This window comes from Micromonospora sp. DT227, from assembly GCF_049841835.1.
Lineage (GTDB): Bacteria > Actinomycetota > Actinomycetes > Mycobacteriales > Micromonosporaceae > Micromonospora.
Window position 1 is genome coordinate 115,344 of the sequence record NZ_JBNCLA010000011.1, and the last position, 57,671, is coordinate 173,014.

Here is a 57,671-nt window from a genome sequence, read left to right on the forward strand (position 1 = left end):
TTCTCGTGTTCGGGGCGCAACCCGGTCCGGCCGTCGAGGCTCTCGCGCAGGATATCGGCGTGCCCGGCATGCCGGATGGACTCGCCGAGGACATGGACCATGATGACGAACAGGTTCGTGTCGGCGTGAGGCTCCGGCCACCACGGCACGTGGCCGGGGGCGTCGAGGGGAAGCGCGTTGATCGTCGCGTCCGAGTGTTCCCACATGCGCCGGTAGAACGCGATGATCTGATCGCGGGTCTCGTCCTCGGTCGCCCACAGATCGCTGCCGTTGGAGTCCTGCCACCGGGGCAGCGGTTCCGGGGAAGGGCGGTCGAAGACCTCGCCGAAGTACCTGGCCTCGACGGTGGCCACGTGTTTGACCAGGCCGAGGAGATTGGTCCCGGTCGCTGTCAAAGGTCGGCGGGCGTCGTATTCGGACAAACCGTCGAGTTTCCAGAGCAGCGCCTTGCGGTCTCGCCGCAGTCTCCCGTGCAGGTTGGCTTTCGCGAAATCATCGATCATGCGGCATGAGCCTGCCATGGGCTACTCGTGGTCTCAAGATCCTGTACGTGGTCCGCAACGACCGGCAGAGCCGAGACCTGGCCACGGCAACCGCCCTGACCTGCTACAAGCAGCTCGCGAGACTTGCCACGTGAGACAACCTCTTACGAAACACGCCTTAGCCGGAGTCACCCGCGGCGGCGACCACCTGAGCCAAGCCAGCCCAACGCCACCTTGCTCGTGGGCGCTCGCCGGGTACTCGGTGGTGCTGACGGTCGCCTCGGTGGTCGTCCTCGTCGGGCTCCCGACCTCTTCGCGACCCCGGGGACAAGAACCAGGTCATCGTGCCGGTGCCCGGAATGGTCACGATCGCGCTGGTGTTGCTGCAACTGGTCGCCGCCGCGCTGTCGGCATGGTGGACGTGGCCGCGGGCGGTCGCGGTCGCCGTCGCGATGCTGTCTCTGGTCACCGTGGTGACTGAGTGTCCCGCTGGCGTCGGCTCGTCCGCACCGGTCGGAACGGCGGGCCGGCCCCCGACTCTGTCTGCGGCCGCGACCCGCTGTCATCAGCCGGCCGGCGCACGCTGTTCACCGGCCGTCCGGTCGGGGTGGGAGCCAGACGAGGTGAACAGCGAGACCTGCGGGTCTGCGGAGCGTAGTGCCGGCCGCACGGTGGCCACCCGCTCCACGACGACGATCCGGTGGCGGAGCCTGCCGCCGCCGCGAGCCGCTCGACGGGCGGGCGCCCCGGTGGAGCCGCTCCGGGGAGCCCGCTCACGATGAGCGGGCGCCCCGGCGGCTGGCTCGGCTCGACCGGTGCTGCCATCCCCGGGTCAGGTGACGTGCGGTACCCGCGCGGTAGGTCGGGCAGGATGGACGTCACCGGTGGGTCCGGGCTCTGGCGCCGACATGTGCCATTACCTGGGGTGGCGCGGTTGCAGGGATGAGTGGGGACCCGGGAGATGCGAGCGCGCAGCAGGCGGGCAGTGGTTGCCGTCCCTGCATCCTGCTCGCGCCGGCCGACAATCCGGTCGGGCGATCACCTCCGTCGCCGGTATCGGGTAGGCCCTGGCCCCTGCCCGCGGCTGGAGTTGAGCGATCGTGCGCGGAGCGCCGCGTGATGCGGTCCGGGGCGGGGCCACCTCGCCTCCCGCCTCGGTTCGGGTCCACGGCGGCCCACCGCGGGACGCACGAGATACCCCCGTGAGTTCTGCGGCTCAGCGGGCGGGACGAGTGGTTCGCAACATGGCTCCCGCACCAGGGTGGACCGGCTGCGCCGGGCGATCAGGGGCTCGAGAAGGATGCCGGCGGCGAGGCTGGACGAGTTGTCGAGGAGTTCGCCGGTTGCACTGACGTGGAACGTGCCGTCGCCGAGGCCGGGATTGCAGCGGCCCACGAGCAGGGAAGGGTGCGTGCGCCGAAGGGTTCGGGACAGCACGGCATGAGGATGCGTAGACATGGCCTGATCTCTCTGAGGACGTGACAGACGGCATGGGAAAGAGCCGACGGCGACGTCGGCGACCGATGCATGGGGAAGGTGTCAGGTCTAGAGAGCAGGCGGCGTCACGCGGGGTGAAGTCCTCTCGTGAGCGGGTGGAGAAGATCCAGTTAGAAGCTAGGCCGGACGAACTGGCGAGGCTACCCATTTTGGGGTACGGGCAGCGAAGTCTTCGCTGACCGTCCGTGGCCGGCGAAGTGGCCAGGGCGGGCCGGGAGGGTCAGCAGACTCGGTCGAGGGATGTGATTCGGGCCTGCGCGAGGTGCTGGACGTGCGCCGGCGGCCCGCCCCGGACGTTTGGTCGCCGCTGGAGTGCACGTGCCACGTGCGGGACGTGTTCCGGGTGCAGGGAAGGCGTCTCACGCTGGCGCTGTGCGTGTCGGAGCCGGAGTTCGCGCCGATGGGCCGCGACGAGCTGGTGGTCACCGAACGCTACAACGCCCAGGACCCGGAGGTGGTCCTCGCGGACCCGACCACGGCCGCCGACGCGTTCGCGGCCCGCTTCGCCACGCTCGGCGAGGTGGAGTTGGCCCGCACCGGCGTCTACCGTGGCCGCGGGGGGAGGTGCGTCCGCTGCTCCGGCTCGGCCGGCACACCGTGCACGAGGCCGGGCACCACCTGCTCGACATCCGCCACGCTGCCGAGCCGCGGACGGCAGGCAGGGCCTGACGCCTCTCGGCGTCAGGCTTGCGGCGGCGAGGCGAACCGGGACCGGCCGCCGCGACGGCACCTCGCCAACTGGTCGCAGAGTCAGTGGATCGGCGGGAGTCGGGGCGCTGCTCCTCGTACGTCCGGCCGTCGAGCAGGTGGGACGGTTGCGTCGGCGCGGCAGCAGGGCGGCCGGGTGACGGTGAGCAGTATCAGCCCGGAGCCCGTGCAGCTGGTGGTGACGAAGGTGCCGACGACGAAGTCGAGCCCGCGCTCGATGAGCGATGGCGGCACCGGAACGTGCCGGCCGGAGTGCCTCCCGGGTGGTCCGGCGGCCCGGCTCGGCACGGCGACGCGGTCCGCGCCTGGCCGGCGGGCTCGAAACCGGACAGCCGTTGATCAGCCGGGGAACCCGTCGGTCCACAGCAGGTAGACGTTGTCGCCCACCCCGCAGCGGTACCGGCGATTTTGCCGATGCGGACGAGGGCGGGCAGGGCAAAGGATGACATCTGTCGATGTAACCCCACCCGTAGGGAGTGCCCGGCATGTCATCACCAACCACCACCCATCCCCGTTCCCCCGCTGCTCGTGCCGTCGGGATGGCGCTGGCCGCCGTCCTGGCCGCCGGCGGCGTGCTCGGCGCGTCGTCCGGCGCCGCGCAGGCCGCGGAAAACCCGTACGAGCGCGGCCCCGACCCCACCGTGGCGATCCTGGAAGCCAGCCGCGGCCCGTTCGCCGTCGCCACGGACAACGTCTCCTCGCTCAGCGTCACCGGCTTCGGCGGGGGAGTCATCTACTACCCGACCAGCACGAGCGCGGGCACGTTCGGCGCCATCGCCATCTCGCCCGGCTACACCGCGGCCTGGTCCAGCATCGACTGGCTCGGCCCCCGGATCGCCTCCCACGGCTTCGTGGTGATCGGCATCGAGACGATCACCCGTCTGGACCAGCCGGACAGCCGGGGCCGGCAGCTGCTGGCGGCGCTGGACTACCTGACCCAGCGCAGCTCGGTGCGGGGCCGGATCGACGCCACCCGGCTCGCGGTCGCCGGCCACTCGATGGGCGGCGGCGGGACGCTGGAGGCCGCCGCGTCGCGCCCGTCGCTGCAGGCCGCCGTGCCGCTGGCGCCGTGGAACCTGGACAAGACCTGGTCCGGGCTCCAGGTGCCGACCCTGATCGTCGGTGGCGAGGCGGACACCATCGCCCCGGTCGCGACGCACTCCGAGCCCTTCTACACCAGCATCCCGGCCTCGGCCGAGAAGGCGTACCTGGAGCTGAACGGGGCCAGCCACTTCTTCCCGCAGACGGTGAACACGCCCACCGCCCGGCAGATGGTGGCCTGGCTGAAGCGGTTCGTCGACAACGACACCCGGTACGAGCAGTTCCTCTGCCCGGGACCGACCGGTCTGGCGATCGAGGAGTACCGCAACACCTGCCCGAGCGCCTGACCCCGTCGGGCGGCCCTGACCGCCCCGGCCGGACCGCCGTCGCCCCGCGCGACGGCGGGCTGGCTGCCGTCCGGTCCCCGGTGCACGGTGCCCGGTGGGGTCCGGGCTCGCCGCCGGCGCGGGCGCCGGACGGAGGTATTGACGCCGGAGGCGAGAAACGTACACTCCGAGTGTAAATATCGCGTCCCGCCGGACCGAGGGATGGGCCAATGGAGCAAGGGCTCGCGCTGCACCACATCGGGGTGCGCTTCGGTGGTCTCACCGCCCTCGACGACGTCTCGCTGCGGGTGCCCGCCGGCCGGGTGGTCGGCGTGATCGGCCCCAACGGCGCGGGGAAGACCACCCTGTTCAACGTCATCTGCGGCTTCGTCGCCCCGGACGCGGGCACCCTCACCCTCGACGGCCGCCCACTGCGGCCCCGGCCGCACCGGCTGACCCGGCTGGGTATCGCCCGGACGTTGCAGGGCACCGGGCTCTTCGCCGGGCTCACCGTGCTGGAGAACGTGATGGCCGGCGCCACCCACACCGCCCGTGCGGGCTTCCTGCCGGCGCTGCTCGGCCTGCCCGCCAGCGACCGCGACGAGCACCGGCTGCGCCGGGACGCCCTCGACGTGCTCGACCGGCTGGGCATCGCCGGGTACGCCGCCGCCGCGCCGGGCACGCTGCCCTTCGCCGTACGGCAGCGGGCCGCCCTGGCCCGCGCCCTGGTGGCCCGGCCCCGGCTGCTCCTGCTCGACGAGCCCGCCGGCGGCCTCGGCGCCGAGGACATCGCCGAGCTCGCGGAGCTGATCCGCGAACTGCCCGGTCGTGACCCGGACCCCTGCGCGGTGCTGCTCGTCGAGCATCACATGGATCTGGTGATGTCCGTCTGCGACGACATCGTGGTGCTCGACTTCGGGCGGGTGATCGCCGCCGGCACGCCGGACGAGGTGCGCGACGACCCGGCGGTCGCCGACGCCTACCTGGGCGCGGCCGTGGACGAGGCCGCCGCATGAGCGGGCGAATCAGCCGGCCCGACGCGCCGGCCCCGCACGGCGGTGGCGCGAGCGGCGGGGACCTGCTCACCGTGCGAGGGCTGGTGGCCGGCTACGGCGCCGCGCCGGTGCTGCGCGAGGTCGACCTCGCGGTCCCCGCCGGTACCATCGCGGCGGTGGTCGGGGCGAACGGCGCCGGCAAGACCACCCTGCTGCGCGCCCTGTCCGGCATGCTGCGCCCGCTGGCCGGCCAGGTCGTGCTCGCCGGGGAGGACCTGCGCGGCACCCCGGTGGAGCAACTGGTGCGCCGGGGGATGGCGCACGTCCCCGAGGGGCGCGGGGTGATCGGCGAGCTCACCGTGGACGAGAACCTGCGGCTGGGCGGGCTGTGGCGCCGCGACAAGGCTGACTCCGCCCGCGCCCGGGACGAGGTGTACCAGCTTTTCGAGCCGCTGGCCCGGCGTCGTGGCCACCTCGGCCACCAGCTCTCCGGCGGCGAACGGCAGATGCTCGCCCTCGGCCGGGCCCTGGTCGGCCGGCCCCGCCTGCTGCTGCTCGACGAGCCGTCGCTCGGCCTGGCGCCGCGGGTGGTCGCCCAGATCATGGCCCTGCTGCGCCAGCTGCGCGACGGCACCGGGCTGACCGTGCTGCTGGTCGAGCAGAACGTCCGCAGCGCTCTCTCCGTCGCCGACCAGGGGATCGTGATGTCCCTCGGCCGGGTGGTCCGCGCCGCCCCGGCGCAGCGGCTGCGTGACGACGTCGACCTGCGGCACGCGTATCTCGGATTCTGAACCCCTCGTCTCCTCCGAAGGAGGACTGTGGAGCGCTTCGTCTTCCTCACCTTCGACGGCTTCTCCCGGGGCGCCGTCTACGCGGCGTTCGCGCTGGCACTGGTGCTCATCTGGCGGGCCGCGCGGATCGTCAACTTCGCCCAGGGCGCGATGGCCGTCGCGGCCGCGTACGTCGCCTACAGCGTGTCCGTGTCGACCGGCTCCTACTGGCTGGGCTTCCTGGCCGCGCTCGCCGCCGGTCTGCTGCTCGGCGCGGTCGTGGACCGGGCGGTGATGCGCTTCGTCGACCACGCCTCACCGCTCAACCCGGTGATCGTCGCGCTCGGGCTGGTCCTGGTGATCCAGGCCGTCCTCGGCATGCTCTACGGCAACGAGTTCCACCCCGCCGGGACGCCGTTCAGCCGCGCCGCGCTCACCGTCGGCGGGTTCGCCGTCGGCTCACCGTACGACCTGTTCGTCTTCGCCACGGTGGGGGTGACCATGGTCGCGCTTGCCTGGATCTTCGCGCGTACCTCGGTCGGCCTGCGGATGCGCGCGGCGGCCTTCGCCCCGGAGGTCTCCCGCCTGCTGGGGGTCAACGTGGGCGGCATGCTCGCCCTCGGCTGGGCCCTCGCCTCGGGGGTGGGGGCCCTGGCCGCCATGCTGGTGATCCCCACCGAACTGGGCCTGCACCCGAACGCCATGGACCTGGTCTTCGTCTCGGCGTTCACCGCGGCGGTGGTCGGCGGACCGGACAGCCCGCCGGGGGCGGTGGTCGGCGGACTGGTGGTGGGTCTGCTGCTCTCCTACGTCAGCGGATACGCCGGCAGCGACCTCACCCCGCTCGCGGTACTGGTCCTGCTGCTGGCCGTGCTGCTGGTCCGGCCCGGCGGGCTGTTCGCTCCGGTCGCCGCGAGGCGGGTGTGAGCGCCACCCGGGCGGCGGCGCCGCAGCGGGCGGCCACCGGCACGCGCGCCGACGACCGCCGCGGGTCCACTCTGCTGCGGCACCTGGCGGTGGCGGCCATCGCGGCACTGCTGGTGCTGGCGGCGAGCTACGGCCTGGCGCCGTTCCGCAACTTCCAGCTCGCCACGGTGGCCGCCTACCTCTGCGCGACCGCCGGACTGACCGTCCTGACCGGACTCAACGGTCAGCTCTCGCTCGGGCACGGCGCACTGATGGCGACCGGCGCCTACACGGTGGCGCTCTGCCAGGGCGCGTTCGCCGACCACGGGATGACCGACGGCTGGCTGCTCCCGCTGTCGCTGGTCGCGGCGGTCCTGGTCACGGTGGGCGTCGGTGCCGTGGTCGGGGCGGCCGCCGCCCGCCTGCGCGGTCCGTACCTCGCCGGCGTGACGCTGGCCGTCGCGGTCGTGGTGCCCGCCCTCACGGTCACCTTCGACGACGTCTTCAACGGCGACCAGGGGCTATCGGTGCCGGTCGAGCCGCCGCCGCTGGCGCTCGGCGCCTACTTCCCCTACGAGCGGTGGCAGCTCTGGATCGCCACGGCGGCCACCCTGGTCGCCCTGGTGCTGCTGGCCAACCTGGTCCGCAGCCGGTACGGCCGCACCTTCCGGGCGGTCCGGGACGACGAGGTGGCGGCCCGCCTCGCCGGCATCCACGTGGCCCGTACCCAGGTGCTCGCCTTCGTGGTCAGCGCGGCCGGCGCCGGGCTCGGCGGCGCGCTGCTCGCGGTGCTTGCGCAGAGCGTCTCGCCCGGGGGGTTCTCGCTGACCCTGTCGCTCTTCCTGCTCATGGCCGTGGTGATCGGCGGTCTCGGCCGCCTCGTCGGGGCGCTCTGGGGAGCCGTCCTGCTGGTCGCCCTGCCCGACCTGACGCACTCCGTGACCGACCTGTTCACCGTCTCACCCGCGGTGGCGCAGCGGCTGGAGGGCAACCTGCCGTTGGCGATCTTCGGGATCACCCTGGTCGTCGTCATGATCGCCGCGCCCGGCGGCGTGCAGGGACTGCTGTCCCGGCTCGGCCGGGAGCTACTGGCCCGGTGGCCGGGGCGGCGGTCCTAGCAAGCCCCGGCGGCGCGGCCGCCGGCACCCAACCCACCACCCGATTCAGGAGAACCGGACCGAAGAAAGGTCGGTGTTCCACATGCACCCTACGACACGACGTGGTCTCGCGGTCGTCAGCACCATCGCCCTGCTCGTCGCCGCCGCGGGTTGCGGTGGCGACGAGGGCCCGGGCGGCGCCGGGCGCGGGACGGTGCCCGGCGTCACCGACACCGAGATCGTGGTCGGCACCCACATGCCGCTGACCGGGCCGGCCTCGGCCGGTTACTCGAAGATCGCCCCGGCCACCAAGGCGTACTTCGACTACGTCAACGCCAACGGCGGGGTGCACGGCCGGAAGATCACCTACAAGATCATGGACGACGGCTACAACCCGGCGAACACCCAGCAGGTGGTCCGCCAACTGGTGTTGCAGGACAAGGTCTTCGCCGTGCTCAACGGGCTCGGCACGCCGACCCACACCGGCGTGCTCGACTTTCTCAAGAGCAACCGCGTCCCGGACCTTTTCATCGCCTCCGGCAGCCGCAGCTGGGACCAGCCGGACAAGTATCCGGGCTCGTTCGGCTTCAACCCCGACTACACGGTGGAGGGCAAGATCCTGGCCAACCACGTGAAGACCGCGCTGCCCGGCCAGAAGGTCTGCTTCCTCGGCCAGGACGACGACTTCGGCCGGGACAGCCTGGCCGGGGTGGAGCAGGTGCTCGGCGCGGGCGCGGTGGCGGTCAAGCAGACGTACGTCACCAGCAACACGAACGTGGCGCCGCAGATCGGCGCGTTCAAGGCCGCCAACTGCCAGGTGGTCGTCCTGGCCACCGTGCCCGGTTTCACCGCGCTGTCGATCGGCACCGCCGCCCGGCTCGGCTTCAAGCCGCAGTGGCTGGTCTCCAACGTGGGCGCCGACCACCCCACGCTGGCCAAACAGCTCGGCGCGGCGGCCGGCCTGCTGGAGGGCATGGTCGGCGCCAACTACCTGCCGATGCAGAACGACGCGGCCAACCCGTGGATCCAGCTCTTCACCAAGGTGAACAAGGAGCACAACGGGGACGCGCCGTTCGACGGCAACACCGTCTACGGGATGGCGGTCGGCTACCTCTTCGTGCAGGCGCTCCAGGCCGCTGGTCAGGACCTCACCCGGGAGTCCCTGCTCAAGGCGGTCGCCAAGGGCGGCTTCCAGGGCCCCGGGCTCGCGCCGCTGCGCTACTCCGACAGCGACCACTCCGGCTATGGCGGGGAGCGGCTGACCCGGGTCGGCGGGGGCGTGCAGGCCTACTTCGGGCCGACGTACGAGACGGACGAGCACGACGGGCCGGTGCGTGAGTACACCGCCCAGCCGGTGACCCCGCCGGCCAACGGGATCCCGACCGCGTCCTGAGCCACCGCGCCGGGCGGGCGGGGTCACCCACGACCCGTCCGCCCGGCACCGTAGCCGCGCCGGCCGGGCGGGCCGGTCAGCTCAGCCGCTCGACGATCGTCGCCATGCCCTGGCATGGCGACGTAGACGTCCGGCGGCTGGTCGTCGTCGCGGGGGTCGAGCTGCGGCACCTGGTCGAGGGCGGCCCGGACGATGGTGGCGGCCAGGTCGTCCGGGCGCAGATCGCGCAGGGAACCCCTTGTTGGCGCGGCCGATCGGGGATCGGGCGGCGGCGACGCTGACGGCTTCCGGCATGACGGTGCCCTCTCCGGAGTGCACATTATATTTGCATCGACGGTGCTGTTATGACCGAGCCCGTGTCAACGAAATGTGAGATGTTGGGCGAGATCCGTCGTTGACGTTCACCGAAGGGCCTCATACTGTTTGCATCGTGAATGCAGATTCCCGCGCGCTGCGCCTGGTCGACGGCCCGGACGAGGTGCACCGGCAGTCGCTGGCCCGTCGCGAGCTGCGCCGACACCGCTCCGACGCGCCGACGGCGCACGTCTAGACTCGGCGGGCAGTGAGGCGTGACAGCGTCGAGGAGGGCAGCGCGGATGGGTGGGGTGCAGGCGCCCGGCCGGGTGGACGGGCGGACGGCCCGGGCCGCGCGGACCCGGGCGGCGATCGTCGAGGCCCACCTCGCGCTCATCTCCGAGGGGGACCTGCGGCCGACCGGCGAGCGCATCGCGGAGCGGGCCGGCATCTCGCTGCGTACGCTCTGGACGAACTTCAAGGACATGGAGACGCTCTTCGAGGCCAGCGGGGCGGAGGTGCTCCGCCAGCAGGACGCCGCGTACCGGCCGATCTCACCGACACTGCCGTTGGCCAAGCGGGTCGACGCGTACTGCCGGCAGCGGGCGCGGTTGCTGCAGCTCATCGCGCCCTCCGCGCGGGCGGCGCAGATGCGGGAGCCGGTCTCCGACCAGCTGCACCGCAATCGGCTGGTGCACATCTCGCGGGTCCGCGAGGAGGTCGAGCAGCTCTTCGCGGCCGAGCTGGCAGAGGCCGGGTCCGGTCGGGAGCAGGTGCTGCACGCGGTGGTCGCGGCGAGCATGTGGCCGGCCTGGTCGATGCTGCGCGACGGGCTGGGGCTGGGCGTGGACCAGGCGCGGGCGGTGATGGCCCGGACGGTGGGCGCTCTGCTGGCCGGCGCTCCCCGCTGACCGGTCCGAACTCTTTCCATCCGGTTTCCGATAGGTGACACTCGATGCATGGTTGCTGCATCGTCAGTGCAAATAACTGGGCTGTCGGGTCGGGACGCCGAGTGCGCGGCCGTCCGGCGGCTGGTCGACGGCCTGCCGGACGCCGGGGGAGCGCTGCTGGTGTGGGGCGAACCGGGCGCTGGCCGCAGCGTCCTCGTCGGCTACGCCCACCGGTACGCCACCCGCTGTCACCGGCTGGCCGGCGCTGGCCTGGCGGACGAGGCCGCGCTGTCGTACGCGGGCCTGCAACGCCTGCTCGACCCGCTGCTCGACCGGGCCGACGCCCTGCCCGAGCCGCAGCGCGGGGTGCTGCGGCGGACGCTGGCCGGCGCGGGCTGCCCGGCCGACCACCGGCTCGCCCTGTCGATGGCCGTGCTGGGACTGCTCGCCGCCGCCGCCCGGGAGCGCCCGCTGCTCTGCACGGTCGACGACGTCGATCGCGGCGACCCGCCGACCGCGGAGGTGCTCGGCTTCGTGGCCCGCCGGCTGCGTCACCTGCCGGTTGCCATGCTGCTCACCGCCGGCACCGACGCGGTCGCCGCCGGCGTGCCCCGGCACCGGCTGCGACCCCTCGACGACCGGGCCGGCGCCGCGCTGCTCACCGACCGGCTGCCCGGGCTGGCCCCCCGGGTGGCCCGGGAACTGACCGCGGTCGCCGGCGGCAACCCGCAGGCCCTGGCCGACCTCGCCGAGGTGCTCACCCCGGGCCAGTGCCGCGGTGAGGAGCCGCTGCCCGACGGGCCGCCCCTCGACGGCGCGCTGGGTCGCGGGTACCGGGGCCGGCTGGCCGGGCTGCCCGCCGACACCCGGCGCATGCTGCTGCTCGCCGCGCTCGACTCCGACGGCGATCCGGCCACCCTGGGCCGGGCCGCCCGCGCCGACGGCACGTCGATCGAGGCGCTCGCCCCGGCCGAGGCAGCCGGGCTGGTCCGGGTCGGCCCGGAGCGGGTGGCCCTGGCGCAACCGCTGGCCCGGGCCGTCATCGCGGCGGACGCGACGCTGGCCGAGCGGCGCGCCGCCCACCTGCTGCTCGCCGGCGTGCTCGACAGCCCCGGACAGCACCTGCGCCGGACGCTGCACCGCGCCGCCGCGGCGGAGGGCCCGGACCCGGTGCTGGCGGCGGAACTGGAGGCCGTGGCCGGTGGGGCCGGCGGGGACGACGGGGTGGCCGCCCTGCACCGGGCCGCCGAACTCAGCGGCGAGCCGCGGCAGGCCAGCGCCCGGCTGGTCGCCGCCGCCGGTCGCGCCTGGGCGGCGGGGCAGCCGCGGCGTGCCGGGCGGCTGCTCGCCGAGGCCGCCGCGGCCGGACCGGTCGACCCTGTCGCGGCCGGCCGGGCCGAGCTGCTCCGCGGCGAGCTGGAACTGCGCTGCGGCTCGCCGTCGAGGGCCTCGACCACCCTGCTCGCCGCCGCCCGGGCGGTGTCCGGGGTCGACCGCATCGCCGCCCTCGGCGCGCTTGTCCGGGCCGGTGAGGCGGCCTGCCACACCGGCGACCAGTTCCGTTACGCCGAGGTGGCGCGCCGAGTGGCGGTCCTGCGCCGGGCCGAGGACCCGCCCGACGCGGAGTTGCTGACCGCGCTGGCCGCCGGGGTGGCGGCGACGCTGCGCGGTGACCACGAGCGGGGCGGCCCGGCTCTGCGCCGGGCGGTCGTGCTCGGCAACCGGCTGACCGGGCCGGCGCTCACCCCCGCCGCGCTGACCGGCGCGGCGGTCGCGGGCCTGCTGGTCGCGGTCGACAGCGTCGCCCACCGGCTCGCCGAGCGGGCCGTCGAGCTGGCGGGTGCCCGCGGCGAGGTGTCCGCGCTGCCCCGGGCGCTGGAGCTGCGCGCGATCGCGGAGTACTGGCTGGGCCGGCACGAGGCGGCGGCGGACACCTCCCGGGAGGGGTTGCGGGTCGCCCGGGACACCGGCCAGGTCAACTCCGCCGGGGTGCACCTGGGCATGCTGGCGGTGCTGGCGGCGGTACGGGCCGACCGGGAAACCAGCCTGTGCCGGATCCGCGAGATCGGCGAGGCGCCCGCCCCGCACAGCCGCCCGCGCGCGCTCGCCCAGTGGGCGCTCGCGGTGCTCGACCTGGTCAACGGGCGGCACGAGGCGGCCGCCGCCCGACTGGCCGCGCTGGCCCGCCCCGGCACCGGCCGAGGGCAGGTGCTGATCCAGGTGATGGCCACCCCGTACCTGGTCGAGGCCGCCGCCGGCGCGGGCCGGCGACCGGCCGCCACCGCCGCGCTCGCCGTCTTCGACCAGTGGGCCAGCAGCACCGCCAGCCCGTCCCGGCGGGCGCTCTCCGCGCGCTGCCACGCGCTGCTGGCCGCGCGCGGCAGCGCCGACGCCGAACGCGGCTTCCGCACCGCGCTGCGGCTGCACCCGGCGGATACGGGGGCGTTCGAACGGGCCCGCACCGAGCTGCTCCTCGGCCGGGAACTGCGCCGCAGCCGCCGCCCCCGGGACGCCCGGGAGCACCTGCACGCCGCCCGGGAAACCTTCGGCCTGCTCGGGCTGACCGTCTGGGCCGAGCAGGCCACCACCGAGCTGCGGGCGGCCGGCGAGTCGGTCGGCACACCGGAGCTGCCGGCCGCCCGGCTGCTCACCGGGCAGCAGCTACGGATCGCGCAGCTGGTCGCCGAGGGAGCCACCAACCGCGAGATCGCCACCCGGATGTTCCTCTCCACCCGGACCGTCGACCACCACCTGCGCAACATCTTCCACCGGCTCGGCATCCGGTCCCGCACCGAGCTCGCCCGCGCGCTGCACTGAACCCGGCGCGGCGGCGGGCGGCGACGGTCAGGGCAGCACGACGGTACGGGCGCCCTCGCCGCGGGCCATCCGGTCGAACGCCGCCGCGGCGCCGTCCAGGCCGGTCCGGTCGGTGATCAGGGCGGCCGGGTCCAGGGTGCCGTCGAGCACGGCTCGGGCCAGTTCGGGCACGTCGCGGTCCGGGTCGGACGAGCCGTACACCGAGGAACGCAGTGTCCGCCCGGAGTGGAAGATGTCCAGCGCGCTCAGGCTGACCACGTCGTCCCGCGCGCCCATCCCCACGACGGTGACCTGGCCGCCGCGCCGGGCGGCCCGCCAGGCGGCGCGGATGGTCACGCCGCGGCCGACGCACTCCAGGGCGTGGTCGACGCCACGCCCGTGGGTGCGCTCCCGGATCGCCCGGCTCAGCGCGTCGTCGGCGACGAGGAAGTCGGTGGCCCCGGCGGCGGCGGCCAGTTCGGCCTTGGCGGGCGACACGTCGACGGCGAGGACCGGGTCGGCGCCGGCGGCCCGGGCGGCGGAGACCACCGACAGGCCCACCCCGCCGAGACCGATCACCGCCACCGACTCGCCGGGTGCCACCCGGGCGGTCCGGCGTACCGCGCCGACCCCGGTGAGCACGGCGCAGCCCAGCAGGGCCGCGGTGGCGAACGGTAGCTGCGCCGGAACGTCGATCACCGCCTCCTGCGGCACCACCACCTCCTCGGCCAGCGCGCCGAGGCCGAGGGCGACGTGCAGCGGCGCACCGGCCGAGGTCCGGCCCCGGGCGGTCGCGGGGGAGCCCGTCCGCTCGCAGAACCACGGCTCGCCGTGACCGCAGTACCAGCACCTCCGGCAGGGCGGCGCCCAGTTCAGCACCACGTGCGCGCCGGGCCGGACCCGGTCGACGCCGGGGCCGACCTCGACCACCTCGCCCGCCGCCTCGTGCCCGAGCACCAGTGGGTACGGCGGCGCTACCGTGCCGTCGACCATGGACAGGTCCGAGTGGCAGACCCCGGCGGCCCGTACCCGCACCCGTACCTCGCCCGGCCCGGGTGCCGGCAGCTCCACCTCCTCCACCGTCAGCGGCTGGTCCACGCCTCGTGCGAGCAGCGCCCTCACCGCTGGATCGCCTTGGTCTGGAGGAACTCGTCGAGCCCGTAGCGACCCAGTTCCCGGCCGAGGCCGGACTGCTTGTAGCCGCCGAACGGGGCGAGCGGGTTGAACGGCGCGCCGTTGATGTCGACGGCTCCGGTGCGGATCCGCCGGGCGACCCGCACCGCCCGCTCCTCGTCGGCGGACCAGACGGCGCCGGCCAGGCCGTACCGGGAGTTGTTGGCGACGGCCACCGCCGCCTCCTCGTCGTCGACCGGGATGACGGCGAGCACCGGTCCGAAGACCTCCTCCTGGGCCAGCGCGCTGCCCGGTTCGACGTCGGCGAGCACGGTCGGGGCGACGAACCAGCCCCGCTCGGGCAGCACCGCGTCCGGGCCGCCGGCGATCAGCCGGCCGCCGTCGGTGAGCGCCCGGGTCACGTGGCCGGTCACCCGGTCCCGCTGGGCCGCGGAGACCAGCGGGCCGAGCCGGGTGTCCGGCGCGAACGGGTCGCCGGTCCGGTAGCCGTCGGCGGCCTTGGCGACCAGGTTCAACGCCTCGTCGTAGCGGTCCCGGTGCACCAGCATCCGGGTCCAGGCGGTGCAGGTCTGGCCGGAGTTGAGGAAGGCGTTGCCCACGCCGACCTTCACCGCGGTGGCCAGGTCGGCGTCGTCGAGGATCACGTTGGCGGACTTGCCGCCGAGCTCCAGCGCCACCCGGGCGATCCGGTCGGCGGCCAGGTGCGAGATCCGCCGGCCGGTGGCGGTCGAGCCGGTGAAGGAGACCATGTCGACGTCCGGGTGGGCGGCGATGGCCTCGCCCACCTCGACGCCGGTGCCGGGCACCAGGTTGACCACCCCCGGCGGGAAGCCGGCCTCGTGGATCGCGTCGAAGAGCAGGTACGCGGTCAGCGGGGTCAGCTCGCTGGGCTTGAGCACCACCGTGCACCCGGCGGCCAGCGCGGGCGCCACCTTCGCCATCACCTGGTGCAGCGGGTAGTTCCACGGGGTGATCGCCCCGACCACGCCGACCGGTTCGCGGACCACGAGCGAGTTGCCGACGGTCTCCTCGGCGGGCGGCCGGGCGGCCAGGTCGACGTAGCTGCGCAGTACGGTCAGCGGCAGGCCGACCTGTACCCGGGTGGCGACCCTGAGCGGGGTGCCCAGCTCCAGCGCGACCGTCTCGGCGGCGATCGCGGCCCGGCTGGCCAGCGCCGCGTGCAGGCGGTCCAGGACGGCGGACCGCTGCGCCGGGGTGGTGGCGGCCCAGCCGGGGAAGGCGGCCCGGGCGGCCGCGACGGCCCGGTCGACGTCGGCGGCCGTGCCGGCCGGTACCCGAGCCAGGAGCTCCTCGGTCGCCGGGTTGTGCACCGGGATGGTGTGCCCGGAGGAGGGGGCGACCCAGGCTCCGTCGAGATAGATGTCGGTTCGTGCGAGATCCATCGCGCCCCTCACCGTGGCCAAAAACTAGCGCTGCAAGTTTTGACTCTAGCGCTCCGGGTCGGCCGGTGGGAGGGGTGGTAGCGGCCCGATGTGCTCCTGGTAGGTGCGGGAGAGCCCGTGGATGAGCGCGTCGAGGCCGAGCGCGAAGGCGCCCTCGTCCACCTGCTGCTGATGCTCGGCGAGCCGGTGGGCCTGGGTCAGGTGCGGGTACTGCTCGGCGTACACCCCGGGGTCCTCGACGAAACCGCGGGCGAACGACCCGAGCGCGGACCCGGCCACGAAGTAGCGCATCAGCGCGCCGATGTGGGTGGCGCGCGAGGGCGGCCAGCCGGCCGCGACCAGTCCGCCGTAGACGGCGTCGGCCATGGCCAGCGCCGCCGGCCGCCGCCCCGGACCGCGGGCCAGATACGGCACGATGTTCGGGTGCGCGGCCAGCGCCGCCCGGTAGGAGTGCCCCCAGCGGCGCAGCGCCTCGCGCCAGTCGATCTTCCCGAAGAAGGAGACGTCGACCTGCGCGGTGACGCTGTCGGCCACCGCGTCGAGGATCTCGTCCTTGGTGGCGAAGTGGTTGTACAGCGAGGGCCCGCGCACCCCGAGGTCGGCCGCGAGCCGGCGGGTGGAGAACCCCTCCAGGCCGTCCACGTCGATCAGTGCCGCGGCGGCCTCGACGATCCGCTGCCGGCTGAGCAGCGCCTGCCTCGGCCGGGGCATCCGTGCCTCCCTCGTTCGCTCGTGGGTTCGCCGCAACTCTGCCACAACGGGGTCTGGACGGAATTAAACTTGCAGCGCTAGTTTATGCCTCATGGACCTTCAGCTCTCCCCGGAGCAGACGGCCGTCCGGCGACTGGCCGCCGAGTTCGTCGACCGGGAGGTGGCCCCGTACGCGGCGTCCTGGGACCGGCGCGAGTCGGTCGACCCTGAGATCGTGGGAAAGCTCGGCCGGCTGGGCTTCCTCGGGCTGACCATTCCCGAGGAGAACGGCGGGTCCGGCGGCGACCACCTCTCCTACTGCCTGGTGCTAGAGGAGCTCGGCCGGGGCGACTCCGCTGTCCGGGGCATCGTCTCGGTGTCGCTCGGGCTGGTCGCCAAGGCCATCGCCGCGCACGGATCCGCCGCGCAGCGGGCCGAGTGGCTGCCCCGGCTCTGCGCCGGCACCGCGCTCGGCTGCTTCGCCCTGACCGAACCGGACAGCGGCTCGGACGCGGCCGCGCTGACCACCCGGGCGACCCGCGACGGCGGCGACTGGCTGATCACCGGCGCGAAGACGTTCATCACCAACGGCACGTTGGCCGATGTGGTCCTGCTCTTCGCCCGCACCGGCGGGCCCGGACACCGGGGCATCACCGCGTTCCTGGTGCCCACCAACGTCGCCGGGCTCACCCGGAACGAGATCCACGGCAAGCTCGGGCTGCGCGGGCAGGCAACCGGTGAGCTGCGCTTCGACGCCGTCCGGGTGCCCGACTCGGCGCGCCTCGGCCCGGCCGGCGGCGGGTTCCGGCTGGCCCTGGCCACCCTGGCCAAGGGCCGGATGTCGGTGGCCGCCGGCTGCGTCGGCATCGCCCAGGGCTGCCTCGACGCGGCGGTCGGCTACGCCGGGCAGCGCACCCAGTTCGGCAAGCAGATCGCCGGGCACCAGCTGGTGCAGCAGTTGCTCGCCGCCATCGCCGTGGACACCGCCGCCGCCCGGCTGCTGGTGTGGCGGGTGGCCGACCTCGTCGACCGGGGCGAGCCGTTCGCCACCGAGGCCTCGATGGCCAAGCTCTTCGCCAGCGAGGCCTCGGTCCGGGCGGCCAACAACGCCGTCCAGGTCTTCGGCGGGTACGGCTACATCGACGAGTACCCGGTCGGCAAGTACCTGCGCGACGCCCGGGTCGCCACCCTCTACGAGGGCACCAGCCAGATCCAGCAGCTGCTCATCGGGCGCACGCTCACCGGCGTCAACGCCTTCTAGCAAAGGGGAGAACCCGTGACCAGATTCGCCGACCGGGTGGCCGTCGTCACCGGTGCCGGGCAGGGCATCGGCGCGGCGACCGCGCACCGGCTGGCCGCCGAGGGCGCCGCCGTCGCCGTGGTCGACCTCGACGAGGAGCACAGCCGGGCGGTCGCCGACGAGATCACCGCGGCCGGCGGCCGGGCCGTCGGCATCGGCTGCGACGTGACCGACCCCGCGGCGGTCACCGCGATGACCGACCGGGTGGTGCAGGCGTACGGCGGGCTGCACGTGCTGGTGAACAACGCCGGCATCACCCGCGACGACCTGCTGTTCAAGATGCCCCTGCCACATTGGGAGGCGGTGCTGACCACCAACCTGACCAGCATGTTCCTCTGCTGCCAGGCCGCCCAACAGCACATGGTCGCGGCCCGCTACGGCCGGATCGTCAACCTCAGCAGCCGCTCCGCCCTCGGCAACCGGGGCCAGGTCAACTATGCGGCGGCCAAGGCCGGGGTGCAGGGCCTGACGGCCACCCTCGCCATCGAGCTCGGCCCGTACAACGTCACGGTCAACGCCGTCGCCCCGGGCTACGTGGCCACCGCGATGACCGCCGCCACCGCCCAGCGGGTCGGCAGCAGCCCCGAGGAGCATCAGCGGATGGTCGCCGAGCACACCCCGCTGCGCCGGGTCGCCCAGCCGACCGAGATCGCTTCGGTGATCGCCTTCCTGTCCAGCGACGACGCGTCGTACGTCAGCGGCCAGACCCTGTACGTCAATGGCGGCGCGCGCTGAGGCGCGCCGGCGGACCAGCACCCGGAGGAAACATGGACTTCGCGCTTTCCGACACCGAGCGGGCGATCCGCGACACCGCCCGCGACTTCATCACCAGGGAGGTCATGCCGCTGGAGCAGGAACTGCTGCGGCGGGAACGGGCGCACCGGCCCGGGCTGGAGCACAGCGAGCTGCGCGAGCTCCAGCTCAAGGCGCGCAAGTTCGGGTTCTGGGGGCTGGCCACCCCGGAGGAGTACGGCGGCATGGACCTGCCGGCCGTCACCCAGTCCCTGATCTGGACCGAACTCGGCCGCTCGTTCGTGCCGTTCCGGTTCGGCGGTGAGGCCGACAACATCCTGTTCCACGCCAACGACGAGCAGAAGCGCGAGTACCTGGTCCCGACCATCGAGGGGCAGCGGCGCAGCTGCTTCGCGATCACCGAGCCCGGCGCCGGCTCCGACGCGGCCAACATCAAGCTCAGCGCCCGCCGCGACGGCGACGACTGGATCCTCAACGGCGAGAAGACCTTCATCACCGGCGGTCACGATGCCGACTTCGCCATCGTGATCGCGGTGACCGACCGGGAGAAGGGCGCCCGCCACGGCGGCGCCACCGCGTTCCTGGTGGACCGGTCGATGGGCTGGCGCTCGGAGTTCATCCAGACGATGGGCGACGGTGGCCCCGCCTCGCTGGTCTTCGACGACGTCCGGGTGCCCGGGCGCAACATCCTCGGCGAGCCCGGGCAGGGCTTCAGCCTCGGCATGGAGTGGATCGGCAAGGGCCGCTACACCATCCCGTCGCACGCCGTCGGCATCGCCGAGCGGGCGTTGTCGATGGCCATCGACTACGCCAACACCCGGGAGACCTTCGGCGCGAAGATCGGCACCAACCAGGCCATCCAGTGGATGATCGCCGACTCGGAGACCGAGCTGGAGGCGGCCCGCTGGCTCATCCTGCGCGCCGCCTGGACCGTCGACCAGGGCATGGACCCGCGGCACGCCTCCTCGATGGCGAAGCTTTACGGCGCGGGCATGGTCAATCGGGTGGTCGACCGCGTCCTGCAGATCCACGGCGGCATGGGCTACACCCGCGAGCTGCCGATCGAGCGCTGGTACCGGCAGGTCCGGCTGTACCGGATCTTCGAGGGCACCGACGAGATGCAGCGACTGATCATCTCCCGCGACCTGCTGCGCGGCTACACGAAGCTGGGAGGGCACCTGGCATGAGGGTCTTCGCGTCCATCGAGGAGTTGGCCGAGGCGACCGGCGAGACCCTGGGACCCGGCCCCTGGTTCCGGATCGACCAGCAACGGGTCGACCGGTTCGCCGACGCCACCGACGACCGCCAGTGGATCCACATCGACCCGCGACGGGCCGCGGCCGGCCCGTTCGGCGGCACCATCGCGCACGGGTACCTCACGTTGTCCCTGCTGCCGGCGCTGGCCGGTGGCCTGTACCGGGTCGAGGGAGTGGCCATGGGGGTCAACTACGGCCTCAACCGGGTGCGCTTCCCGGCCCCGCTCCGGGTCGGCAGCGCGGTCCGCGCCACCGCGACCCTGGCCGAGGTGTCACCGGTGGACGGCGGCGTGCAGGTGGTCACCGCGGTCACCGTGGAGAGCGACGCCGGCGGCAAGCCGGTCTGCGTCGCCGAGACGGTCAGCCGCCTGGTGCGGGGCGTGGCCCGATGACCGCGCTGTCACTGGCGGGTTCGCCTGCAGCCGTTCACGGTCGACCGGGTCGGGATTCGTGTACGAGAGCCGCGCCCTGCCGCTAACCGCGGCTCAGCGACGCGAAGGCGGCTGCCTGTTCGCCTCGTTGATCTCGTACAGTGGCCGCCGGCTTCGGCTATCGCCGTACGAAGGCGGGTCTGAGCATCGATGAACCAGGTCATGTACTCGGGCCAGTCGTCTCCGTTGCCGATGTCACCCTTGCGGTATTCCGCCATGCGGCAACCCTTCCTCGCCTGTAGCGGTTCGTACGACAGGGTGTTTCCGAAAGTCGGCTCCAGCTTGGCGCGGGCGGCGGCGAAACGCGCGTCGTTGACCGCGGGATCGGGGTCCTGAAAGAAGATCTCGCTCGACAGGCCGGATCTGCACGTGTACGACATGCCATTCGCGTCCGCGCGCGAGGCGAGCCATTCCGGCGTCCATTCCTGGTCGGCAGCCCAGAGATTTGGGTCCGTCGCAGACCTGACCGGTGCCGGCGATGAAGGGCAGCCGGGCGTCGAGGTCAGGTGATGGCCAGCAGCACGGCTTGGCCGTCTGCGGCTGCGGCACGGTAGAACCGGCGCAGGTCGGTGTAGTGCGCATGCGCGGATGCGGGCGCGTGCCGGCCCGGCGTGAGCCCTCGTCGACGCGCAGCGGGCCTTCGGCTCGGCGGGCGGCGGTCCCGCCCGGTGGGCGCCACGGTATTGACAGACAGAGTCCCGACCGCCGAGGCTGTATCCAGCGATATCTGTCAATGAATACGGGGCATGATGCGACGCAGGATCTTCGCGCTGGCCACCGCCGCCGCGGTCGTCGTCGGCGGGGCCATGACGATGGTGCTGCCGCCGGCGTACGCCGCGACGGCGTGCACGGTGGACTACACCATCACCCGAGAGTGGTCCAACGGCTTCTGGGCCGAGCTCACCGTCACCAACCTGGGCTCTCCCGTCACCGACTGGTGGCTGCGGTTCCGTCAGGTCAGCGGCCAAACGATCACCATGGGCCTCGACCGGCTGCCGGACGGATACACGCTCGGCAGCGGCGAGCTGTACCCGATGACCATGCTCCGCCCACCGGCGGGGTCCACGCTGCCGACCGGCGCCTCGGTGACGGTGCGCTTCGGCGGCAACTACCGGGACGCGGAGCCCGAGCCGACCGACTGGGTCCTGAGCGGCCAGTCGTGCAACGTGGACGTCGGCAGCCCGACCGGTTCGTCGCAGCCGACGGCTTCGGCGAGCCCGCAGCCCAGCCCGCAGCCGGGCGGCCCGTCGGTGTCGCTCACCTCGCCCCTGCCCAACGACTTCTTCGCCGCGCGGGGCGTCATCCCGATCCGTGCGGAGGCCACGGCGGCGGCTGGCCGGCGGATCGAGCGGGTCGAGTTCCGGGAGCGCGGCACGTTGCTCGCCGTGGACACCACCGCGCCGTACGCGTTCGACTGGCGCGGCGCGTCGCCGAACAGCGGCACCCGCGTCACCGCCACCGCCTACGACAGCGACGGCGCCCAGGCCGCCGCCGAGGTCCGCGGCATCCGGGTGCTCCCGCCGCCGGCACCCGGTGCCGCACCCGCGCTGAAGGCGATCGGCAACCGCATCCGCACGGTCACCACCGACCCGAGGCCGTACCGGCCACGCGGAATCATCCGGTCGGCCGCGCCCGGCGAGTGCGCGTGGGGACCGATCCGCTGGGACGGCCCGGTCGACGACGCGTCCGTGGGCGCGCTGCGGGCCCGCGGCGTCGACGCGGTGCGGGTCGTGCTGAGCGACGCCTGCTTCGTCTACACCGGCAGCCCCACCGACAGACAGAACCGCGTCGGCTACGTCGACGAGGTGGCCCGGTACGTCGACCGGCTCGTCCGGGCCGGCATCACACCCATCGTGTCGCTGCGCCAGAGCGACTTTCTCGCCACGCGCTCCTTCTGGAGCGCGGCGGCGGAGGTGTTCGGCGCCGACAACGCGGTGGTCTTCGACATCTCGCCCTACGACTTCCCGGCGGCCGGTGGCACCGGTCCCGCGGTGGCCTGGACCTGCTGGCGCGACGGCGGCGTCGCGTGCGCGGGCACCAGCCTGCCGAGTTTCGGTGTGCAGGAGCAGATCCGCCTGCTTCGCGTGCAGGGCTCGTTCAACCTGGTCCTCGCCGCCGGGATCGACGGCGGCAACGACCTGCGCCGGTGGCTGGAATACCGCCCGGCCGACCCGGACGGCCGCAACGTGGCCGCCGCCTGGCGCGTCGACGACCGCTCGGCCTGCGCCACGCCGGCCTGCTGGCAGTCCACCCTGCTCCCGGTCGCCGCCCAGGTACCGCTGGTCGCCACCGACGTCAGCGCCGGCTCGGCGGCGCCGACGTTCGTGCTGCGGACGGTCACCTGGCTCGACCAGCACGGCATCGGCCACCTGCGCCGGTGACCGGTGGAGAGATAAGCCTGAGGTTCCCCGGTTGGCCGGAACCATGGTGGCATTCGTCAACCTGGGCGCAGCCCGGGCCTGTCGCGACGAAGAGGTGGGCTCCTTCGCGGCCGGCCAGTCCGGTGACCGTGTGGCGGACAGGGGTGGACCTGGCCATGGAGTCGACCGCCGGGTGCCGGCGATGACGGAGTACGAGCGTCCGACAATCATCGCCGTCCTCGACGGCGCGCTCATTCGAGCCGGCCCTGGCACGCCGATCGGCGCAGTGGTCTCGGCACTCCCGCATGGGTGGCGGGCCGCAGGGTCGGTTTCGGACAGTGGGGTATTGTGCCGAGCGGCACGAACTGTTGCGAGGTGCCCCACCCGGTGGTGGGGAGAATCGGGAAGCCGGTGTGACTCCGGCACGGGCCCGCCGCGGTAACCAGGGAGCTGCCGCCCACGCGCACGTGTGCGCAGTCACTGGCCGAACCGGCTGGGAAGGCGGGCGGACCGGTGTTGATCTGGGAGTCCGAAGACCGGCCTCGCGTCATCGGCCCCACCGGGTGGGGCATGAGCGCAGCGGGAGCCTGCCCATGATCAGCGACATCTACGACGTGATCCACCGTCGCCGCGACGTCCGTGGCCAGTTCAGTGGCGAGCCCCTCGCCCCTGGCGTACTCGACCGTGTCCTTGCGGCGGCGCACGCCGCACCCAGTGTCGGGCTGTCCCAGCCCTGGGACTTCATCGTGATCCGTGACCGGGGCCTGCGCGAAGCGTTCCATCGGCATGTCCGTGCCGAGCGCGACACGTTCGCCGCCACCCTCGGCGTCCAGGACGCTCGACGATTCTCCGGCATCAAGATCGACGGCATCCTGGAGTCGACACTGTCGATCGTGGTGACCTACGACCCCGACCGTGGCGGCCCAGCGGTCCTGGGTCGCCACGCCATCTCCGACACCGGCCTGTATTCGACCTGTCTGGCCATCCAGAACCTCTGGCTGGCCGCCACCGCCGAAGACCTCGGCCTCGGCTGGGTGTCGTTCTATCGCGAGCAGTTCCTCCAGCGGTTGCTCGCCATCCCGGCCGGCATCCGACCCGTCGCCTGGCTCTGCCTCGGCCCCGTCACCCACCTCGAAGCGGTGCCCGATCTCGAACGACACGGCTGGCGCCACCGGCGCCCCCTGTCCGCGGCGATCCACCACGACCGCTGGAACCCCGCGTCCGCCACGAGGTGACGTCTCTGCCGCATGGGTAGGGGCAGCGCCGGACTGCCCCTACCCGCGCTACCTGATCGCTCTCGGTCAGCGGCGTGTTCGGGGCTGTGCGATCGAGACGGCCCGGGCGCCGGCGGAGCGCCGGTCCGGAGGGTCGTGACCCCGGCGGGGCGGCTGGGGGACTGATCGGCCGGTCTCGATGGTCCGGGCGACGGTTGCCCGTGGTGGAGTGGCGTTGACCGCAGGTCGTGAGGTGTGGCAGCATTCGCGGCCTGACGGCAGTGAAGGAAGCCGGTGCGATTCCGGCGCGGTCCCGCCACTGTCACCGGGGAGTGATCCCCCCTTGCGAGCCACGACCGTGCGTGCGCGGTTGGAAGGCCGGGGGTGAGCGTTGATCCGGGAGCCAGGATACTTCGGCCGTCGGACGTACCCCAGGGCGTGGACACCCGAGGAGGACCCGATGACGCACGGCATCTCTTTCATCGACGAACATCGTCATGATCCGCACGGTGGACGCTCCGCCGCACCCGTTGCCTGCCATGCCGCCGGTCGTGCCGGCGCACCCGGGACCGTGGACCCCCTCGGCCGGGGCGCGTGCCGCCAGCGTTGACCGCTCCCCGACCCGCGTCTCGGTGAGTCGCGCCGCGGGTCGCCGCACCCGCTGACGCCGCTCCCATCCCACTTCGCCCCGGTCGCCTCCGCGCGACCCCGGGTGTCACTCTCCGGAGTTTCTCGTGCGCATCCTGTTGCTGTCCACCGCCGACACCGACCTGCTGGCCGCCCGCGCCAGCGACGCCGACTACCGGCTCGCCAACCCCGCGCGGGTCGCCGCCGACGCGGTGCCCGCGCTCGTCGACGGCGTCGACCTCGCCGTCGTACGCCTGCTCGGCGGCCGGCAGACCTGGCCGGACGGGCTGGCCGCCGTGCTGGCCAGCGGCGTCCCCACGGTGGTGCTCGGCGGTGAGGCGCTGCCCGACGCGGAGCTGATGGCGGTCTCCACCGTGCCGTCCGGTGTGGTCACCCAGGCGCTCGCGTACCTGGTCGAGGGCGGCCCGGCGAACCTGAGCCGGCTGGCCCGGTTCCTGTCCGACCGGGTGCTGCTCACCGGCGAGGGCTTCGACCCGCCCGCGCCCACCCCGGCCTACGGCGTGCACGGCGATCCGGAGATCGTCCCCGGCCGGCCCACCGTGGGGATCGTCTTCTACCGGGCGCACGCGCTGGCCGGCAACACCGGCTTCGTCGACGTGCTCGCCGACGCGGTACGGGCCGCCGGCGGGAACCCGCTGCCGATCTTCTGCGGCTCGTTGCGGGGGTTGACCGCCGGCGCCGGTCCGCTCGGTCTCTTCGGCCGGTGCGACGCGCTGCTGGTCACCGTGCTCGCCGCCGGCGGAGCGGTGGCCGCTGACGCCTCCGGCGGCGGCGACGAGGACGCCTGGGACGTCGGCGCCCTCGCGGCGCTGGACGTGCCGGTGATCCAGGCCCTCTGCCTCACCAGCACCCGCGAGCAGTGGGCCGGCAGCGACGCCGGACTGTCCCCGCTGGACGCCGCCATGCAGGTCGCCATCCCCGAGTTCGACGGCCGGATCATCACCGTGCCGTTCTCGTTCAAGCGGATCGACGCCGACGGGCTCTCGGTCTACGCCGCCGACCCCGACCGGGCCGCCCGGGTGGCCGGCATCGCGGTCCGCCACGCCCGGCTACGGCACGTGCCCGCCGCCGACAAGCGCGTCGCGGTGGTGCTCAGCTCGTACCCGACCAAGCATTCCCGGGTCGGCAACGCGGTCGGTCTGGACACCCCGGCCTCCGCCGTCCGGCTGTTCGCGGCGATGGCCGACGCCGGCTACCACCTGGGTGACGCCCCGCCACCCGACGACGGCGACGCCCTGATCCACGCGTTGATCGCCGCGGGCGGCCACGACGTGGAGTGGCTCACCCCGGAGCAGCAGCGCGCCGCCGAGGCCCGGATACCGGGGCGTACGTACCGGCGGTGGTTCGACGAGCTGCCCGCCGCGCTGCGCGAGCGGATGCGGGAGCACTGGGGTGAGCCGCCCGGCGAGCTGTACACCGAGGGTGGGGACATCGTCCTGGCCGGCCTGCGCTTCGGCAACGTGGTGCTGCTGATCCAGCCGCCGCGCGGCTTCGGGGAGAACCCGATCGCCATCTACCACGACCCGGACCTGCCGCCCAGCCACCACTACCTGGCCGCGTACCGCTGGCTCGCCGCGCCGGTCGCCGACGGTGGGTTCGGCGCGGACGCCGTGGTGCACCTGGGCAAGCACGGCACCCTGGAGTGGCTGCCCGGCAAGGGCCTCGGCCTGGCCGCCGACTGCGCCCCCGACGCGGTGCTGGGCGACCTGCCGCTGGTCTATCCGTTCATCGTCAACGATCCCGGTGAGGGCACCCAGGCCAAACGGCGTGCCCACGCCGTCGTGGTCGACCACCTGGTGCCGCCGATGGCCCGCGCCGAGACCTACGGGGACCTGGCCAGACTGGAGCAACTGCTCGACGAGTACGCCACCGTGCAGGCCCTCGACCCGGCCAAGGCGCCGACCGTGCGGGCGCAGATCTGGGACCTGGTCTGCGCCGCCGAACTGCACCACGACCTGCACGCCGAGGCGATGCCCGACGCCGACGACTTCGACGACTTCGTGCTGCACCTCGACGGCTACCTCTGTGAGGTCAAGGACGTGCAGATCCGCGACGGGCTGCACGTCCTCGCCGCCGCCCCCACCGACGAACCGCGGGTCAACCTGGTCCTCGCGGTGCTACGCGCCCCGCAGGTCTGGGGCGGCGCCCGTGCCCTGCCCGGCCTGCGGCAGGCGCTCGCCGGCGCGTACGGTCTCGACGAGCAGGCGCTGCTCGCGTCGCCGGGGCGGCGGATGGCCCTGCCGGCCGCGCTGACCGAGGTCGTGGACGGGCCGTCGGTCACCGCCGCCGACGCCGTCGACCTGATCGAGGCGCTGGCGCGCCGGCTGGTGGTCGGCATGGAGACCCTCGGCTGGGACGCCGACGCGGTCGAGGCGGTGGTCGCGGAGGTGACCGGCCGGGCCGTCCCGGACGCCGCCGCGGTGCTCCGCTTCGCCGCCACCGAGGTGGTGCCCCGCCTGGCGCGGACCACCGACGAGCTGACCAACACCCTCGGCGCCCTGGACGGCCGGTTCGTGCCGCCCGGCCCGTCCGGCTCTCCCACCCGGGGGCTGGTCAACGTGCTGCCCACCGGTCGCAACTTCTACTCGGTCGATCCCAAGGCCATTCCCAGCCGCAACGCCTGGGACGTCGGCACGGCGCTGGCCGACTCGCTGCTCGCGCGGCACCTCGCCGACACCGGCGCGTACCCCCGGTCGGTGGGGTTGTCCGTCTGGGGCACCAGCGCCATGCGGACCCAGGGCGACGACATCGCCGAGGTGCTGGCCCTGCTCGGCTGCCGACCCGTGTGGGACGACCGGTCGCGGCGGGTCACCGGTGTCGAGGTGGTGCCGACCGCGGAACTGGGCCGGCCCCGCGTCGACGTCACGGTCCGCATCTCCGGGTTCTTCCGCGACGCGTTCCCGCACGTGGTGGCGCTGCTCGACGACGCCGTCCGGCTTGTGGCCGCGCTGGACGAACCGGACGCGGAGAACTTCGTCCGCGCGCACGTCGCCGCCGACCTGGCCGAGCACGGCGACGAGCGGCGGGCCACCGCCCGGATCTTCGGCTCCAAACCGGGCGCGTACGGCGCGGGACTGCTGCCGCTGATCGACGCCCGAACCTGGCGCAGTGACGCCGACCTCGCCGAGGTGTACGCGGTCTGGGGTGGCTACGCCTACGGCCGGGGTCTCGACGGGCGGGAGGCGCGTGCCGACATGGAACGCTCGTTCGCCCGGATCGCGGTGGCCGTGAAGAACCAGGACACCCGCGAGCACGACATCGTCGACTCCGACGACTACTTCCAGTACCACGGCGGGATGGTGGCGATGGTCCGCCATCTGACCGGCGCCTCGCCGGAGGCGTACGTGGGTGACTCGGCGATGCCGCACGACGTGCGCACCCGGACGCTGGGCGAGGAGACCCGGCGGGTGTTCCGGGCCCGGGTGGTCAACCCGAAGTGGATCGCCGCGATGCGCCGGCACGGCTACAAGGGCGCGTTCGAGCTGGCCGCCACCGTGGACTACCTGTTCGGCTACGACGCCACCGCCGGGGTGGTCGACGACTGGATGTACGAGCACCTGGCCGCCGCCTACGTCTTCGACGACACCACCCGTGACTTCCTGGAGCGGTCCAACCCGTGGGCGTTGCGCGGCATCACCGAGCGGCTGCTGGAGGCCGCCGACCGGGGGCTGTGGGCCGAACCGGAGCCGGCCACCCTGGACCGGCTCCGCGACACGTACCTCGCCAGCGAGGGTGACCTGGAGGAACGCGCATGAGCACCTTCCCGTTCAGCGCTGTGCTCGGCATGGCCGACATGCGGCTGGCGCTGCTGCTCAACGCCGTCTCCCCGGCGATCGGCGGGGTGCTGGTGCGGGGCGAGAAGGGCACCGCCAAGTCCACCGCGGTACGGGCCCTCGCCGCGCTGCTGCCACCGGTGCGGCGGCTGGCGGGCTGCCGGTTCGGGTGCGATCCGGCCGCGCCCGACCCGGCCTGCCCGGACGGTCCGCACCCCGCCGGCGCCGCCGCCGAGACCGCGCCGGCCCGGCTGGTCGAGCTGCCGGTCGGCGCCGCCGAGGACCGGGTGGTCGGCTCGCTGGACCTGGAGCGGGCCCTCGGCGAGGGGGTACGCGCCTTCGAACCGGGCCTGCTGGCCGCCGCGCACCGCGGCGTGCTCTACGTCGACGAGGTGAACCTGCTGCACGACCACCTGGTTGACCTGCTGCTCGACGCCGCCGCGATGGGTCGCAACCACGTCGAGCGGGAGGGCGTCTCGGTCAGCCACGCGGCCCGGTTCCTGCTGGTCGGCACGATGAACCCGGAGGAGGGTGAGCTGCGCCCGCAGCTCCTCGACCGGTTCGGGCTCACCGTCGAGGTGGGCGCCAGCCGGGACCCGGCGGTCCGCGTCGAGGTGGTCCGTCGCCGGCTGGCCGCCGACGCCGACCCGGCCGGCTTCGCCGCCCGCTGGGCCGAGGCCGATGCGCGGACCGCCCGACAGGTGGCCGCCGCCCGGCAACGGCTCGCCCGGGTGCGACTGCCGGACTCCTCGCTGCGCCAGATCGCCGAGGTCTGCGCCACGTTCGACGTGGACGGGATGCGCGCCGACATCGTCACCGCCCGTACCGCGATGGCGCACGCCGCCTGGCACGGGCGGGACCGGGTGACCGTCGACGACGTCCGGGTGGCCGCCCGGCTGGCCCTGCCGCACCGGCGTCGCCGCGACCCGTTCGACACTCCCGGTCTGGACGACAAGCGCCTCGACGAGGCGTTGCAGCGCGCCCAGGACGAGCACCCCGATGACCCGGACGACGGCGGCGACGGCGACGGCGACGGCGACGGCCCGCGGGGCGGCGGTCCGGGCGGTTCCGGCGGTCCGGGCGGTCCGGGCGGTTCCGGCGGTCCCGGCGGTCCTGGTGGGGCGGCGGGGGACGGGCCCGGCTTCGGCGGGGGCGGCCCGGACGGGCGCGGCGGAGACCCGGCGGCCGGGGACGGTCGTGGTCCCGACGGGGCCGGCCCGGGGCGGCACGGTTCCGGCGGGCGCGACACCGTCGACGCCGAGCGTCGTGGACCCGACGCCGACCGAGGCGGACCCGACGGAGAGTCGTTCGCCGGGGACAGGTCGCACGGTCCCGCCGGACGGCCGGCGGACGGCCGGCCCGGGTGGGCCGACGGCGGCGGGCCTGGCGACGACGACGAGCGTCGTGACCGGCCGCGTCCGGGCGACGCCGCCGCCGGTCAGTCGGTGGCCGTACCCCGGGGTGGGCTGAAGGCGCGGCTGCTCACCGCGCCCGGGGTGGGGGACGGGGTGCCCGGTCGGCGATCCCGCGCCCGCACCGGGCGGGGCCGCACCACGGGCGCCCGGGTGCCGGCCGGTCGGGTGACCGCGCTGCACCTGCCGGCCACGGTCCGCGCGGGCGCGCCGCACCAGGCGGCCCGGGGTCGGCTCACCGGTCCGCTGCGGCTGCGCCCGGACGACGTGCGCGAGGCGGTCCGCGAGGGACGCGAGGGCAACCTGGTGCTGTTCGTGGTGGACGCCAGCGGGTCGATGGGCGCTCGCGAGCGGATGACGGCGGTCAAGGACGCCGTGCTCGCCCTGCTCACCGACGCGTACCAGCGGCGGGACAAGGTGGCGGTGATCGCCTTCCGGGGCGACCGGGCTCGCACCCTGCTGCCGGCCACCTCGTCGGTGCTGACCGCCTCGATCCGGCTGGCCGAGATGTCCACCGGTGGGCGTACCCCGCTGGCCGAGGGCCTGCTCGCGGCGGCCGACCTGCTGCGCCGGGAACGGCTGCGCGACCCGAAACGCCGCCCCCTGGTGCTCATCGTCACCGACGGTCGGGCCACCGCGGGCCGGCGCCCGTTGGAGCGGGCGGCCACGGCGGCGACGCTCCTTGCCGCCACCGGCGCCCCCTGTGTGGTCGTCGACTGCGAATCGGGCCCCGTCCGCCTACACCTGGCCCGCCGCCTGGCCACCCAGCTCAGTGCCCCGCACCACCTGCTGAACGCCCTCACCCACCCGCTCGCCCGCGATCTTGCACTTGCTGCCCCGGCATAGCGGACGAAGCGCACACATGGCGGACCGAAACCGCAAGATCGCGGGAGTGCTCGCGGGGATGACGACGAGGAGAGATCGCTGATGCCACAGGGGAAGCCGAGCACGGTGCCCGACGACGGCCTGACGACCCGGCAGCGGCGGCACCGGCAGCTGCTGCTCGTCCACACCGGACAGATGAAGGGGAAGTCGACCGCCGCGTTCGGGTTGGCGCTGCGGGCCTGGACCGCCGGCCTGCCGATCGGGGTGTTCCAGTTCGTCAAGAGCGCCAAGTGGCGGGTCGGCGAGGAGAACGCCTTCCGGGCGCTCGGCGAGGTGCACGAGCGCACCGGTCAGGGCGCGCCTGTGGTCTGGCACAAGATGGGCGAGGGCTGGTCCTGGATCCAGCGCGGCGGTGCGGCCGACCACGCCGCCGACGCGCTGGAGGGCTGGCGGCAGATCCAGCGCGACCTGGCCGCCCAGCGGTACGGGCTGTACGTGCTGGACGAGTTCACCTACCCGATGAAGTGGGGCTGGGTGGACGTCGACGAGGTGGTCGCCACCCTCGCCGACCGGCCCGGCTTCCAGCACGTGGTGATCACCGGACGGGACGCCGACCCACGGCTGGTGGAGGCGGCCGACCTGGTCGCCGAGTTGACAAAGGTCAAGCACCCGATGGACGCCGGTCAGAAGGGCCAGAAGGGTATCGAGTGGTGACCGGCCCGACGACGCCCTGGGCGCTGCCCCGGCTGGTGGTGGCCGCGTCGGCCAGCGGGCACGGCAAGACCACGGTGGCCACCGGGCTGCTCGCCGCGCTGCGCCGCCGTGGCCTGACGGTCAGCCCGCACAAGGTCGGTCCGGACTACATCGACCCCGGCTACCACGCGCTCGCCGCCGGCCGGGCCGGCCGTAACCTCGACCCCTTCCTGGTCGGCGCGGACCGGATCGCCCCGCTGCTGCGGCACGGCGCGAGCGTCCCCACGCCCGCCGACGTCGCCGTGGTCGAGGGCGTGATGGGCCTGCACGACGGCGCCGTGGGCCGGGGCGACTTCGCCTCCACCGCGCACGTCGCCCGGCTGATCGACGCGCCGGTGCTGCTGGTGCTCGACACCACCGCGCAGGGTCGGTCGGCCGCCGCGCTCACCCTCGGCATGGCCGCCTTCGACCCGACGGTGCGCATCGGCGGGGTGATCCTCAACCGGGTCGGTTCGCCCCGGCACGAGACGCTGCTGCGCGACGCGCTCGCCGAGGTGGGCGTGCCGGTGCTCGGGGCGGTCACCCGGGCCGTCGAGGTGGCCGCCCCGGCCCGGCACCTGGGGCTCGTCCCGGTCACCGAGCGGGCGCCCGAGTCGCTCGCGATCGTCGCGGCCCTCGCCGACCTGGTCGAGTCCACCGTGGACCTGGATGCCGTGCTCGATCTGGCCCGCACCGCCGCGCCGCTGCGGGTGCCCGCCTGGGATCCGGTCGCCGCCGTCGGCGGCCCGGCCGGCGGGGACCGTCCGCTGGTCGCGGTCGCCGGTGGTCCGGCCTTCACCTTCTCGTACGCGGAGACCACCGAACTGCTCACCGCGGCCGGCGCCGACGTGGTCACCGTCGACCCGCTGCGCGACCCGGCGCTGCCCGCCGGCACCCGCGCGGTGATCGTCGGGGGCGGTTTCCCCGAGGCGTACGCGGAGGCGCTGGCCGGCAACGCCACCCTCCGTGCCGAGGTGGCCGCCTTCGACGGCCCGATCGTCGCCGAGTGCGCCGGGCTGCTCTACCTCGGCCGGTCCCTGGACGGCGCGCCCATGTGCGGCCGGCTCGACCTGACCGCCCGGATGACCGGTCGGCTGACCCTCGGCTACCGGGAGGCGGTCGCCGCCGCGGACTCCCCGGTGGCCCGGGCCGGCGACGCGGTACGCGGCCACGAGTTCCACCGCACCACCACCGACCCCGGCCACGGCGAGCAGCCGGCGTGGCGCTGGAACGGCACGGCGCACGGCTTCGTGGCCGGCCGGGTACACGCCTCCTACCTGCACACCCACTGGGCGGGCGCCCCGGCGGCCGCCCGGCGCCTGGTCGAGGCGTGTCGATGACCGCCGGCAGTCGAGCCGCCGCACCTGTCGACGCGGTGCTGACCGGGGTCGGCGTCGGGCCCGGCGACCCGGAACTGCTCACCCTCAAGGCGGTACGGGTGCTGTGCGCGGCCGACCTGGTCTTCGTACCCGTGATGGCGGACCGGCCCGCGGGCGGCGCGGACCAGGGCGGGGGCGCCGGCCGGGCCGAGCGGACCGTGCTGGCGCACGTCGGGGCGGACCGGCTGCGCCGGCTGCCGTTCGCCCTGGACGACCGGGGCGGGGTGAGCCCCCGGCGCGCGGCGGCCTGGGACGCCGCCGCCCGCGTGGTGGTCGAGGCGGTCGACGCCGGGGCGCGGGCGCTCGCCTTCGCCACCATCGGCGACCCCAACGTCTACTCCACCTTCGGCTACCTGGCGCAGAGCGTCCGCGCGCTGCGCCCGGCGGTGCGGGTCGCCACCGTGCCCGGCATCACCGCGATGCAGGAGTTGGCCGCGCGCAGCGGCACCCCGCTCTGCGAGGGACGCGAGCCGCTGACCCTGCTACCGGCGACCGCCGGGCTGGCGCTCTTCGCCGACGCGCTGGCCGGCCCCGGCACCGTGGTGGCCTACAAGGGCTGGCGGCGGCACCCGGAGCTGGTCGGGGAGCTGCGCCGGCAGGGCCGCCTCGGCGACGCCGTGCTCGGGTGCGGCCTCGGGCTGCCCGACGAGCGGATCGGCGCGGTGGACGACGCCGCGCACGACCTGCCGTACCTGTCGACGCTGCTGGTTCCCGCCCGCCGGGACCGCCGAGGAGGAAAACTGTGACCAGCTCCGGCAAGGTGTGGTTCGTCGGGGCCGGCCCCGGCGCGGCGGACCTGTTGACCCTGCGGGCGGCCCGGGTGATCGCCGACGCCGACCTGGTGATCTGGGCGGCCAGCCTGGTGCACGCCGACGTGCTCGGCCACGCCCGCGCCGACGCGGAGATCGTGGACTCGTCGCAACTGCCCGTCGAGGGAGTGCTGCCGCTGTACGAGCGGGCCGCGCGGCGAGGGCTGACGGTGGCCCGGATCCACTCCGGCGACCCGGCGCTCTGGGGCGCGGTGCAGGAGCAACTGGACCTGTGCCGGGCGCTCGGCCTGGCCGTCGAGATCGTTCCCGGCGTCTCGTCGTTCACCGCCGTCGCCGCGATCGCCGGACGCGAACTGACCGTCCCCGAGGTCGCCCAGTCGGTGATCCTCACCCGTCTCGAAGGCGGCAAGACCCCGATGCCGCCCGGCGAACGGGTCCGCGACTTCGCCCGGCACGGCACCACGATGGCGCTGTTCCTCTCCGCCGCGCGGTCCGGGCAGGCGCAGGCCGAGCTGCTGGCCGGCGGCTACCCGGCGGACACCCCGGCGGTGGTCGCGTACCGGGCGACCTGGCCGGACGAGCTGGTGGTGCGCTGCACGGTGGGCACCCTGGCGGCGACGGTCAAGGAGCACCGGCTCTGGAAACACACGCTCTTCCTGGTCGGGCCGGCGCTGGCCGCCACCGGGACCCGTTCCCACCTCTACCACCCCGGGCACTTCCACACCTACCGGCGGGCGGAGCCGGCCGCCCGGGCCGAGTTGCGCCGGCGCGCCGCCGCCCGCCCCGCCGACCCGGTGGGCGGTTCCGAGTGACGTACCCGGAACCGCCGCTGCGGGAGCCGGACCTGCCGCGTACCGCGAAGGTGCGGCCCACCGCGCTGCGTACCGGCTGGACCACCGGGGCCTGCGCGACGGCCGCGGCCAAGGCCGCGGTGACCGCGCTGGTCACCGGCGTGCCGCAGCCCGAGGTGGAGATCGGGCTGCCGGCCGGCCGACGGGTCCGCTTCCCGGTCGCCCGCTGCGAGCTGACCGGCGTCCCACCGCGGCGCGCCGAGGCGGTCGTGGTCAAGGACGCCGGTGACGACCCGGACGTCACCCACGGCGCGGAGCTGACCGCCACGGTCGACTGGACCGACGCCCCCGGGCTGCGCCTGGCCGGCGGGCCGGGCGTGGGCACCGTCACCAAACCCGGCCTGGGGCTCGCCGTGGGCGGCCCGGCGATCAACGACACCCCGCGTCGCATGATCGACGCGGCGGTGGCCGAGGTGGTCGACCTGGCCGAGGTCGGCGTCCAGGTGGTGATCAGCGTCCCCGGGGGCGAGATCATGGCCCGCAAGACCACCAACCGGCGGCTCGGCATCCTCGGCGGCATCTCGATCCTCGGCACCACCGGGATCGTCCGGCCCTTCTCCACCGCCTCCTGGCGGGCCAGCGTCGTGCAGGCCGTGCACGTCATGGCCGCGCAGGGCGAGCGGACCGTGGTGCTCTGCACCGGTGGGCGTACCGAGCGGGCGGCCCGCGCGCTGCTGCCGGAGCTGCCCGAGGTCTGCTTCGTCGAGGTCGGTGACTTCACCGGCGCGGCGGTCCGGGCCGCCGTCGCCGACGGCATGACCGGTGTGGTGTTCGTCGGCATGGCCGGCAAGCTGGCCAAGCTCGCCGCCGGCGTCCTGATGACCCACTACACCCGCTCGGCCGTGGACCTGTCGCTGCTCGGCGCCGTCACCGCCGAGGCCGGCGACGACCCGGCGCTGGTCGCCGCCGTGACCGGGGCGAACACCGGCCGGCACGCGTACGAGCTGTGGGAGGCCGCCGGGCTGCTCGGCCCGGCCGGGGACCTGCTCTGCCAGCGGGTCCGGCAGGTGCTGCTGCGCTTCGCCGGGCACGCCGTCACCGTGGACGTGGCGATGGTCGACTTCGCCGGGAGTCGCACGGTCGCCGCCACCGGCCGGTGGTCGCGGTGAGCACGGTGACCGTGGTCGGCCTGGACGCGGCCGGTGCGCCGGCGCATCCCGCCCTGACGCCGGCGCTCGCCGCGGCCCGGCTGGTGGTCGGCGCGGCCCGACACCTGGCCGCGGTGCCCGTGCCGCCCGGCGCGGCCACCGTCACGCTCGGGCCGCTCGCCCCCGCCGTGGACCGGCTGGCCGCCGCCGTCGCCGCCGGCGTACCCGCCGTGGTGCTGGCCAGCGGCGATCCCGGCCTGTTCGGCATCGTCCGGCGGCTGCGCGCGGCCGGGCTGCCGCTGCGGGTGGTGCCGGCGGTGTCCAGCGTGGCCGCCGCGTTCGCCCGCGCCGGGCTGCCCTGGGACGGCGCCGCGGTGGTCACCGCGCACGGCCGGGACCCGCGGCCGGCGCTGAACGCCTGCCGGGCACTGCCGCTGGTGGCGGTGCTCACCGCCCCCGGCGCCGGGGCCGCCGAGCTGGGCGTCGGGCTGGTCGGCTGGTCCCGCCGGCTGCTGGTCGCCGAGCACCTGGGCACCGACGCCGAACGGATCTGCGAGGTCACCCCGGCGCAGGCCGCCGCCGGGACGTGGTCCGACCCGCACGTGCTGCTCAGCGTCGCCGCGCCCGACCCCGGCGGGATGCGGTGGGACAACCAGCCGGCCGCCGCGCCGGCCGCCGGGTGGGCCCTGCCGGAGAGCGCCTACGCCCACCGCGACTCCATGATCACCAAGTCGGAGGTACGCGCCCTCGTCGTCGCCCGGCTGCGCCCCCGGCTGGGCCGGCTGGTCTGGGACGTCGGCGCGGGCAGCGGATCGGTCGGCATCGAGTGCGCCCTGCTCGGCGCGGCGGTGCTCGCCGTCGAGCACGACGCCGGGGCCGCCGACGCGATCCGGGCCAACGCCGCCGCGCACGCCGTCGACGTACGGCTGGTCGTCGGGCGTGCCCCGGCGGTGCTGGCCGGCCTGCCCGACCCGGACGCGGTCTTCGTCGGCGGCGGGGGCACCGACGTCCTCGCCGCCGTGCTGGCCCGCCGCCCCGACCGGGTGGTGCTCACGCTGGCCGCCCTGGACCGGGTCGCGCCGGCCGTGGCGCTGCTCCGCGCCGCCGGCTACCGGGCCGGGGGCAGCCAGCTCTCCGCCGCCCGCCTCGCCGACCTGCCCGGCGGGTCGATCCGTCTCGCGGCCACCAACCCGGTGGTCGTCCTCACCGGGGAGCGCCCGTGCACCACCTGACCTCGCACGCCCGGATCGGGCTCGTCGCGGCCACCGCCGCCGGCCGACGCCACGCCCGGACCGTCGCCGCCGCCTGGCCGCACGCCCGGCTGGTGCCGGGGGAGAGCGTCGCCGACGCGCTGCGCACCGCCTGGTCCGACTGCGACGCGGTGATCGCCTTCCTGGCCACCGGCGCGGTGGTCCGGATCCTCGCGCCGCTGCTCGGCGACAAGCGCACCGACCCGGCCGTCGTGGTCGTCGACGAGGCGGCCCGGCATGCCGTGGCGCTGCTCGGCGGGCACGCCGGCGGCGGCAACGCCCTCGCCGAGGCCGTCGGCGCGCTGGTGGACGCCCGGCCGGTGGTCACCACCGCCACCGACGCGGTCGACCTGCCCGGCCTGGACACCCTCGGCTGGCCGGTGGAGGGTGCCGTCGCCGCGGTCTCCCGGGCCGTCCTGGACGGCGAACCGGTCCGGCTGGTCGCCGACGCCGACTGGCCACTGCCCGCCCTGCCGCCGAACGTCCGCCCGTCCGCCGCCGACCCCGAGCCGGCCGACTACCGGCTGCTGGTCACCGACCGGCTGGTGCCGCCGGACGACCGGACCGCCGTGCTGCGACCCCCGTCGCTGGTCGCCGGCGTCGGGGCCAGCCGGGGCGTGTCCGCCGACGAGGTGCGCGACCTGCTGCACCGGGAGCTGACGTCGGCGGGGCTCAGTCCGGCCAGCCTACGCTGCCTGGCCAGCGCCGACGTCAAGGCCGACGAGGCGGGCATCGTGGCGACCGCGGACGCGCTGGGCGTACCGCTGGTGACGCATCCGGCGGTGACGCTGGCGGCGGTCGACGTGCCGCACCCCAGCGAGGTGGTGCGCGCCGCGGTCGGCACACCCAGCGTCGCCGAGGCCGCCGCGCTGCTCGACGTCGACGGCCGCACCGGCGACGCCGAACTGCTGGTGCCCAAGACGGCGTCCGCGATGGCCACCGTGGCGGTGGCCCGGCACGCGCCGCGCGGCCGGCTCGCCGTGGTCGGGCTCGGGCCGGGCGCCGCCGACCTGCGTACCCCCCGCGCGGTCGCCGAGCTGCGCCGGGCGGCCGTGGTGGTCGGCCTGGACCAGTACGTCGACCAGGTGCGCGGCGTGCTGCGCCCGGGCACCCGGGTGCTGGCCAGCGGGCTGGGCGCGGAGGAGGCCCGGGCCCGGGCCGCCGTCGCCGAGGCCGCCGCAGGCCGGGCGGTCGCGCTGATCGGCTCCGGCGACGCCGGGGTGTACGCGATGGCCAGCCCCGCCCTGGAGTACGCCGACGAGCGGATCGACGTGGTCGGCGTGCCCGGGGTGACCGCGGCGCTGGCCGCCGGCGCGCTGCTCGGCGCCCCGCTCGGCCACGACCACGCGTACCTGAGCCTGTCCGACCTGCACACCCCCTGGGAGATCATCGAGCGGCGGGTGAGCGCCGTCGCCGAGGGCGACCTCGTGGCGCTGTTCTACAACCCGCGCAGCCGGGCCCGCGACTGGCAGCTCGGCCGGGCCCTGGCGATCCTCGCCGCGCACCGTCCACCGGACACCCCGGTCGGCGTGGTGCGCAACGCCAGCCGCGACGGCGAGCGGGTGCACCTGGCCACCCTGGCCACCCTCGATCCGCAGGTGGTCGACATGTACAGCGTGGTCGTCGTGGGCAGCAGCGACACCCGCCTGGTCGCCGGCCGGATGGTCACGCCCCGGGGGTACCGGTGGCGCTCGTGACCATCGGCGCCTGCCAGGGCTGCGGCGCCTGCCTGCTCACCTGTCCCACACACGCGATCCGGCCGGTCGCCGGCGGCCTGACCGTCCGGGCCGACCGCTGCACCGGCTGCCTGGAATGCGTGGAGATCTGCCCGGTGGACGCGATCCGGGTCACCGGTCCCGACGAACGTGGAGGAACCCGATGAGTCCGACCGCCGTCAGCACCGCGCCCCCGGTCGGCCGGTGGAGCCGCGCCGAACGGGTCCGCCTCGGCGGCATCGTGCTCGCCGTCGCCGTGCTGCACATCGCCGGCTGGAGCCTCTACCTGTACTGGAACAACCAGCCCGTGGCGGCCGGTGGGCTGGCCGGCGCCGGCACCCTGGCGTACGTGCTCGGGGTGCGGCACGCGTTCGACGCCGACCACATCGCCGCCATCGACGACACCACCCGGCTGATGCTGCTGCGCGGTCGGCGGCCGGTGGGTGTCGGCTTCTTCTTCGCCCTCGGCCACAGCGCGGTGGTGCTGCTGCTGGCCCTGATCGTCGGCCTGGCCTCGACGAACCTCAGTGGCGCGGGGCTGGTGCGGGCCCGCGAGCTGGGCGCCACCGTCGCGATCGTCACCGCCACCGTGTTCCTGGCGCTGGTCGCGGTGCTCAACGCGGTGGTGTTGAGCGGGCTGGCCCGGCTGTGGCGCCGGCTGCGCCACGGTGGCCTGGACGAGCGGGAGCTGGACCTGCACCTGCTCAACCGGGGGCTCATGCAGCGGGTCCTCGGCGGTCGGGCCCGGGCGCTGGTGCGCTCCTCGTGGCACATGGCCCCGGTCGGTTTCCTGTTCGGCCTCGGCCTGGAGACCGCCAGCGAGGTGACCCTGCTGGCGCTGTCGGCGAGTACCGCCGCCGCCGGTGGCCTGCCGGTGCTGGCCCTGCTGACCCTGCCGCTGCTCTTCGCCGCCGGGATGTCCGCCATGGACACCGCGGACAGTCTGCTGATGAGCCGCGCCTACTCGTGGGCGTACCGGCAGCCGGCCCGGCGGCTCTTCTACAACCTGGCCACCACCGCGATGACGGTGCTGGTGGGCGCCGTGGTGGCCAGCGTCTACCTGGCCGGGCTGCTGGTCGACCAGCTGGGGATGACCGCGCTCGCCGGGTACGCCGCCGTCGCCGACCACTTCGAGCAGCTCGGATACGTCGTGGTGGGCCTCTTCGTGGCCTCCTGGGTGGGCGCGGTCGCGCTGTGGAAGCTGCGCGGCTACGACCGCCGCTACGCCGGCACGCTGCCCGCCGGCACCGGGGAGCAGCCGTGAGCCGGGTGGTGCACCCGATCGAGGCGGAGTCGTACCGGATCCTGCGCGAGCGGGTCGACCTCACCCACCTGCCGCCGCTGACCCGCGCGGTGACCGAGCGGGTGGTGCACGCCAGCGCCGACCTGGCGTACGTCGACGAGTTGGTCTGCGACGAGGCGGGCCTGACGTCCGGGCTGGCCGCGCTGCGCGCCGGCGTGCCCGTGGTGACCGACGTGGCGATGGTCGCCGCCGGGATCACCCGGGCCGGCCTGGACCTGGTCTGCCCGGTCGCCGAGCCGGCCGCCGCCGAGCTGGGCCGGGCCGCCGGGATCACCCGGTCGGCGGCGGCCGTGCGGATCGCCCTGGACCGGGTCGGTCCGGGCGCGGTGTGGGTGGTCGGCTGCGCGCCGACCGCGCTTGTCGAACTGCTCACGCTGGCCGCCGCACCGGCGCTGGTCGTCGGTATGCCGGTCGGTTTCGTCGGCGCCGCCGAGTCCAAGGCGGCGCTGCGGGCCAGCGGCCTGCCCGCCGTGTCCAACGTGGGGGAGAAGGGCGGTTCGGCGGTCGCCGCCGCCGCCCTCAACGCCCTGCTCTACATCGAGGAGATGCCATGACCGGTCTGGTCATCGTCGGGCACGGTACGCGCAGCGCGGCCGGGGTCGACCAGTTCGCCGCGCTCGTCGAGCGGGTTCGTCGACGCGGTGTCGTCGGGGACGTCGAGGGTGGCTTCATCGAGCTGTCCCGTCCGCCGCTGACCGACGCGGTGACCGCGCTGGTGGAGCGGGGACACCGGGCGCTGGTGGCGCTGCCGCTGGTGCTCACCGCCGCCGGGCACGGCAAGGGCGACATCCCCGCCGCGATGGCCCGCGAGCAGCAGCGCCACCCCGGGTTGACCTACCGCTACGGCCGTCCGCTGGGCCCGCATCCCCTGCTGCACGCCGCCATCGAGGAGCGGATCGACGCCGCGCTGGCCGGCGCCGACCGGGCCGGTACGTGGATCGCGTTGATCGGCCGGGGCTCCACCGACCCGGACGCCAACGCCGAGGTGGCGAAGGTCGCGCGGCTGCTCTGGGAGGGACGCGGTTACGCCGGTGTCGAGCCGGGGTTCATCTCCCTCGCGGAGCCGTCCGTGCCGGCGGTGCTGGAACGGCTGCGCCGGCTCGGGGCGCGGCGGATCGTGGTGGCGCCGTACTTCCTGTTCGCCGGGGTGCTGCCGGACCGGATCGTCGCCCGGTCGGCCGAGTTCGCCGCCGCGCACCCGGATCTGGACGTGCGGGTGGCCGAGGTGATCGGCGACTGCGACGCGCTGGCGGACCTGGTGCTCGAACGGCACGCCGAGGCGCTGGCCGGGGACATCCGGATGAACTGCGACACCTGCGCGTACCGGGTGCTGATGCCGGGCTTCGCCGACAAGGTGGGCCGTCCGCAGCGCCCGCACGACCACCCGGACGACCCGGTCGACGGTCACCACCATCACCACGGCCACGGCCACCAGCACCACCACGAGGCGACGGCGGGGTCGGTCGCGGTCGTCGGCGGCGGGCCCGGCCCGGACGACCTGATCACGGTACGCGGAAAGGCCCTGCTGGACGCCGCGGACGTGGTGGTGGTCGACCGACTGGCCCCGCAGGGGCTGCTCGCGGGGCTGCGTGACGACGTGCTGGTGGTCGACGCGGCCAAGGTGCCCCGCGGTCCGTCGATGGCGCAGGACACGATCAACGCGGCGCTGGTGACGCACGCCCGCGCCGGCCGGCGGGTGGTCCGGCTCAAGGGCGGCGACCCGTACCTGTTCGGTCGCGGCCACGAGGAGGTGCGGGCCTGCGCGGAGGCCGGTGTGCCGGTGACCGTGGTGCCCGGCGTGAGCAGTGCGTTCGCCGCGCCGGCGCTGGCCGGTGTGCCGGTGACCCACCGCGGCGTCGCGCACGACGTCACCGTCGTCTCCGGGCACCTGCCGCCGGGTCACCCCGGCTCGCTTGTCGACTGGGCGGCGCTGGGCCGCGCCCGGGGCACGCTGGTGCTCCTCATGGCGGTGGACACCATCGCCAAGATCGCCGCCGTGCTGGTCGAGCACGGCCGCGCCCCGGAGACGCCGGTGCTCGCCGTGCAGGACGCCGGGCACCCCGGGCAACGCGCGGTGCCGGCCCGGCTGGACGAGATCGGCACGGTCGCCGCCCGGCAGGGTATCCGTCCGCCGGCCGTGTTCGTGGTGGGTCAGGTGGCGGCGCTGGGCTGACCGGCGGGCGGTGGGGGCGTGGGCGACGACCGGTGTCCCGGACCGGGCCCGGGCGAGCGCCGTGGGTGGCAGGGACGCCTTGATGCGCAGCGCCCCGCTCAGGGGCTCGCCGGATCCGGCCGGCGACGCGCGAAGGCGTCGAGCCGGCCCCAGCGGCCGGGAATGTCCAGCAGGGTGATCCGTTCGAAGGCGGGCGGGAGCGCCGGGGTGGTGGCCAGGTGGTCCTCGTGGGGCTCCATGCCCAGCATCGTGCGGAGCAGAAGCAGCGACGCCCCGCTGGACCACGCCTGCGGGCTGCCGGCGGTCGGATACCGGACCGGGTAGCGGGTGGTCCGCCGGTCGAACCCGCCGAACGCCTCGGGCAGGCGACCCTCGAAGAAGCCCGCGGCCTCGATGATTCCCTCAGCGATGCGTCCCGCCTCGTCGGTCAGACCGTAGCGCCGCAGTCCCCAGGCGATGAAGGAGTTGTCGAACGGCCACACGGTCCCGTTGTGGTAGCCCAGCGGGTTGTAGCGGGCCTGCCCCTCGGCCAGCGTGCGGACACCCCAGCCGGCGAACAGCGCGGGACTCATCAGGAGTTCGGCGACCCGGCCGGCGCGCTCCGGCGGGACGATGCCACTCCACAGGAGGTGCCCGATGTTCGAGGACAGGCTGTCCACCGGCGTGCCGTCGCCGTCGAGCGCGAGGGCGTAGTAGCCGCGGTCCGCCAACCAGAAGTCGCGGTTGAACCGTTCGTACAACGCAGCCGCCTCGTTCTCCAGACGCTCGGCCAGGGCCGGATCGTTCCAGAAGGTACGCGCCAGCCGGGCCGCCCGGATCTTGGCATCGTAGGCGTAGCCCTGGGTCTCGCACGTCGAGCGGGGGAAGCCCGGGAGCCGGCCGTCGGCGTAGGAGATGCTGTCCCACGAGTCCTTCCAGCACTGGTTCTCCAGGCCGGTGGAGCGGTTGCGGCGTTCGTACGAGACGTAGCCGGCACCGGTGAGGTCGGCGTGGTTGTCCAGCCAGTCGAGCGCGGCGCGCGCCTCCTGTTCCAGCTCGCGGACGAGATCCGCGTCTCCGCTCCACCGCTCGTACTCGTCGAGCAGCACCAGGAACAGCGGTGTGGCGTCCACGGTGCCGTAGTACGGCGAGTGGGGTTGCTCCTCGAAGGCCGCTGACTCGCCGTAGCGCAGTTCGTGCAGGATCCGGCCGGGATCCTCCTCCAACACGTCGTCGGTGCGCGCGCCCTGGAGCGAGGCCAGGATCCGCAGGGTGGTCGGTGCCAGGGACGGTGTGAACGGCAGCGCCTGTAGACAGGTGAGCAGACTGTCCCGGCCGAAGAGGGTCATGAACCAGGGCAACCCGGCGGCGGGCACGGTGGCGCCGCCGAGCGAGAGCGGCGTGAACCGCAGCGCCGCCAGGTCCACCAGGCTGCGTTGGTAGACCTGCCGCAGCGCCGGGCTGTCGGTGTCGAGTGTCGGAGCCGCCGCCACCCAGGCACGAACGCTGTCGGGCAGGGTCGACGCGTCGGGCCGGAGGGCCCGGAGCCCGGACCGCAGGTCGACGCCGTCGGGTCGCAGCGCTCTCATCTCGGCCCGTACCTCGACCGTCCAACTGGCTCCGGCGTCCAGCCGGATCGAGAAGTCGAGGTGCTCCGGGGTGAAGGTCGCCGGCTCGCTGGCCGTGAGGACGACCTCCCGCTGGAAGGTGGCACGGCGATAGCCCAGCCGTAGCTCGTCGGGGGTGACGTGGGCGTACCGTTCGCCGGCCTTCGCGTCGGCGGCGAACTTGATCTCGAAGATGTCGGCGAAGTCGGCGGCCACCTCGAGACGTACCGTCAGGTCGAGATCCGACTCGCCGTAGTTGAAGACGGTGACGGTCTCGACCATGTCGGCGCCGATGCGGCGTCGTCGGATCGCGGACACGTCCGCCTGGACGTAGTCCATCCGGCCGCCCGGCACGAGGAAGAACGCCACCTCGAAGTACTGGCTGTCGTCCACCGAGAGGGCGGTCATCCGCTCGCCGTCGATGGTGAGCACCCACCGGGACAGGTAGCGCGTGTCGGCGGTGAAGAGACCCACCGGCGCGGCCGACGACGCCTCGACGTCCCCACTGCTGTCGGAGACGACGAAGGTGTTGCCGTCGATGCACGACACGGTGCCCGGCACGTCCTTCACGCGACGCCTCCACCGTGCCGGCCGGCCGTCGCCGCGGGCTTGGGGAAGAGCCGGCCGATCCGCAGTGCGAGCGCGAGATCACCGTCGACCAGGATCTCGCCCCGGGAGATCGCCGCCAGTCCGTTCATCCCGCCGGCCACCATCGCCACGGCGGTCCGTTCGGAGAGCGTGATGACCGTGGTGGCGGGGCCGTCGTCGTCGCTGACCCGGAGCCGCCCGTGGTCGATGTCGAGCCGCCGGTGGTGTACCCCTCGGTCGTCGTGGATGTCGAACCGCACGCTGCCACTGACCTTGACGAGCCGCTCGTCGGGGCTGCTCCGACCCAGACCGTCGAAGAAGGCGTCGATCGACCTCACCCGGACCTCCTCGCTGCCACCGGTGCCTGGCCGGCGGTCGGCTACCCGCGCCGGGGCGGCTCTAACACCGACCACACGGTCGGAGCGGGGTGGAAAGCACGCACACGGGCCGATCCGCGGAACCCGTACCCGGCCCGGCGCAACGCCCGGTTCGGCAGCCGTTCCTGAGCGGCACGACGCCCGTCCTCGGCACACCTCGGACGGGACGCCGTGTCGGGGCGCTCCGCTCAGCCGGTGCGCCACTTCTGGTTGGCGGTGCCGCCGCACTCCCAGAGTTGCAACCGCGCGCCGTCGTTGCCGTTCCAGTCCTTGATGTCGACGCACTTGTTGGCCTGCGGGTTGACCAGGTCCCCGGCGGCGGACAACACGAACTGCTGCGCGGCGTTGCCGCTGCAGGTGGCGATCTGGATGACCGCGCCGTTGTCCCGGGACCCCCAGGCGACATCCATGCACATGTTGTTCTGCGTGCGCACGCTACCGCCGGTGAAGGTCCAGCTCTGTGCCGCCGTGCCGTTGCAGGTCCAGGTCTGGAGGGGAACGCCGTCGGAGAAGTTCGAGTTCGGCACGTCGACGCACTTGTTGTTCCAGTTGCTGATGATCCGGGTCCCGGCGCCGCCACCGCCGGTGGTGACCAGGTTCAGCCCGTAGACGCCGAGGATCTCGTTGACCGGCTGGAACCACATGGTGCCGCCGGAGGTGCAGTTGCCCGATCCGCCCGAGGTCACCCCCTGTGCCTGGTCGCCGGAGAGCCAGGCGCCGCCGGAGTCGCCCCCCTCGGCGCAGGCGTTGCTGCGGCTGAGCCCGTAGACCGCGCCCTGCGCGTAGTTGACCGTCTCCTCCCGACCCAGGAGGGTGCCGCAGCGCCAGCCGGTCGTCCGTCCCGACCGGCATACCGAGCTGCCGATCACCGCGTCCCGGGAGCCGGCGACGGGAGCGTTGCCCCCGGCGTAGTTGTTCACCCAGGGGCGAGGCGTCCAGTCTCCGTTGGTGCGGACCCAGGCGTAGTCGTTGCCGGGGAACGACGAGCCGGCGAAGGTGCCCTGCGCCACGTTGTTGTACCCCCGGGTGGGGCTGCCGGTGGCCCCGCAGTGTCCGGCGGTGACGAAGCCGCCCGCGACGGCGAAGCCGACCGAGCAGAGCACGTTGCCGTTGATGACGAACTGGTCGCCACCTCGGATGTCGTACATCGGGCGCGGCGCGTCCGGAGCCGTCGCGTAGCGGACGAGCCCGCCGGCGAGGCCGCTGCCGCCGACGAACGCGCGGGCGGTGCGCTCCTGGCCCGGCGCGACCCGCACCACGACCTCGTTGGCGACGGCGTCGACGTACCAGCCGCGCACGGCGGAGCCGGGAGGATGGCTGCGTGCCCGCCGATCCAGTGTGGTCAGTGCCGAGGTGAGACTCGTGAGCGCCCGGGGGACGAGCCGGGGCCGGGCCCCCTCGGCCCGTACCGCCGCGGCGGCGGACGCGTCGGTGACGGCGACCGTGAGGGGGCCGCTCGGGTCCAGCCACGAGCCGGCGTACCGGGCGCCGAGGCGGGAGCGCAGCCGTCGGTCGACCACCGCGGCGGCGGCCTCGGCCGTGAGGCGGGCGGTGAGTTGGTCGTCGGTCAGGTGCAGATCGCGGCGCATCGCCTCGGCCATGCCGGCCGGCAGGCCGGACACCTGCGCCGGTGCCCGAGCGACGGGGGGAGCCTCCGGCGGCGCGGCGGCTGGCATCGGCAGCGCGAGCGTCGCGGCGGCGAGCAGCGCCATTGTTCTGGTCATCGAACTCCTTCCGGTTGGTGCGGCGTCGCGCCGTGTCTCCGGGCGCGAGAGAGCGCTCTCAGAGTGGAACCGTAAACAACCTTTGTCAATGGATGTGCCTCGATCGAGGGAGGCGGGGCGCTGCCGGAGGGAGGCGGGGCGCTGCCGGGGGAGTCAGCGCCCCGGCTTGGTCAGGGCGCCCAGGGCGTCGTGACGTTCCAGGTGCTGTCCGCGGCCCACAGCGCGGGTGAGTTCCACGCCTCGCCGCCCGCGCCGTTGCTCAGCCAGACCTCGGAGTCGTAGTGCCGCAGGTACCTGCCGCGGAAGTTGTAGGACTCCAACGAGACGCCGCTTCCGGTGACCCCGACCCGGGCGCACCAGGTGGCGTCCGCGCGGAGCAGCGCCGAGCCGTCGTTCGGCGAGTTGCGTACGCGCGAGTTCTGGTGCCGGAGGAACTGCCCGGGGAAGTTGACCGACTCGAACGAATAGCACGTCGCGTCGGCCAGACCGGCCCGGACCGTGTAGGTGGCGTCGTTCCTGAGCAGCGCGGAGCTGTTCCCGTCCACGACCTCCGTGTAGGCGAGGCTGTCCCGGTGCCGCAGGTACCGGTTGGTGAGTCCGGGGGTGGTCACCTGGAAGGAACGGCGGGTGTTCAGCGGTAGCGCCACCGGCGCCGAGCTGCCGACGGATCTCGACGCGTTGATGAGGGACAGGTTGGCGGCCCGTACCCGGGCCTGGTCCATCTTGACCACCTGCCGGTCGTAGGTGAGGAATCCGTTCAGCTCACCCTCCTGGTCGGCGATCTCGGTGTAGACCGAGGCGCTCAGTCCCTTGCCGAGCATGAGGTTCTGGGCGCCCTGCACGAGGCCGACGTAGCGGTCGGTCAGCGCCGTCGAGTTCGGTTGCCACTCGTACGCGAAGAAGGCGCCGTTCGGGCTCCACTCGTGTCCGGGCGCGCGCAGGCCCAGGCCGCCGAACTCGCCGAGCACGGCGATCCGGCTGCTCGACGGCACCGGCGAGTCCGGCCCCAGGTAGACGTGCCAGTCGTCGATGTCGCCGTTGCCGGGATCGCCCGACGACTGGCAGCAGTTGTGCCCGCTGTGCGCGTTGACCAGCCGGGTCGGATCCTGGTTCTTCACGTTCTGGGCCACCCGGCGGGTGTCGGCCAGCGCACGCTCCCCCCACCCCTCGTTGTAGACGGTGTAGGTGACGACGGCCGGCGAGCTGCGATGCTCGTCCACGATCTCGCGGGCCTCGGCCTCGAGCTGTGCCTGCTGCGCGTCGGTCGCGTCGATGTCCTGGGCGGTCAGTGACGGGACGTCCTGCCACACCAGCAGACCGAGCCGGTCGGCGTGGTAGAACCAGCGCTGCGGTTCGACCTTGATGTGCTTGCGCACCATGTTGAAACCGAGGTCCTTGTGCTTCTGCAGGTCGAAGGCGAGCGCGGCGTCGGTGGGCGCGGTGTAGAGCCCGTCCGGCCAGAACCCCTGGTCCAGCGTGCCGGTCTGGAAGACGAACTGGCCGTTGAGCTTCGGCCGCAGGACGCCGTTGACCACGCCGGTGCTGATCTCACGCATGCCGAAGTAGTGCGTGGTCCGGTCGACCTGACCGCCCGCCGCATCACGCAGGGTGATCCGCAGGTGGTAGAGGAACGGATCGTCGGGCGACCAGCGGCGGGCGTTCGGCACGGGCACCGTGAACTCGGTGAAGCCGCCGGTAGCGGAGCCGACCACGGTGGAACCGTTGAGCGCCTCGGCCACGACGCGGTGTCCGCTGACGTCCCCGCGGGTGAAGACCCGGACGCGGAGGGTGTTGTCGGCCAGGCGTGGGTAGAGGTCGACGCTGCTGATCGACGCCGCCGGCACCGGTTCCAGCCACACCGTCTGCCAGATGCCCGAACTCGGCGTGTAGAAGATGCCGCCGGGTTGTTTGGTCTGCTTGCCGATCGGCGGCAGACTGCCGTTCTGCCGGCTGTCCGTCGGGTCCCACACCTTCACCACGATCTCGTTCGCGCCGTTCCGCAACTGCGCGGTGACGTCGAAGGTGAAGGCGTCGTAGCCGCCGGTGTGGCCGCCGACCGCCACGCCGTTGACCCAGACGGTGGTCTGCCAGTCGACGGCGCCGAAGTGCAGCAGGACGCGGCGTCCGCTCCAGTTCGTGGGCACCGTCACGGTGCGCCGGTAGAACAGGTGGTTGCGGTTGTCGCCGGCGGACCGTTGCACTCCGGAGAGGGCGCTCTCCACCGGGAACGGCACGTTGATCCGCTCGGGCAGGTCGGTGCCGAACTGTGGGGCGTCGTCCGTGGCGGACTGGCGTAGCTGCCATTCGCCGTTCAGGTTGAGCCAGTCCGGCCGGGTCATCTGCGGTCGCGGGTAGTCCGGCAGTGGCACGCCGTCGAGGGCCTGGGCGGTCCAGGGAGTGCTCAGCGGCGGGTTCTTGGCCGGCACGGCGTGCGCCGGCGCGGCCGGCGCGGTGAGCAGGCCGGCGATCAGCGTGAGAACGGTCAGCAGGGGCGCGGCGAGGCGGACGGGATCGGGACGTGTCATGCCGTCTCCATCGGACGGGCCGTCAGGGCCGAGCTGCGCCGCCGGCGGCTGGCGGGTGTCGGGCGGCCGATCAGGTCAGGTCCGGTCCCGAGGCCGGGCGCGGATACCGATGGGATCTCCGGGAGCGAACGGCGGCGACCGTCGTTGCCGTCCGTCTAACGTTATAAAACCCGGACGGACGAACCGTCAATCCTCGTTCATCGATATCTCGCATGGCGTCATCCACCGGATCGGCAGCCTCGTCCCCGTTCTGCGGTCCCGCGCCCGGTCTCAGGTGGTCAGGGGCGTGAGGAACACCGTGGCGGTGCAGCTGATCGCGCCGACGTTCGTCACGGTCAGGGCGAGCTGGCGTTGGGTGGTGCCGTCCGGGTTGACCCGCTGCACGTACCAGGTGCGGGTGATCTCCATCTGGCACGGGTCGGTGAGCTGCGCGCCCCAGGGGGACAGGCCGAGCAGGTGGACGGCGGTGAGCGGGTTGGCGTTGTTCCAGGTCCAGGTGGACGAGCCGGCCGGGGCGAGGGTGCCGACGTACCAGGTGGTCGGCACGGACAACTGCGCCAGGCGGACCTGCGCGCCGCAGGTGACCGTGCCGATGTTGCGGATCACGAAGGCGAACTTGCGGACCGCGCCGGCCTCCTGGAGGTACCAGGTGCGGGTGATCTCGAGCTGGCAGGCGGCTGCTCCGCTCGCGCCGGTCGGGCTCAGCCCGAGCAGGTAGGAGACCGTCGGCGGCACCTGCTCGACCCACCGGTAGTTGCCGGTGGCGCCGGGCGCGAGCGGCGCGATGGTCCAGTCGTACGTCGAGGGCTGGGCGGACAGCAGGACCGTCGTCGCGCAGGTGATGGCGCCGCTGTTGCGGAGCTGGAAGTGGAAGCGTCGTTCGCCGCCCGGCTGTTGCGAGTACCAGCGGCGGGTCACCTCGAACTGGCACGGCAGCCCGGCGCTTGCGCCGGTCGGGGAGAAGCCCACCTGGTACGCGACGGTGAGCGGGTTGGCGTTGTTCCACACCCAGCCCTGGGTGTCGCCGGGCGCCACCTGTCCGGTCGACCAGGACGCGGCCAGGCTGGCGCGGTTGGCGGAGTGGTGGATGCCGGTGGACCGCGCATCCGTCGGCACGACGCGCTCGGACCGGGCGCCGCCGGCGGGGGAGCCTCCCGCCGGGACCGCGGCGGCGGGGGCGGCCGAGCCGGCGAGCATGAGCAGTACCAGCAACGCGCCGAGGCGCACCCGCAAAGTTGATCCGCGCACTTGCCGCCCCCACCTGGTCTGCGTCACGTCGGTCCTCACGATCGCACGCCGGCCCGGACCGATCATCGGATCGACCGGGACGGATAGATGACACGAGCCGGTGGGCGGTCGTCCCTCCGGTGTCGAGTTCGGCCGTGCGCGCGGACTTCCACATCGCGATGACGGACATGCGCCCACACCCCGCGACCGTCGGCGGTCCGAACCGGCGACGCGGCCCGGTCCACCCGGGACCGGGCCGAGGTCGACACCGCAGCCCTCGCCGGGCGGCCCCGATTGACAGTCGATCGACGTGCTGCTATCTGTTAGTACAGTTTACTGATTCTCGTACGCCCGCTGGGCCACGGTCGCGTCGGGCACTGACCGGCCGGCGGCTTGCCGCCCCTTCCCCGAGGAACGTCATGGTGCGCAGAAGGACAGTCGCCTACGCCGTGGGCACCCTGCTGACCGGCATCGCGGTGGCCGGCTACGGCCTGCCGTCGGCCAGCGCCGCGACCGCCGGCCCGATCACCGGCCTGGCCGGCAAGTGTGTCGACGTGGCCGGGGCCGACCCGGCCAACGGCACGGCGGTGCAGCTCTACGACTGCAACGGCACCGCGGCCCAGACGTGGACGGTGGGCAACAGCGACAGCTCGATCCGCGCGCTCGGCAAGTGCCTCGACGTCACCGCCGCCTCGACCACCAACGGCGCCAAGATCCAGCTGTACGACTGCAACAACACCGGCGCCCAGAAGTGGACCGCCGCCGGCGGTGGAGCCCTGGTCAACACCGCCTCGGGCAAGTGTCTCGACGTCACCGACCGGAGCACCGCGAACGGCGCCCGACTCCAGATCTGGAGCTGCGGCGGCACCGCCAACCAGCAGTGGACCCTTCCCGGCGGCGGCAATCCCACCCCTACCCCGACCACCACCGTCCCGGCCGGCGCCAACCTCGACGACCCGGCGAAGAAGGACATCGCCATGCAGCTCGTCTCGGCGGCCGAGAACTCCTCGCTCGACTGGCGCGCCCAGTTCTCCTACATCGAGGACATCGGCGACGGTCGCGGCTACACCGCCGGCATCATCGGCTTCTGCTCCGGCACCGGCGACATGCTCGAACTGGTCCAGGCGTACACGAACACCAAGCCCGGCAACGTGCTGGCCGGCTACCTGCCGGCGCTGCGCGCCGTCAACGGCACCGCGTCGCACGCGGGCCTCGACCCGAACTACCCCCGCGACTGGCGTACCGCGGCCAACGACTCGGTGTTCCGCGCCGCGCAGGAGGCCGAGCGGGACCGGGTCTACTTCGACCCGTCGGTCCGCGACGGCAGGAACGACGGGGTCCGGGCGCTCGGCCAGTTCGCCTACTACGACGCGGCGGTCATGCACGGGTACGAGGGCATGCGTCAGATCCGCAGCCGCGCCCTCGCCCGGGCGAAGCCCCCGGCACAGGGCGGCAACGAGCGGACCTGGCTCAACGCGTTCCTCGACGAGCGGGTCGTCGAGATGAAGAAGGAGGCGGCCCACTCGGACACCTCCCGCGTCGACACGGCACAGCGGGTGTTCCTCGCCAACGGCAACCTCGACCTGAACACCCCGTTGGTGTTCGCCGTCTACGGTGAGCAGTTCCGCATCGGCTGATCACCACTCCAGGCCGTCCCGCCGAACGCCGGGCCGCCGCGTCTCCGTGTCGGTCCGGCCGATCGAGGCGGTGACCAGCGGAACATGGTCACGGCCTCGATCGCTTGAATGTCGGGGTGTCCTCGTAAGGCTGGCCGTCTCGACGGTCCCCATTCACCGCCCGGATGGCGGTCTTCGGGGTGGAAAGGCTCGTCGGACTCACGCGGCCTTACGGAGGACGCCGGCCCGTACCAGCGCGCGAATCACGCGGTGCGGGCCCGGGCCGACGGCCCGCCGGTCGCCGTCGCGCCCCGACGTCCCGGTGTCCGACTCACCCAGGTGTACGCGTTCGCTCAGCTCGCGGTGCTGGCGCTGCGCCCGCCGCCCGACCGGCCTCCGGATGAGGACGGCGCGGGAAGTCGGCCCGTCGGCCGGCGGGCCAGGCCGGCGCCGTCATCGCCGGAACCGACCCCACGTCCGTCGGACTAGATGATCATGGAAGGCAGCGGCCAGCGACGTAGCCGATACGGCAGCCAGACCAGCATGGTGCCCACCTGCACGACCAGGCCCTCGGCCGCGAAGTCGCGGGCGATGTCCAGGTCGATGTCGGCGATCGGGGCGCCCTCCATGACCTGTGCCAGCATCGCCAGATATGCCGGGTCGTCGATGGTCAGCAGGTTGAGCCGGCTGGACCGGCGGTCGCGGACCTGTACGAACCCCGGGCCACGCCGGAAGGTGCACTTGTCGATGTAGTACGACCGTCGCCACGCGTCGAGCGGCTCCATCTCGTCCCCGGCCGCCGGGGAGAGCTCGGCCGGCGGATAGAGGTGGCAGAAGACCCGCCAGTCCGCCCCGCCGTCGACCGGCAGCAGCAGCCGCCATTCGACGCTGATCCCGTGACTGGTCAGCTCCCGAACCAGCACCAGGCGGCGGACCGCGTCGCGGGACGCGGTGTCGTCCTCGACGGCCAGGTTCACCGGGTCGATCAGGGTGACGTGGCGGATGCCCGCGTCGAACCAGCCGGCGACGGCCTCGCCGGGAGGCCCCTGCAGCTCGGTGACACCGAGGTCGATCCCGGGTACGTCGCCGACCTCGCGGTCGTGGTCGTGGGCGAGACGGACGGGCACGGGGGCCAGGGTGGGTCCGGCGATGGCCACGGTGGTTCTCCTCAGACGGTGGTCAGGGTGGCCGGCTCGGCCGACCGGATCTCGGAGTTGTCGGCCCCCGGCCGCGCGCCGACACGTTCCGGGTGCAGGTGGTCGATGCGCAGCAGGTGCTGGTTCATCGAGCGGGGCGCGACGTGCACGAACTGCCCGCCGTCGGTGAAGACGACCCCCAGCTCCCGCCAGCGTTCCAGGAGGACCGCCAGTTCCGGTTCGGGCCGGGCCAGCCGGCGGGCCAGGGAGCCCAGGCTGTGCGGCTGGTCGAGCAGCCGGAAAGCGGCGACCTCCCCTGCGTCGGTCAGCCGGACGACGCGCCAGTCGAAGTGACGACGGCGGCTGACCAGGACGATCTCGTGCCCGAGGTCGAGGTGGGTGAGGCGGCTGCGGGCATACTCGTCCTGCCACTCGGTGACCGCCGCGTCGAGCCGGGTGGCCAGGTCGGTGCCGATGCCCCGCTGGGGTACGTCGAAGATGTACGCCAGGTCCATCAGTTCCGACTCGGGCAGGTCGTAGTTCAGGAGGTACTGCGCGGCCGGTCGCAGCTCGCCGAAACCCAGCTCCGGCCGGTTGAAGTAGGGGCTGAACCGCTCGATGGCGATCCGGCTGCTGCCACCCGCCGGGGACAGGTGGTGCAGGGCCGGGAACTGCGCCAGGATGCTCTCGTAGTCCTCCCCGGTCTCGCCCGGGAAGCCGTAGAGGTAGTTCCAGGCGACGGTGATGCCGCTGGTCTCGGCGTCGCGCAGCATCCGCACGTTCAGACAGCCGGTCACGCCCTTGTCCATGATCTTGAGTACCCGGGCACTGAGGCTCTCGATGCCGGGCTGCACGCTCACCAGGCCGGCGTCGGCCAGCGCCTGCACCTGCGCGCCCTTCATGTTCGACTTGATCTCGTACTGCAACCGCAGGTCGTATCCGGACTCGGCAAGCCGAGGGAGGAGTGTCGACACGTAGCTCATGTCGAGGATGTTGTCGACCACGAACATGTCGAGCACCTGATGCCGCTCGGCAAGCCCGATGATCTCGTCGTAGAACGCGCCCGGGTGCTTGCTGCGAAACTCCATGAACGATCCGTTCAGCCCGCAGAACGTGCAGTGGTGCTTCTCGCCCCACCAGCAGCCCCGCGCCCCCTCCACGACCAGTTTCGGCTCGACCCAGTTGCGGGCCCGGGACGCGGCGAGCCGCTCGAAGTAGCCGGTGTAGTCGGGGGAGACGATCTCGGCCGGCGGCAGTGGCTTCGTGCTCATCGGGTTCGCGGTCCGCCGGCCGTCGCGGTCCGTCCAGCACAGACCCTCGACGGCAGCCAGGGCCCGGTCACCGCCGGTCAGCGCCGCGAGCAGGGCGGGAAACGCCGCCTCGCCCTCGCCCCGCACGACCAGGTCGACGAAGGGGAAGTTGCGGTGCAGGGCCGCGCCCTGCTCGCCGTCGCAGTTGGCGCCGCCGAAGACGGTACGGATCGTCGGATCGAGTCGCTTGACGTGCTTGGCCGCCGCCAGCGCGGCGGTGTTCTGCTGGAAGGTGGAGGTGAAGCCCACCAGGTCCGGACCCCGTTCGAGGATCCTGGCCGCGAGGTCGCCGATGAACTCGGGGGCGCAACGGTGCAGTTCGACGTTGAGCGCCAACTCCCGCTCGGACATCTGGTCGCGGACCCGGCTGGTGAACTCCTCCACCCGCCACTCCGGGTCGTCGTAGAGGGCCGAGGAGAAGACCCAGTCACCGCAGCCGGCGAAGTAGGTGAACAACGAGTAGTACTGGTAGTCGCGTAACCCGAACTCGGTCCGGTCGACCACCCAGTCGACGTAGTCGAGGTTGGCGTGCAGGACCTCCACCTCGGCGTCCGGATACCTCCGGCGGACGCTGTTGGTGAGGATCCCCAACGCCAGGGACGGGACATCGATGGACGCCCACGGCATGTTGACCAGCAGAATCCGCACGTCGTCTCTCCTTGCTCACCATGCCCCGGGCAGGACGGTGGGGGTGGGGGTGGAGTGGGACCGCAGGAAGCCGGCCGAGAGCCCGGACCGTCGGTCCCACTCCACCGTGCTGCGTCAGAAACTGACAGAGACCGTCACCGTCACGGAGACGTCGGAACGGCCCTGGTCGCGGTTGCCGCTGATCGGGTCGTTCTCGATGATGTTCTTACGCATGCTCTTCACCTCCCCTCGTCATGGGTAGACCGTCAGGCCGCCGTCCGGCACGTCAGTCCCCCGGTCGCGCCATGGCGAGCGCGACCGGTGTCCCCTCGTTCCGTACGCCGTCGAAGTGCTGCTGCATGAACATCAGCACCGCCTGCATCAGGGCGACGTGACCCCGAGCGTCGAAGTCCTCGTGCCCGGCTCGCGTCCGCAGCAGTTTCACGGGAACCCGGCGCCGCATCAGCGCTCCGGCGTACCGCTCCACCGGTGCTGGCGGGCACCGAACGTCGTCGGTGGCGACCGCGAGGAAGGTGGGCGCGCGCACCTGGTCGACGTAGCTGGCCGGGGACGATTCGGCGTACCGCTGGGGTACCTCGCCCGGGGTGCCGCCGAACAGCGCCGTGTCGAGCGCGCGGATCGCCGGGGTGGCCGCCTCGAAGGCTGCCGCGTAGTCGGCGATCGGGTTGATCGCCACCCCGAGCCGCCACAGCTCCGGCTGTCGGCCGAGGGCGAGCAGGGTCAGGTAGCCGCCCCACGAGCTTCCCCACAGCGCGACCCGGTGCGGGATGATCACACTCCGGTCGCTCAGGTGGGATCGGACCGCCGCGAGATCCTCGAGCTGGGTGAGCCCCACCCCGGCCCGGAAGTCGTTACGCCAGGCGGCACCGTAGCCACTGGACCCGCGGTAGTTGACCCGCACGACCGCGCAGCCGGCGCGGACCAGGACCTCGACCAGCGGTTCGTAGGCGTCCCGGGCGTGCTGGAAGGGCCCGCCGTGAACCAGGAAGACCGCGGGCAGCGGCCCGGTCCGGTCGGCGGGCGCGGCCACCAGCGCGTGGATCGGGCCCGCGGCTCCCGCCACCCAGACCTCGCTCCGCCGGCAGAACTCGGCCAGCGACACCGCCTCGTCAGCCGGCCCGTCGTCCGGTCCCTGCGGCAACTCCAGCCCGGCGACCGAGCGGATCTGTGGTGGAGTGGTGGAGTCCGTCCAGACGTACGCCACGTCGTCGTCGGGCCAGACCGCCGCGTCCAGGATGCTGCCGGCCGGCGTGGGAACTCCCGTCAGCGTGCCGGCGGTCAGGTCGGCGCAGTGCAGGCGGCTGCCGGCGTGCCGGTCCTGCCGGACGAGAACCCGGTTCCCGTCCGGGTACCAACTCGCCGTGATCTCGGTGTCGAACCGCCACCGGTGCCGGCTCAGCCCGTCGGCCCGGGCCCACGTGGCGATCGCGTACTCGTCGTCCTCCTCGACGACCAGCAGCAGCCGGGCGGGGCCGGAACCGGGCGCGAAGCCCAGCGGCCAGATCCGCCGACCCGCACCCCCCGACAGCACCGCCACCGGTCCGCCGCGGGAGTCGAGGACCGTCGTCCCCTCCGGCGACGCGGCGTCCCGGCCGACCACGAGCAGGTCGCCGGTCGGATCCACGTCGACCAGATGGGCGTATCCGGACATCCGGGTGACCGGCGTGACCCTGCCGTCGGCGGTCCGCCGGTACAGCGTCATGCCTTCCTCGTCGGAGAGGCCGACCATGGCCGTGCCGTCGGCGGTCATGGCGAGGCCGGCGTGCCGCGCCGACGCGATCCCCGGCAGCGCCTCGGACGAGCGTTCCGGATGGTCGAAGTCGCTGATCCGCCACGTTCCGGTCCCGGTCAGGTCGTCGTCGAACCACCAGACAGCGGTGCCGGCGGGATCGACGGCCGCGCGGTTGGTGCCAGCCGTGCGGGCGGTGACCTGGTGGGCCACCCCGGCCGCCCGGTCCCAGGCGAAGACCTGGCAGCGGCCGTCCGCGTCGCCGATGTAGGTGGCCCGGTGCGGTGCGTGCTCGGCCACCAGTGGCAGTGCCGGGTAGTAGACCCGGAAGGGGCGGGCCATCTTTCAGTCCTCCCTGACGGTCGGAGCGCTGGTGCGCAACCGCCGGACGTTGACTGTCGCGTATGCGGCGAGCAGGGCCGTGAGCACCGCGAGGGACAGAGCCGCGATGCCCGGGGCGAACCGGGCGACCAGGGCACCCGCGACGACCGGCGCGAACACCCGCAGGACATCACCGGTGGTGCCGATCACCGTCGCCACCCGCCCCTGGAGATGGTCGGGCGTGACGGTGATGGCGCGGGACTGGAAGACGATGGCCACGATGGGTGTGAGTAGGAAGATCAGTCCGAAGATGAGTCCGTAGCTCCAGGGTTGTCGGGCCACGGCCAGGAGGGCTACCAGGCCCACCGTCACCCAGGACACGACCGGGATGGCCACCACCGGGCGGACCCGACGCAGCACCCCGGGCGCGGCCAGTGCGCCGATCAGGCCGCCCACGCTGGCGATCGCCAGAATCAGGCCGATCGACACCGGCAGGTCGCCACGACGGCCGGTGACCAGGATGGTGTGGTAGACGAGTGCCCCGAGCACGAAATTGATTCCGGCGGCCCAGAACGTGACGAACCGCAGGAATTTTCGTTTCCACACGAAGCGGAGACCGGCCCGGAGATCGGTGAGGAACGAATGACGTGCGGTCCGTTGTGGGGACAGATCCGTCCGGATGGCGGCGACACAGGCAGCGGCGATTAAATAGGTCATCACGTCGGCTAGGAACGGCATCCAGCGCGCCACCTGGAAAAGCGCGCCCCCGAGCATTGGCCCGGCGATCCGCATGGCGTGGTTGCGCGCTTCGAGCCGGGCCAGTGCCTGCTTGTCGTCGGCGGGCAGCACTCGACGGATGGCCCCCGCGCCGGCCGATTCGTAGCCGGCCTGGGCCACCCCCTCGACGAACGCGGCGCCGGTCAGGACGGCGAGGGTCGCCGCGTCCGCCGCCAGCGTGGCGGTGACCATGCCGATCGCCCCGGCCGCCACCAGCAGTGCGGTGACCATCATGGCCTTGCGGGGCAACCGGTCCGCCAGGACTCCCGCCACCGGCGCGGTGACCAGCCGTCCGGCCAGACCGACGCCGCCGACCAGGCCGGCGGCGGTGGGCGAGCCGCTGATCGCCAGCGCCACCAGTGGGAGCACCAGGCCGGAGGCCTGGGAACCGAGCAGGTTGACTCCGCCGGCGAGCCAGTACAGGCGAAAGTCGCGGGCTCGGGAGGAATCGA

Annotated in this window: 42 protein-coding genes, 3 pseudogenes and 2 riboswitches (2 of these 47 cut by a window edge); of the genes and pseudogenes, 30 read left to right on the forward strand and 15 right to left on the reverse strand. The window is 73.7% G+C overall.

Going from position 1 to position 57,671, the window contains the following annotated elements; translation table 11 throughout:
* A protein-coding gene (locus tag ACLQ2W_RS29295; RefSeq protein WP_425790528.1) for a DinB family protein crosses the window boundary here: on the reverse strand, window positions 1-503 show its 5' portion. The gene continues 79 nt to the left of window position 1, outside the view; the window shows 503 of its 582 coding nt (coding positions 1-503); its start codon is at window positions 501-503; the stop codon falls past the left edge of the window.
* A 5-nt stretch (window positions 504-508) separates the two neighbouring features.
* On the opposite strand from ACLQ2W_RS29295, the gene ACLQ2W_RS29300 reads away from it, so the two are divergent.
* The 8 genes and pseudogenes from ACLQ2W_RS29300 to ACLQ2W_RS29335 all read left to right on the forward strand — a co-directional run bounded on the left by ACLQ2W_RS29300 (window position 509) and on the right by ACLQ2W_RS29335 (window position 9,215).
* Window positions 509-637 (forward strand): hypothetical protein, encoded by a 129-nt coding sequence (locus ACLQ2W_RS29300; protein WP_425790530.1) that lies wholly within the window; start codon window positions 509-511, stop codon window positions 635-637.
* A 1,613-nt stretch (window positions 638-2,250) separates the two neighbouring features.
* Window positions 2,251-2,526, forward strand: a pseudogene (locus tag ACLQ2W_RS29305) (DinB family protein); the annotation flags it as partial.
* Window positions 2,527-3,172: 646 nt separating this feature from the next.
* Window positions 3,173-4,075 (forward strand): alpha/beta hydrolase family protein, encoded by a 903-nt coding sequence (locus ACLQ2W_RS29310; protein WP_425790531.1) that lies wholly within the window; start codon window positions 3,173-3,175, stop codon window positions 4,073-4,075.
* A 209-nt stretch (window positions 4,076-4,284) separates the two neighbouring features.
* On the forward strand, window positions 4,285-5,070 hold the full coding sequence (locus tag ACLQ2W_RS29315; RefSeq protein ID WP_405093691.1) for an ABC transporter ATP-binding protein: 786 nt from the start codon (window positions 4,285-4,287) through the stop codon (window positions 5,068-5,070).
* Window positions 5,067-5,840 (forward strand): ABC transporter ATP-binding protein, encoded by a 774-nt coding sequence (locus ACLQ2W_RS29320; RefSeq protein WP_425790532.1) that lies wholly within the window; start codon window positions 5,067-5,069, stop codon window positions 5,838-5,840. The genes ACLQ2W_RS29315 and ACLQ2W_RS29320 overlap by 4 nt, the downstream gene beginning before the upstream one ends.
* A 27-nt stretch (window positions 5,841-5,867) precedes the next feature.
* Window positions 5,868-6,746 carry a branched-chain amino acid ABC transporter permease gene (locus ACLQ2W_RS29325; RefSeq protein ID WP_425790533.1) on the forward strand — a complete coding sequence of 293 codons (879 nt, stop codon included), beginning with the start codon at window positions 5,868-5,870 and terminating at the stop codon, window positions 6,744-6,746.
* Complete coding sequence (locus ACLQ2W_RS29330) at window positions 6,743-7,843, forward strand: branched-chain amino acid ABC transporter permease (protein ID WP_425790534.1); 1,101 nt, start codon at window positions 6,743-6,745, stop codon at window positions 7,841-7,843. The genes ACLQ2W_RS29325 and ACLQ2W_RS29330 overlap by 4 nt, the downstream gene beginning before the upstream one ends.
* 82 nt (window positions 7,844-7,925) lie before the next feature.
* Window positions 7,926-9,215 (forward strand): ABC transporter substrate-binding protein, encoded by a 1,290-nt coding sequence (locus ACLQ2W_RS29335; RefSeq protein ID WP_425790535.1) that lies wholly within the window; start codon window positions 7,926-7,928, stop codon window positions 9,213-9,215.
* A gap of 107 nt (window positions 9,216-9,322) precedes the next feature.
* Here ACLQ2W_RS29335 and ACLQ2W_RS29340 read toward each other — a convergent pair.
* Window positions 9,323-9,509, reverse strand: a pseudogene (locus ACLQ2W_RS29340) (acetyl-CoA C-acyltransferase); the annotation flags it as partial.
* 302 nt (window positions 9,510-9,811) lie between these two features.
* On the opposite strand from ACLQ2W_RS29340, the gene ACLQ2W_RS29345 reads away from it, so the two are divergent.
* Window positions 9,812-10,420: a TetR/AcrR family transcriptional regulator gene (locus ACLQ2W_RS29345; protein ID WP_425790536.1), complete on the forward strand. Its 609-nt coding sequence runs from the start codon at window positions 9,812-9,814 to the stop codon at window positions 10,418-10,420.
* A 48-nt stretch (window positions 10,421-10,468) separates the two neighbouring features.
* On the forward strand, window positions 10,469-13,216 hold the full coding sequence (locus ACLQ2W_RS29350) for a LuxR C-terminal-related transcriptional regulator (protein WP_425790538.1): 2,748 nt from the start codon (window positions 10,469-10,471) through the stop codon (window positions 13,214-13,216).
* A 27-nt stretch (window positions 13,217-13,243) separates the two neighbouring features.
* On the opposite strand, the gene ACLQ2W_RS29355 is transcribed toward ACLQ2W_RS29350, so the two are convergent.
* The 3 genes from ACLQ2W_RS29355 to ACLQ2W_RS29365 are packed head-to-tail and all read right to left on the reverse strand — an operon-like array spanning window position 13,244 to window position 16,443.
* Window positions 13,244-14,317, reverse strand: coding sequence for an alcohol dehydrogenase catalytic domain-containing protein (locus ACLQ2W_RS29355; RefSeq protein WP_425790540.1), 1,074 nt, complete (start codon window positions 14,315-14,317; stop codon window positions 13,244-13,246).
* Window positions 14,314-15,732 carry an aldehyde dehydrogenase family protein gene (locus tag ACLQ2W_RS29360; RefSeq protein ID WP_425790542.1) on the reverse strand — a complete coding sequence of 473 codons (1,419 nt, stop codon included), beginning with the start codon at window positions 15,730-15,732 and terminating at the stop codon, window positions 14,314-14,316. Before ACLQ2W_RS29360 ends, ACLQ2W_RS29355 begins: the two co-directional genes overlap by 4 nt.
* 45 nt (window positions 15,733-15,777) lie before the next feature.
* Window positions 15,778-16,443 (reverse strand): TetR/AcrR family transcriptional regulator, encoded by a 666-nt coding sequence (locus ACLQ2W_RS29365; protein WP_425790544.1) that lies wholly within the window; start codon window positions 16,441-16,443, stop codon window positions 15,778-15,780.
* Window positions 16,444-16,534: 91 nt separating this feature from the next.
* On the opposite strand from ACLQ2W_RS29365, the gene ACLQ2W_RS29370 reads away from it, so the two are divergent.
* From ACLQ2W_RS29370 to ACLQ2W_RS29385, 4 genes are read left to right on the forward strand one after another with little or no spacing between them, the layout of a single operon-like run.
* Window positions 16,535-17,683 (forward strand): acyl-CoA dehydrogenase family protein, encoded by a 1,149-nt coding sequence (locus ACLQ2W_RS29370; protein WP_425790546.1) that lies wholly within the window; start codon window positions 16,535-16,537, stop codon window positions 17,681-17,683.
* Window positions 17,684-17,698: 15 nt separating this feature from the next.
* Window positions 17,699-18,457, forward strand: a complete 759-nt coding sequence (locus tag ACLQ2W_RS29375) for an SDR family NAD(P)-dependent oxidoreductase (protein WP_425790548.1) — start codon at window positions 17,699-17,701, stop codon at window positions 18,455-18,457.
* Window positions 18,458-18,489: 32 nt separating this feature from the next.
* A complete protein-coding gene (locus ACLQ2W_RS29380; protein WP_425790550.1) occupies window positions 18,490-19,662 on the forward strand; it encodes an acyl-CoA dehydrogenase family protein in 1,173 nt (390 codons plus the stop codon).
* Complete coding sequence (locus ACLQ2W_RS29385; RefSeq protein ID WP_194799872.1) at window positions 19,659-20,123, forward strand: MaoC family dehydratase; 465 nt, start codon at window positions 19,659-19,661, stop codon at window positions 20,121-20,123. The genes ACLQ2W_RS29380 and ACLQ2W_RS29385 overlap by 4 nt, the downstream gene beginning before the upstream one ends.
* Before the next feature lie 8 nt (window positions 20,124-20,131).
* On the opposite strand, the gene ACLQ2W_RS29390 is transcribed toward ACLQ2W_RS29385, so the two are convergent.
* Entirely contained in the window at window positions 20,132-20,542 is a 411-nt protein-coding gene (locus ACLQ2W_RS29390; protein WP_425790552.1) for a DUF4268 domain-containing protein, read from the reverse strand.
* Between the two features lie 366 nt (window positions 20,543-20,908).
* On the opposite strand from ACLQ2W_RS29390, the gene ACLQ2W_RS29395 reads away from it, so the two are divergent.
* From ACLQ2W_RS29395 to cobA, 15 genes and pseudogenes are all read left to right on the forward strand, one after another.
* On the forward strand, window positions 20,909-22,543 hold the full coding sequence (locus tag ACLQ2W_RS29395) for an Ig-like domain-containing protein (RefSeq protein ID WP_425790554.1): 1,635 nt from the start codon (window positions 20,909-20,911) through the stop codon (window positions 22,541-22,543).
* Between the two features lie 335 nt (window positions 22,544-22,878).
* Window positions 22,879-23,081: riboswitch (cobalamin riboswitch) on the forward strand.
* A 34-nt stretch (window positions 23,082-23,115) separates the two neighbouring features.
* Window positions 23,116-23,757, forward strand: a complete 642-nt coding sequence (bluB, locus tag ACLQ2W_RS29400) for a 5,6-dimethylbenzimidazole synthase (RefSeq protein WP_425790556.1) — start codon at window positions 23,116-23,118, stop codon at window positions 23,755-23,757.
* 263 nt (window positions 23,758-24,020) lie between these two features.
* Window positions 24,021-24,150, forward strand: a riboswitch (cobalamin riboswitch).
* 320 nt (window positions 24,151-24,470) lie between these two features.
* A complete protein-coding gene (cobN, locus tag ACLQ2W_RS29405) occupies window positions 24,471-28,139 on the forward strand; it encodes a cobaltochelatase subunit CobN (RefSeq protein ID WP_425790558.1) in 3,669 nt (1,222 codons plus the stop codon).
* The gene (locus ACLQ2W_RS29410) at window positions 28,136-30,415 is read left to right on the forward strand and encodes a VWA domain-containing protein (protein ID WP_425790560.1); all 2,280 of its coding nucleotides are present in this window, start codon (window positions 28,136-28,138) and stop codon (window positions 30,413-30,415) included. The genes cobN and ACLQ2W_RS29410 overlap by 4 nt, the downstream gene beginning before the upstream one ends.
* Before the next feature lie 81 nt (window positions 30,416-30,496).
* Complete coding sequence (gene cobO / locus ACLQ2W_RS29415) at window positions 30,497-31,108, forward strand: cob(I)yrinic acid a,c-diamide adenosyltransferase (protein WP_425790562.1); 612 nt, start codon at window positions 30,497-30,499, stop codon at window positions 31,106-31,108.
* Complete coding sequence (locus ACLQ2W_RS29420) at window positions 31,105-32,466, forward strand: cobyrinate a,c-diamide synthase (protein WP_425790564.1); 1,362 nt, start codon at window positions 31,105-31,107, stop codon at window positions 32,464-32,466. The genes cobO and ACLQ2W_RS29420 overlap by 4 nt, the downstream gene beginning before the upstream one ends.
* Complete coding sequence (gene cobI, locus ACLQ2W_RS29425; protein ID WP_425790566.1) at window positions 32,463-33,251, forward strand: precorrin-2 C(20)-methyltransferase; 789 nt, start codon at window positions 32,463-32,465, stop codon at window positions 33,249-33,251. The genes ACLQ2W_RS29420 and cobI overlap by 4 nt, the downstream gene beginning before the upstream one ends.
* On the forward strand, window positions 33,248-34,087 hold the full coding sequence (cobM, locus tag ACLQ2W_RS29430) for a precorrin-4 C(11)-methyltransferase (RefSeq protein WP_405093711.1): 840 nt from the start codon (window positions 33,248-33,250) through the stop codon (window positions 34,085-34,087). The genes cobI and cobM overlap by 4 nt, the downstream gene beginning before the upstream one ends.
* 50 nt (window positions 34,088-34,137) lie before the next feature.
* Window positions 34,138-35,154: pseudogene (locus tag ACLQ2W_RS29435) on the forward strand (cobalt-precorrin-5B (C(1))-methyltransferase); the annotation flags it as partial.
* Entirely contained in the window at window positions 35,115-36,446 is a 1,332-nt protein-coding gene (cbiE, locus tag ACLQ2W_RS29440; protein WP_425790615.1) for a precorrin-6y C5,15-methyltransferase (decarboxylating) subunit CbiE, read from the forward strand. The pseudogene ACLQ2W_RS29435 and the gene cbiE, both read left to right, overlap by 40 nt.
* Window positions 36,434-38,161 carry a precorrin-3B C(17)-methyltransferase gene (gene cobJ / locus ACLQ2W_RS29445; protein ID WP_425790568.1) on the forward strand — a complete coding sequence of 576 codons (1,728 nt, stop codon included), beginning with the start codon at window positions 36,434-36,436 and terminating at the stop codon, window positions 38,159-38,161. The genes cbiE and cobJ overlap by 13 nt, the downstream gene beginning before the upstream one ends.
* The gene (locus ACLQ2W_RS29450; protein ID WP_107155315.1) at window positions 38,149-38,346 is read left to right on the forward strand and encodes a DUF362 domain-containing protein; all 198 of its coding nucleotides are present in this window, start codon (window positions 38,149-38,151) and stop codon (window positions 38,344-38,346) included. The genes cobJ and ACLQ2W_RS29450 overlap by 13 nt, the downstream gene beginning before the upstream one ends.
* Window positions 38,343-39,443, forward strand: coding sequence for a HoxN/HupN/NixA family nickel/cobalt transporter (locus tag ACLQ2W_RS29455; RefSeq protein ID WP_425790570.1), 1,101 nt, complete (start codon window positions 38,343-38,345; stop codon window positions 39,441-39,443). Before ACLQ2W_RS29450 ends, ACLQ2W_RS29455 begins: the two co-directional genes overlap by 4 nt.
* Window positions 39,440-40,036, forward strand: coding sequence for a precorrin-8X methylmutase (locus ACLQ2W_RS29460; protein WP_425790572.1), 597 nt, complete (start codon window positions 39,440-39,442; stop codon window positions 40,034-40,036). Before ACLQ2W_RS29455 ends, ACLQ2W_RS29460 begins: the two co-directional genes overlap by 4 nt.
* Window positions 40,033-41,655: a uroporphyrinogen-III C-methyltransferase gene (gene cobA / locus ACLQ2W_RS29465; RefSeq protein ID WP_425790574.1), complete on the forward strand. Its 1,623-nt coding sequence runs from the start codon at window positions 40,033-40,035 to the stop codon at window positions 41,653-41,655. Before ACLQ2W_RS29460 ends, cobA begins: the two co-directional genes overlap by 4 nt.
* 98 nt (window positions 41,656-41,753) lie before the next feature.
* Here cobA and ACLQ2W_RS29470 read toward each other — a convergent pair whose 3' ends face one another.
* The 5 genes from ACLQ2W_RS29470 to ACLQ2W_RS29490 all read right to left on the reverse strand — a co-directional run bounded on the left by ACLQ2W_RS29470 (window position 41,754) and on the right by ACLQ2W_RS29490 (window position 49,703).
* A complete protein-coding gene (locus ACLQ2W_RS29470; protein WP_425790617.1) occupies window positions 41,754-43,802 on the reverse strand; it encodes a glycogen debranching N-terminal domain-containing protein in 2,049 nt (682 codons plus the stop codon).
* Between the two features lie 5 nt (window positions 43,803-43,807).
* Complete coding sequence (locus tag ACLQ2W_RS29475; RefSeq protein WP_425790576.1) at window positions 43,808-44,167, reverse strand: SCP2 sterol-binding domain-containing protein; 360 nt, start codon at window positions 44,165-44,167, stop codon at window positions 43,808-43,810.
* Window positions 44,168-44,394: 227 nt separating this feature from the next.
* Window positions 44,395-45,930: a ricin-type beta-trefoil lectin domain protein gene (locus ACLQ2W_RS29480; protein WP_425790578.1), complete on the reverse strand. Its 1,536-nt coding sequence runs from the start codon at window positions 45,928-45,930 to the stop codon at window positions 44,395-44,397.
* 170 nt (window positions 45,931-46,100) lie between these two features.
* Window positions 46,101-48,455, reverse strand: a complete 2,355-nt coding sequence (locus tag ACLQ2W_RS29485) for an AbfB domain-containing protein (RefSeq protein WP_425790579.1) — start codon at window positions 48,453-48,455, stop codon at window positions 46,101-46,103.
* Between the two features lie 270 nt (window positions 48,456-48,725).
* Window positions 48,726-49,703: a hypothetical protein gene (locus tag ACLQ2W_RS29490; RefSeq protein WP_425790581.1), complete on the reverse strand. Its 978-nt coding sequence runs from the start codon at window positions 49,701-49,703 to the stop codon at window positions 48,726-48,728.
* 398 nt (window positions 49,704-50,101) lie between these two features.
* Between ACLQ2W_RS29490 and ACLQ2W_RS29495 the strand changes: the two genes are divergently transcribed.
* Entirely contained in the window at window positions 50,102-51,319 is a 1,218-nt protein-coding gene (locus ACLQ2W_RS29495; RefSeq protein ID WP_425790583.1) for a chitosanase, read from the forward strand.
* 464 nt (window positions 51,320-51,783) lie between these two features.
* Here ACLQ2W_RS29495 and ACLQ2W_RS29500 read toward each other — a convergent pair whose 3' ends face one another.
* The 4 genes from ACLQ2W_RS29500 to ACLQ2W_RS29515 form a co-directional block, all read right to left on the reverse strand.
* On the reverse strand, window positions 51,784-52,425 hold the full coding sequence (locus tag ACLQ2W_RS29500; RefSeq protein WP_425790585.1) for a DUF5825 family protein: 642 nt from the start codon (window positions 52,423-52,425) through the stop codon (window positions 51,784-51,786).
* A 41-nt stretch (window positions 52,426-52,466) separates the two neighbouring features.
* A complete protein-coding gene (locus ACLQ2W_RS29505) occupies window positions 52,467-54,392 on the reverse strand; it encodes a RiPP maturation radical SAM C-methyltransferase (RefSeq protein ID WP_425790587.1) in 1,926 nt (641 codons plus the stop codon).
* 265 nt (window positions 54,393-54,657) lie between these two features.
* Window positions 54,658-56,463, reverse strand: a complete 1,806-nt coding sequence (locus ACLQ2W_RS29510; RefSeq protein ID WP_425790589.1) for an alpha/beta hydrolase family protein — start codon at window positions 56,461-56,463, stop codon at window positions 54,658-54,660.
* A 3-nt stretch (window positions 56,464-56,466) separates the two neighbouring features.
* Window positions 56,467-57,671, reverse strand: the 3' portion of a protein-coding gene (locus ACLQ2W_RS29515; protein ID WP_425790591.1) for an MFS transporter. 37 nt of this gene lie beyond the right edge of the window; only the last 1,205 of its 1,242 coding nucleotides appear in the window; its start codon lies off the right edge, out of view; its stop codon occupies window positions 56,467-56,469.

What these genes read in the sequence shown, in the direction of transcription:
- bluB (WP_425790556.1), top strand. Translation starts at nt 23,116, where the DNA reads ATGATCAGCGACATCTACGACGTGATCCACCGTCGCCGCGACGTCCGT.
- ACLQ2W_RS29335 (WP_425790535.1), top strand. Translation starts at nt 7,926, where the DNA reads ATGCACCCTACGACACGACGTGGTCTCGCGGTCGTCAGCACCATCGCC.
- ACLQ2W_RS29510 (WP_425790589.1), bottom strand. Translation starts at nt 56,463, where the DNA reads ATGGCCCGCCCCTTCCGGGTCTACTACCCGGCACTGCCACTGGTGGCC.
- ACLQ2W_RS29345 (WP_425790536.1), top strand. Translation starts at nt 9,812, where the DNA reads ATGGGTGGGGTGCAGGCGCCCGGCCGGGTGGACGGGCGGACGGCCCGG.
- ACLQ2W_RS29385 (WP_194799872.1), top strand. Translation starts at nt 19,659, where the DNA reads ATGAGGGTCTTCGCGTCCATCGAGGAGTTGGCCGAGGCGACCGGCGAG.
- ACLQ2W_RS29350 (WP_425790538.1), top strand. Translation starts at nt 10,469, where the DNA reads ATGGTTGCTGCATCGTCAGTGCAAATAACTGGGCTGTCGGGTCGGGAC.
- ACLQ2W_RS29485 (WP_425790579.1), bottom strand. Translation starts at nt 48,455, where the DNA reads ATGACACGTCCCGATCCCGTCCGCCTCGCCGCGCCCCTGCTGACCGTT.
- ACLQ2W_RS29495 (WP_425790583.1), top strand. Translation starts at nt 50,102, where the DNA reads ATGGTGCGCAGAAGGACAGTCGCCTACGCCGTGGGCACCCTGCTGACC.
- ACLQ2W_RS29300 (WP_425790530.1), top strand. Translation starts at nt 509, where the DNA reads ATGAGCCTGCCATGGGCTACTCGTGGTCTCAAGATCCTGTACGTGGTC.
- ACLQ2W_RS29365 (WP_425790544.1), bottom strand. Translation starts at nt 16,443, where the DNA reads ATGCCCCGGCCGAGGCAGGCGCTGCTCAGCCGGCAGCGGATCGTCGAG.
- ACLQ2W_RS29310 (WP_425790531.1), top strand. Translation starts at nt 3,173, where the DNA reads ATGTCATCACCAACCACCACCCATCCCCGTTCCCCCGCTGCTCGTGCC.
- cobA (WP_425790574.1), top strand. Translation starts at nt 40,033, where the DNA reads ATGACCGGTCTGGTCATCGTCGGGCACGGTACGCGCAGCGCGGCCGGG.
- ACLQ2W_RS29455 (WP_425790570.1), top strand. Translation starts at nt 38,343, where the DNA reads ATGAGTCCGACCGCCGTCAGCACCGCGCCCCCGGTCGGCCGGTGGAGC.
- ACLQ2W_RS29395 (WP_425790554.1), top strand. Translation starts at nt 20,909, where the DNA reads ATGATGCGACGCAGGATCTTCGCGCTGGCCACCGCCGCCGCGGTCGTC.
- ACLQ2W_RS29410 (WP_425790560.1), top strand. Translation starts at nt 28,136, where the DNA reads ATGAGCACCTTCCCGTTCAGCGCTGTGCTCGGCATGGCCGACATGCGG.
- ACLQ2W_RS29315 (WP_405093691.1), top strand. Translation starts at nt 4,285, where the DNA reads ATGGAGCAAGGGCTCGCGCTGCACCACATCGGGGTGCGCTTCGGTGGT.
- ACLQ2W_RS29380 (WP_425790550.1), top strand. Translation starts at nt 18,490, where the DNA reads ATGGACTTCGCGCTTTCCGACACCGAGCGGGCGATCCGCGACACCGCC.
- ACLQ2W_RS29390 (WP_425790552.1), bottom strand. Translation starts at nt 20,542, where the DNA reads ATGTCGTACACGTGCAGATCCGGCCTGTCGAGCGAGATCTTCTTTCAG.
- cobO (WP_425790562.1), top strand. Translation starts at nt 30,497, where the DNA reads ATGCCACAGGGGAAGCCGAGCACGGTGCCCGACGACGGCCTGACGACC.
- ACLQ2W_RS29480 (WP_425790578.1), bottom strand. Translation starts at nt 45,930, where the DNA reads ATGACCAGAACAATGGCGCTGCTCGCCGCCGCGACGCTCGCGCTGCCG.
- ACLQ2W_RS29360 (WP_425790542.1), bottom strand. Translation starts at nt 15,732, where the DNA reads ATGGATCTCGCACGAACCGACATCTATCTCGACGGAGCCTGGGTCGCC.
- cobI (WP_425790566.1), top strand. Translation starts at nt 32,463, where the DNA reads ATGACCGCCGGCAGTCGAGCCGCCGCACCTGTCGACGCGGTGCTGACC.
- ACLQ2W_RS29320 (WP_425790532.1), top strand. Translation starts at nt 5,067, where the DNA reads ATGAGCGGGCGAATCAGCCGGCCCGACGCGCCGGCCCCGCACGGCGGT.
- ACLQ2W_RS29370 (WP_425790546.1), top strand. Translation starts at nt 16,535, where the DNA reads ATGGACCTTCAGCTCTCCCCGGAGCAGACGGCCGTCCGGCGACTGGCC.